Consider the following 57,671-nt stretch of genomic DNA (forward strand, 5'->3'; position numbering starts at 1 on the left):
GCGCAGTCACCGGCCGCGTCGCGGCCACCGAAGTGAAATCCCTGCTGCTCGACCTGGCCGGCCTCACCTGACGAGGCCTCACGAGCCGTGACGAGCAACTACAGAAAGTGAACCACGCGCCACTGGCAACGCGTCCCGCGCACCCCTGACGCACGACCGCCGTGCGTCAGGGACGCCCTGCCCGCGGAACGCGGCGATCACGCGCACGAGCAGCAGACCTCCGGCACCCGACCCAGCTGAACACCGACCCGAAAGAGAGACACCGTGACCGCGTTCAACGACGCATCCGGAACCGGCGAGGCCCTGCGCCGCACCCTCGGCGTCAGCCGCCGCCGTTTCCTCAGCACCTGCACCGCCGCCGCGACCGCGGCGATCGCCGCCCCCGTCCTCGGCGCCTCGCCGGCCCTCGCCCAGGAGCGGGGCAGAGGAGGAGACCAGGGCGGCGACGTCCTTGTCCCCGCGGACAAGCGGGGCATCATCCTCTACACCGTCCGTGACGCGACGGGCCGTGACCCGCTCTCCACCGACCTGCCCTCGGGCTTCCGCGAGGTCTTCGCGCAGCTCTCGCGCTTCGGCTACCGGCAGGTGGAGTTCGCCGGATACGGCCAGCACGCCAACGCCCCCGGCGGCGCCAACCTGGAGTCCGTGGAGGGCGCGAAGCTGCTGCGCTCCTGGCTCGACGAGTACGGACTGCGGGCCCAGGGCAACCACGGCTTCATACCGTCCTCCTGGCCCTTCACCACGCCCGACCTGGACACCTTCAAGAAGCATCTGGAAATCGCCAACATCCTCGGCATGGACCACATGGGCACCGGCGGCGACCCCACCGGCAGCGCCTACCGCGCCGACTGGGACGTGGCCGCGGACAAGTGGAACGCGCTCGGCGAGATCGCCCGCCGCGCCGGCATCAAGCTGTACACCCACAACCACGACGCGGCCTACGGCTTCCTGCTCGACGGGGGCCCGCTGGACGCCCAGGGCCGCCCGACCCGCAGTTCCGGCATCCGCAAGCTGGAGTACTTCCTGAAGGTCACCGACCCGAAGGTGGTCTGGCTGGAGATGGACATCTTCTGGGCGCACGTGGCCCAGTACAAGTTCCACACCTACACCGCCCACGACGGCTCCACCCGGGAGAAGGTCTTCGACCCGGCGGGACTCGTCGTGCGCAACAACAAGCGCTACCCGCTCTTCCACGCGAAGGACGGCACGGTCAACACCACGAACGGCATGGGATACGACATGGTGCCCTTCGGCACCGGCGTCATCGACTACACCACGTTCTTCTCGCGCGTCGGGGCCCGCAACTACCACAACCCGATGGTCGAGCAGGACAACGCCCCGAGCGGCACCGACCCGGCCCAGTCGCTGAACCACGCGAAGATCGGGTACGACAACATCGCGGCCCTGCGCAAGTGCCGCTGACGCACCGGCGTCCCGGCGACGGGCGCCACTGAGCCAGGAGCAGCGCATCAGGCGGCCCTCCCCACGACGCACCATGTGGGGAGGGCCGCCTGATCGGTACTCGCTGCCGTGCGCGTCTCCCGCCCGCCGGCGCGGCCGGCCGGGAGACGGTCCGTCAGCCCGCCGGCTGCGGCGTCGGCGTCAGGACGTCGCTGTCCCGTCCGGGCTGCCTCAGCAGCAGCGCGATCGCCGCCGCCACCATCGAGATGCCGCCGGCCAGCGCGTACGCGCCGTTGTAGCCCCAGGCGGCGACCACCATCGAGCCGAGCCCGCCGCCGAACAGGCCGCTGATCAGCTTGCCGCTGTACACCAGCCCGTAGTTGGTGGCGTTGTAGTTCTCGCCGAAGTAGTCCGGAGTCAGCGCCGCGAACATCGGGTAGAAGGCGCCGCCGCCGAAACCGGAGAGGAAGGCGAAGAACAGGAACAGCCACTCGCTCTTGATGTCGCCCGCCCAGATCACTCCGAACTGCGCGAGCCCCAGGACCACGATGACGAACACCAGGGTCATCTTGCGGCCCCAGGTGTCGGACAGCCAGCCCACGACGGCCCGCCCGATGCCGTTGATGACGGCCATGATGCCCATGGAGGACGCCGCGACCAGCGGACCGAAGCCGACCTCCTTGGCGAAGTCGACCTGGAAGGAGATCCCGAAGATCGACACGCCGGCGGTCATGACCAGGGTGATCCACATCAAGGGGAGCACTCCCGACCTGATGGCCTCCTTGGGTGTGTACTGCTTCACCGCGGGAGGGTTCTTGGCCAGGCTGGCGGCCGACTTGGCGTCGCCGCCGTGGGTCAGCGGGTCGATGTCGGCGGGCCACCAGTTCTTCGGCGGGTCCTTGAAGAAGAACGCGCAGGACAGCACGACGATCATCACGTAGCACCCGATGAGGTCCAGGACGCGGTGGTAGTTCCCGGTGTCGAACGCGTAGTTGAAGATGAAGATGAACGGCAGGGAGCCGTAGGCGAATCCGCCGTTGACGAACCCTGTCCTGGCGCCCCGGCGCTCCGGGAACCACTTGCCGACCATGTTGATGCAGGTCGCGTAGACGAAGCCGGAGCCGATGCCGCCGATGACACCGAAGCCGAGGATCGCCAGGAGGACGTTGCTCAGGTGCGAGAGGGCGAGGAAGCCGATCACGCACATGCCCGCGCCGAGGTACATCGCCTTGCGGGCGGTGAGGATGCCCTTCTCCCGCATCCAGCCCGCGGGGAAGGCCACGCCCGCCTGGAAGAAGACCCAGACGCTGAGGATCCAGAAGGTGTTGCTCTGCGTCCAGCCGTGCGCGTGGGACAGGGTGTCCTCGGCGGAGCCGTACGCGTACTCGAAGACGCTGATGGCCATCATGGCGACCCACGGGAGGTACACCATGAACTTGCGGGAGTGTCCGAGGATGTCCCGGTCCGTCTCGCCGATCCGGTAGACGCGGCCCCGGGCGTCGGTGACTTCACGGTACGAGCGGTTCGAGGCGCCGGCGCCGGCCGGTGAGCCCTGTGCGGCGATGCGTTCCGTCGTCATTTCACGCCATCTCCTCGCCGAGCGGTTGCGGGTTGGGGACGATGCCGCGGGCCCTGGGGCGGCCCGGGGACTTCAGGAAGAGCGCCAGCACGGCGGAGGCCAGGCCGATGGAGCCCGCGAGCACGAACGCGCCGTGGTAGTCCCAGGCGCCCACGACGACCGCGCCCATGCCCGAGCCGACGAGGCCCGAGATCAGCTTCGAGCTGTAGACCATGCCGTAGTTGGAGGCGTTGTTGTTCTCGCCGAAGTAGTCCGCCGTCATGGCCGCGAACAGCGGGAAGATCGCCCCGCCGCCGAAGCCGGAGACCATGGAGCAGAACAGGAAGAACGGCATGCTGCCCATCTGGCCGGAGACGAGCACACCGAACTGCGCGGAGCCGAGGACCAGACACACGATGATCAGTGTGTTGCGGCGCCCGAAGCGGTCGGAGATCCAGCCGATCACGCCGCGGCCGGTTCCGTTGACGATGGCCTTCAGGGACATCGCCGTGGCGACGATCCCTCCGGCGAAACCCATGTCCTTGCCGAACGGCACCTGGAAGGCGATGCCGAAGATGTTGATCCCCGCGGTGCACAGCAGACAGAACCACATCATCCACAGAACGGGGGTACGGGCGGCCTCCCTCGGGGTGTACTGCTTGACGGCCGGCGGGTTCTTCTCCAGTGCCCGCCGGATCTTGGGGTCGTCGGACACCTTGAGCGGGTCCACGTGCGGCGGCCACCACCCCTTGGGCGGATCCTTGAAGAACCAGCCCGCGAAGGCGACCACGGCGCAGCAGATCAGGCCGACCGAGATGAGGACGCCCTGGTAGTTGCTGAGGTCCATGTAGGAGGTGAACAGGAAGACGAACGGCACCGAGCCGTAGGCGAAACCGCCGTTGACCAGGCCGGTCTTGCCGCCCTTGCGCTCCGGGTACCACTTGCCGACCATGTTCACGCAGGTCGCGTAGACGAAGCCGGCGCCGATGCCGCTGAACATGCCGAAGCCGATGTAGGCGACGGTGACATGCGGTGCGAACGCGAGCGAGAGATATCCCAGAATCGTGCCGAGCGCGCCGAGGAACATGGCGTACCGCGCGGGCAGCCGCCCGCTCTCGCGCAGTTGCCCGGCGGGGAAGGCGACGGCGGCCTGGAAGAAGACCCAGACGCCCATCAGCCAGAAGATGTGCCCACTGCTCCACAGATGGGCGTCGTGCAGGGTGTCCTCGGCGGATGTGAACGCGTACTCCGAGGAACTGATGCCCAGCATCCCCATCCAGGGGAAGAGCACCATGGTCCAGCGTGGTCGCCCCATGATGTCGCGGTCGGTCTCACCGATGCGGTAAAGGCGGCCGTTGCGATCCGTCACCTCCCTGTAGGGGACGGATGTAGAAAGGTCGGCGGTAGTCATGTCGGATCAGCACCCCTTGCGTCGAAAGATCTGGCCAGCGCCCCCTGTCCAAATGCCTTTCGTGTGCGCACGGGTCCTGGGGGCGGCCGACGCGCACCGTCGACCGCCCCCGCGCTCGGTCACCTCATGAACCGCCCCCCAACAGCCCCGCCGAGCGCGCCCAGCGGTACTTCGCACCGAGGACGGCCACCGGCCTCTCGGTCGTGTACGGGTAGGCCACCACCCCGCGCTCGTAGAGGTACTGGCAGGCCTCCTCCACCTCGACGTCGCCCGCGAGCGACGCGACGACGGGCTTCTCGATGCCCCGCTCGCGGAATTCGGCCACCACGCGCGCGGTGAGCTCGGCGAACACCATGGGCGGGGTCACGATGGTGTGCCAGTAGCCGAGGACGAGCGCGTGGATGCGCGGGTCCTCCAGGCCCAGACGGATCGTCGCCTCGTACGTCGACGGCGGCTCGCCGCCCGTGATGTCGACCGGGTTGCCCGCGGCGCCGAACGGCGGGATGAACTTCCGGAACGCCGCGTCCAGGTCCGGCGGGATCTCCATCAGGGACAGGCCGTTGTCGGTGACGGCGTCCGAGAGGAGCACACCGCTGCCGCCCGCGCCGGTGATGATCACGACGTTGTCGCCCTTGGGGGCGGGGAGCACCGGCAACGCGCGCGCGTACTCCAGCATGTCGTTCAGGCCGGGCGCCCGGATGACGCCGGCCTGCCGCAGGATGTCGTCGTAGACGGCGTCGTCGCCGGCGAGCGCCCCGGTGTGCGAACCCGCCGCCTTCGCCCCGGCCGCGGTACGGCCCGCCTTGAGCACCACGACCGGCTTCTTCGGGACCGTCGCGCGGGCGGCCTCCACGAAGGCACGTCCGTCCTTGAGGTCCTCCAGGTGCATCGCGATGCACTCGGTGTGCGGATCCTCGCCGAACCAGGTGAGCAGGTCGTCCTCGTCCAGGTCCGACTTGTTGCCGAGCCCCACGATCGCGGAGACGCCGGTCTTCGTCGTGCGGGCGAAGCCGAGGATCGCCATGCCGATGCCGCCGGACTGCGAGGTGAGCGCGACGCCGCCCTTCACGTCGTACGGGGTGCAGAACGTGGCGCACAGGTCCTGCCACGTCGAGTAGTAGCCGTAGATGTTGGGGCCGAGGAGCCGGATGCCGTGCCGTTCGGCGATGGCCACGATCTCGTCCTGGAGCTCCTGCTCGCCGGTCTCCGCGAAGCCCGAGGGGATCAGTACGGCGTTGGGGATCCCCTTGCGTCCCACCTCCTCCAGGGCCGAGGCCACGAACTTGGCGGGGATCGCGAAGACCGCCACATCCACCTCACCGGGAACGTCCGTGACACTCTTGTACGCCTTGCGGCCCAGAATGTCATCGGCCTTGGGGTTCACCGGGTGGATCTCCCCGGAGAAGCCGCCGTCGACGAGGTTGCGCATGACCGAATTGCCGATCTTGCCTTGTTCGTTGGAGGCGCCGATCACGGCGACGGACGACGGCTGCATCAGCCGGCGCATCGAGGTGAGGATCTCCTCGCGGCCGTACTTGCGGCGCTCCTTGGGGACTCCGTCCGCGAGGATCACGCGGATGTCCGCGGCGACGGCACCCTCCGGGGTGGCGATCACCGGGTTGAGGTCCACCTCGGCTATCTCCGGGAAGTCCGCGACGAGTTCGGAGACCCGGCGGATCTGCTCCGCGATCGCCCACCGGTCCACCGCCGGGGCGCCGCGCACCCCGCGCAGGATCTCCGCCGAGCGGATGGAGTCGAGCATCGACAGCGCCTCGTCGGCGTCCACGGGGGCGAGGCGGAAGGTGACGTCCTTGAGGACCTCGACCAGCACTCCGCCCAGCCCGAAGGCGACGACCTTCCCGAACGTCGGGTCGGTGACCGCGCCGACGATGACCTCCTGGCCCTTCGGGAGCAGTTCCTGCACCTGGACGCCGTCGATTCGGGCCTGCGGGTCGTACGCCCGTGCGTTCTCGACGATCTTGTGGAAGGCCGCCCGTACGTCCGCCGCGCCCTGCACGCCGACGATCACGCCGCCGGCGTCGGTCTTGTGCAGGATGTCGGGGGAGACGATCTTCATCACGACGGGCCCGCCGAAGCGCGCCGCGCAGGCCACCGCCTCGTCGACGTCCGTCGCGAGCTCCTCGCCGGGGACGGCGATCGCGTACGCGTCGGCGATCACCTTTCCCTCGGGCGCGGTGAGCGCGGTCCGGCCCTCGGCCCGCACGGCGTCGAGGAGCGTGCGCACCCTCAGCACCCGGTCTTCGGCCATCAATCAGATCACTCCGTTCGACTTGAGCAGGCGCAGTTCCTCGTCGCCGAGGCCGAGCTCGCCGATGTAGACCTCTTGGTTGTGCTCGCCGAGCAGCGGCGAACTGGTCACGTTCACGGGAGAGTCGGAGAGCTTCAGCGGGCTGCCCACCGTGGTGAACTCGCCGCGCTGCGGGTGCGGCACCGTCACGACCATCTCGTTGGCGACCAGCGACTCGTCCTCGATGATCTCCCTGGTCGACAGGATCGGACCGCAGGGGATGTTGTGGGCGTTCAGCTTCTCCAGCACCTCCCACTTGGGGAGGGTGGACGACCACTCCTCGATGAGCTGGAACATCTTGTTGAGCTGGGGCAGCCGGGCCTCCGGAGTGGCCCACTCGGGATCGTCCGCCAGCTCGGGGCGCCCGATGAGTTCGCTGATCGGCTTCCAGCCGACGGGCTGCACGATGACGTACACGTAGTCGTTGGGCCCGCCCGGCGCGCACTTGACGGCCCAGCCCGGCTGCCCGCCGCCCGACGCGTTCCCGGACCGGGGAACCTCGTCGCCGAAGTCCTCGTTGGGATATTCGGCGAGCGGGCCGTGCGTCAGGCGCTGCTGATCGCGCAGCTTCACCCGGCAGAGGTTGAGCACGGCATGCTGCATGGCGACGTTGACCCGCTGCCCACGCCCGGTGTTCTCCCGCTGGAACAGCGCCGCGAGAATCCCCGCCACGGCGTGGACGCCCGTGCCCGAGTCACCGATCTGGGCCCCCGTCGCCAGCGGCGGTCCGTCCTCGAAGCCGGTGGTCGACATCGACCCGCCCATGGCCTGCGCGACGACCTCGTACGCCTTGAAGTTGGTGTACGGGCCGTCCCCGAACCCCTTGATGGAGGCATAGACGATACGGGGATTGATCTCCTGGATGCGGTCCCAGGTGAAGCCCATGCGGTCGACCGCGCCGGGGCCGAAGTTCTCGACCATGACGTCGGAGCGCCGGATCAGTTCGGTGAGGATCTCCTTGCCGCGCTCGGTCTTGGTGTTCAGGGTGATGCTCCGCTTGTTGCAGTTGAGCATCGTGAAGTAGAGGGAGTCGACGTCCGGGAGGTCGCGCAGCTGTTTGCGCGTGATGTCGCCGGTCGGCGCCTCCAGCTTGACGACGTCCGCGCCCAGCCAGGCCAGCAGCTGGGTCGCGGAGGGCCCGGACTGGACGTGCGTCATGTCGAGGACTCGGATGCCTTCGAGAGCCTTGGTCATGGCCGGGTCACCTCACTTGTACATCGTCTGGTTCATGGTTCCGGGGGCGTACGCGTCCGGGTCGACCCAGACGTTGATCAGCGACGGCTTGCCCGACTCGCGGGCGCGCCGCAGGGCGGGGCCGATGTCGGCGGGGTCGCGGACCTCCTCGCCGTAACCGCCCAGCATCTGGGCGAACTTGTCGTAGTGGACGTCGCCGAGGGTGTTGCCGACCCGTTCGCGGTCCAGGCCGTACTTCTGGGCCTGGCCGTAGCGGATCTGGTTCATCGAGGAGTTGTTGCCGACGATGCCGACGAAGGGGAGGTCGTAGCGGACGAGGGTCTCGAAGTCCCAGCCGGTCAGGGAGAAGGCGCCGTCGCCGAAGAGGGCGACGACCTCCTTGTCGGTCCGGGCCTTCTTGGCCGCGAGCACGAAGGGGATGCCGACACCGAGCGTGCCGAGCGGGCCCGGGTCCATCCAGTGGCCCGGTGACTTGGGCTGTACGACCTGCCCGGAGAAGGTGACGATGTCGCCGCCGTCGCCGATGTAGATCGAGTCCTCGGTGAGGAAGTCGTTGATCTCGCTCACCAGTCGGTACGGGTGGATGGGCGAGGCGTCGGACTTCAGGCTGGGCAGCCGCTTCTCGATCGCGGTCTGCTCGGCGGCCCGCAGTTCGTCCAGCCACTCCTTGCGCTTGGACGCCCCGCCGTTGATGCGGCCGGAGGCCGCCTCGGTCACCGACTTCAGGATCAGCCCGGCGTCGCCGACGATGCCCAGGTCGACGTCGCGGTTCTTGCCGACGGTCCGGTAGTCGAGGTCGATCTGCACGACGGTCGCGTCCGGCGACAGCCGCTTGCCGTAGCCCATGCGGAAGTCGAAGGGTGTGCCGACGATGACGATGACATCGGCGTTGGAGAACGCGTAGCGGCGGGAGAGCTGGAAGTGGTGCGGGTCGCCGGGCGGCAGCGTGCCGCGGCCGGCGCCGTTCATGTAGGCGGGGATGTTCAGGGTGCGCACGAGGTCGATCGCGGACTCGGTGCCGCGGGTCGTCCAGACCTGACTGCCCAGCAGGATCGCCGGCTTCTCGGCGTGCACGAGCAGGTCGGCGAGCTTCTCGATCGCCTCGGGCTCGCCGGCCGAGCGGGTCGAGGCGCGGTAGCGGCCGGCCGCGGGGATGCGGGCCTTCTCCAGGGGCACCTTCGCGTCCAGGACGTCCCGTGGGATCTCCAGGAAGGAGGGGCCGGGCGCCCCGTGGTAGCACTCGCGGAACGCCATCGACACCATGTCGGCGGCGCGCGCGGTGTCCGGCACCGTCGCCGCGAACTTGGTGATCGGCGTCATCATGTCGACGTGCGGAAGGTCCTGGAGGGACCCCATCTTGTGCTGGGTGTGCGCTCCCTGGCCGCCGATCAGGAGCATTGGGGACTCGGCGCGGAAGGCGTTGGCGACGCCGGTCACCGCGTCGGTGGTCCCGGGACCCGCCGTGACCACGGCGCATCCCGGCTTGCCGGTGATGCGTGCGTAACCGTCGGCGGCGTGGGCGGCGACCTGCTCGTGGCGTACGTCGACGACCTCGATGCCCTCGTCGACGCAGCCGTCGTAGATGTCGATGATGTGGCCGCCGCAGAGGGTGTAGATGACCTCCACACCCTCCGCTTTGAGTGCCTTGGCGACCAGGTGCCCACCGGAGATGAAGGTCGTGTTGGTGTCGCTGCTGCCGTCGGGCATGGCGAAGTCCTGTCCCTTCGTAGGGGGTTGGAACGCTCTCGCGGTACATTGCATACAGTCGACGAATACTGTATGAAGCTTGTTATCCCGCATCCGGTGGGTGGTGTCCAGGGGGCGCGCGGCACTTTTCGAAGGCCTGGGGGTCGCTCCCCAGATGACTCAGCAGACAGGAGCCGGGAATGGACCTGTACGAGCACCAGGCAAGGGAACTCTTCGAGGAATACGGCATCTTGGTGCCGAGGGCCGAGGTCACGGACTCGCCCAAGGAAGCGCGCGAGATCGCCCGCAGGCTCGGCGGCCGCGTGGTCGTCAAGGCTCAGGTGAAGACCGGAGGGCGCGGCAAGGCGGGCGGCGTCAAACTCGCCGCGGACCCCGCAGCCGCCGAACTGACGGCGCGCCAGATCCTCGGCATGGACATCAAGGGGCACACCGTCGGCAAGGTGATGCTGGCCCAACCCGTCGACATCGAGACCGAGTTCTACGTCGGTTACGTCCTCGACCGCGCCGCCGGACGCTTCCTCGCGATCGCCTCCGCCGAGGGCGGCATGGAGATCGAGGAGGTCGCCGCGACCAGGCCCGAGGCCGTGGCCCGCGTCGCGATCGACCCCGCCGAGGGCGTCACCTCGGCCAAGGCGGCCCACATCGCACAAGCGGCCGGTCTGCCGCCGCAGACGGTGGACGTCCTCGTGCGGCTCTGGGAGGTACTGACCCGTGAGGACGCCGTCCTGGTGGAGGTCAACCCGCTCGTGCGGACCGCCCAGGGACAGATCCTCGCCCTGGACGGCAAGGTCACGCTGGACGACAACGCCCGCTTCCGCCAATCGCGTTGGGGCGAGCAGGACACCGCGCACGACGACCCGCTGGAGGAGGCCGCCGCCGCCAAGGGCCTCAACTACGTGAAACTGGACGGCGAGGTCGGCATCATCGGCAACGGCGCGGGACTGGTCATGTCGACGCTGGACGTCGTCGCCGGCTGCGGAGCCCGCCCCGCCAACTTCCTCGACATCGGCGGCGGAGCCTCCGCCCGGGTCATGGCGGACGGCCTGTCCGTCGTCCTCTCCGACCCCTCGGTGAAGTCCGTCTTCGTCAACGTCTTCGGCGGCATCACCGCCTGCGACGCCGTCGCCGACGGCATCGTGCAGGCCCTGGAGAGCGTGCGGTTGACCAAACCGCTCGTGGTGCGGCTCGACGGCAACAACGCCGTACGCGGCAGGGCCGTCCTCGACGAACGCGCACACCCCCTGGTCGAACAGGCCACCACCATGGACGGCGCCGCGCGCCGCGCCGCCCAACTCGCCGTCGCCAGCTGAAGGAGCCGGACATGGCCATCTTTCTCACCAAGGAGTCCAAGGTCCTCGTCCAGGGCATGACCGGCGGCGAGGGCATGAAGCACACCCGGCGGATGCTCGCGGCCGGCACGGACGTGGTCGGCGGCGTCAACCCCCGCAAGGCGGGCCGGACCGTCGACTTCGACGTCCCCCAGGGCCTCGAGGGCCTGGGAAATGCCCCCATCTCCGTACCGGTGTTCGGCTCGGTGGCCGAGGGCATCGAGGCGACCGGCGCCGACGTCAGCGTCGTCTTCGTGCCGCCCGCCTTCGCCAAGGCCGCCGTCATGGAGGCGGCCGACGCGGGCATCGGACTCGCTGTCGTGATCACCGAGGGCATCCCGGTCCACGACTCCGTCTCCTTCCACGCCTACGCCGCCGCACGCGGCACCCGCGTCGTCGGCCCCAACTGCCCCGGCCTGATCACCCCGGGGCAGGCGAACGCGGGCATCATCCCCTCCGACATCACCAAGCCCGGCCGGATCGGCCTGGTCTCCAAGTCGGGCACCCTCACCTACCAGCTCATGTACGAGCTCCGCGACATCGGGTTCTCGACCTGCGTCGGCATCGGCGGCGATCCCGTCGTGGGCACCACCCACATCGACTGCCTCGCCGCCTTCCAGGACGACCCCGACACCGAACTCGTCGTCCTCATCGGCGAGATCGGCGGCGACGCAGAGGAACGGGCCGCCGCGTACATCCGCGACCACGTGACCAAGCCCGTCATCGGCTACATCGCCGGATTCACCGCGCCCGAGGGCAAGACGATGGGCCACGCGGGAGCGATCGTGTCCGGCTCGTCGGGCACCGCGCAGGCGAAGAAGGAGGCACTGGAGGCGGCCGGGGTGCGCGTGGGGGGCACGCCCACCGAGACCGCCCGCCTGGTGCTGGCGCGCCTGGAAGAGCGCGTGACGTCACTCATAGTCGACGCGAGGTGACTGTCGGAAACGGGACGGTCTCACTACCGTCCTGAAGGAGCACGCACTACGCCTTCCCGAACAGCCAGGCGACCACCGTCCCGCACGGAGCCGGAGCACGGGACCACCGTCCCGTACGGCTCGGCGCACCCGACCACCGTCCCGCACGGAGCCGGAGCACGGGACCACCGTCCCGTACGGCTCGGCGCACCCGACCACCGTCCCGCACGGAGCCGGAGCACGGGAGCACCGTCCCGTACGGCTCGGCGCACCCGACCACCGTCCCGCACGGAGCCGGAGCACGGGAGCACCGTCCCGTACGGCTCGGCGCACCCGACCACCGTCGGTACGGCGCGACGTGCGTGACCGACCTCCAGTTACGGCCTCGCCCCGCGCGACAACCAGCCGGGCATGTCGTCGCCGTGCGCGACCGCGGGCCCGCATGGCGCCGACCCGCGCTACCGCGCGACGGCGACAACCGTCCGGCGCCGACGTCCACGACCACCCGTCCGTAAGACATCGACGAAAGTCACCACACGCGACAACCATCCGGCGCCGACGTCCACGACCACCCGCCCGCGCGACATCGACGAAAGTCACCACACGCCCGTACGACACCGGCCCGCGCGACACCCGTCCCAACCGGAACCGACGTCCGCGCCCGTCCGGTACGCCGGCCGGCACGACCCACGGGCCGAGCCACCCTCCTCGGCCCCGCCGGGCCGTCCACGCCCCCCGCCCCCGACTGTGCACCGAGAGCGGAGACACCCCATGGCAATCCACCACGACATCTCCCCGCCCCAGATCCTCACCCTCAAGTCCGGTACCTCCTGGACCGACGCGTGGCGGCGATGCCTCGCCGTCGCCCCCGAGGCGTTCCGCGACGACCGGGTGCTCAACCTCTGGAACGCCGCATGGCAGGCGGACGGCCGCGCGCTGCCCGCCACCAGCCCTGTGGACCAGAGCCCCATCGCGGGCCCGCCGCGACTGGACGGCGCCACCGCCCAGCAGGCGGTGCGCGCCGCCCTCGACCAGCACCGCGCCTGGCGCCATGTGCCGCTCGCCGAGCGGGGCGCCCGCGTGGCGGCGACCCTCGACGCACTCACCGAACACCGGGAACTGCTCGCCCTCCTGCTCGTCTGGGAGATCGGCAAGCCCTGGCGGCTCGCCCAGGCGGACGTGGACCGGGCGATCGACGGCGTGCGCTGGTACGTCGACGGCATCGAGCCCATGGTGGCCGGCCGCGCCCCGCTCGAAGGCCCCGTCTCCAACATCGCCAGCTGGAACTACCCGATGAGCGTGCTCGTCCACGCCATGCTGGTGCAGGCACTGGCGGGCAACGCGGTCATCGCCAAGACCCCGACCGACGGCGGTGTCGCCTGCCTCACCCTGGCCTGCGCGCTCGCCGCGCGGGAAGGGATCCCCGTCACCCTCGTCAGCGGCAGCGGAGGCGAGCTGTCCGAGGCGCTGGTGCGGGCGCCCGAGATCGGCTGCGTCTCCTTCGTCGGCGGCCGGGACACCGGCGCCGCCGTGGCCACCGCCGTCGCCGACCTCGGCAAGCGCCACGTGCTCGAACAGGAAGGACTCAACACCTGGGGAATCTGGAACTACACCGACTGGGACGCGCTGGCCGCCGTCGTCCCCAAACTCTTCGACTACGGCAAGCAGCGCTGCACCGCCTATCCGCGCTTCGTCGTCCAGCGCGCCCTGTTCGACGAGTTCCTCGCCGCGTACCTGCCGGCCGTCCGTACCCTGCGGGTCGGTCACCCGCTCGCCGTCGAGCAGCGCGACGACCCGTACCCCACCCTGGACTTCGGCCCCGTCATCAACGCGGCGAAGGCCAAGGAGCTCGACGACCAGGTCGCCGAGGCCATCGACCGGGGAGCCGTCCCGCTGCACCGCGGCAGCCTGTCCGACGCCCGCTTCCTGCCCGGCCAGGACACCTCGGCGTACGTCCAGCCGGTCACGCTCCTCAACCCGCCGCCGTCCTCGCCGCTGCACCACGCGGAGCCCTTCGGACCGGTCGACACCATCGTCCTCGTGGACACCGAGGCCGAACTCCTCGCCGCCATGAACGCCTCCAACGGCGCGCTCGTCGCCACCCTGTCGACGGACGACGAGGCGACGTACGCGCGGCTCGCCCCGCAGATCCGGGCCTTCAAGGTCGGGCAGAGCAAGCCGCGCTCGCGCGGTGACCGGGACGAGCTGTTCGGCGGATTCGGGGCGTCATGGCGCGGCGCGTTCGTGGGCGGCGAGCTGCTCGTGCGCGCGGTGACGCAGGGACCGGCGGGGGAGCGGCTGCCCGGCAACTTCCCGGACTACCACCTCATGCCATGACGGCCTGCCGTCTCCTGCCGTGACCGTGCCGCCCGCTCGTGCGAGGCCTCCCCTCCTGGGACGAGGCCTCGACGTGCCGGGAGGGGGTGAGCGGCGCCCGTGCCGGGGCGCCGCTCACCCGCGGGCCCGATGATCTCCGGCGCCGGAGCGCGCGCACCGTCCGCTCCGGCGCCGGAGCACCAGGCACGCGGCGCGCACGCGGCCGGCCGGCGGAGGTCGAAGGGCAGTCACCTCGCGCACGCTCCCGTAGCCGTCCCGTCACCCGTGGTGAAGGGCCGCGATGCCCCCTCCGCGCTCCCTCGTAGGGCCTCCGACAGCGCGGAAACGCAGGTGAAAGGCACTCCGAAAGCTTGGTATTGTTGTCCATGTCGCCGCGGGGAGCACTCCCGGCCAGGCGGCAGACACCTTGTCCGGGTGGCGGAATGGCAGACGCGCTAGCTTGAGGTGCTAGTGCCCTTTATCGGGCGTGGGGGTTCAAGTCCCCCCTCGGACACTCGCAACAATCATTGACGAAACGCAGATGAGGGCCTCGACCTTACGGTCGCGGCCCTCTTTGCATGTTCGTAGCTGATGGTGATGCCCAGGGCTTCGTAGCGTGGGCCGTTCTTGTCGGCCTCAACGCAACCGCGGTCCCATACGCGGCGAGGGCTGCTCGAGCGTCGTGACGCCGCAGGCGGCGGTCGACACGGTGTCGACCGCCGCCTGGCGGAAGGGATTCAGGTCCAGATGCTCGGGGGGCGACGTGGCGTCAGCCGGTCGCGCTGCCCGCGACCCACTCGCCCCACGGCATGTTCCAGTCGCTGAGGCCGTTGTCGGGGGCCAACGTGGTCTTGTCATCGGAGTTCTTGACGATCACGACGTCACCGACCATCGAGTGGTCGAAGAACCACGCTGCGGGCTGCTTGCCGTCACCACCGCCCCTGACGTCCTTCAGCCCCACGCAGCCGTGGCTGGTGTTGACCTTGCCGAATACCGAGTTGCCACCCCAGTAGTTGCCGTGGATGAACGTGCCCGAGTCGGTCAGGCGCATGGCGTGCGGTACGGCCTTGAGGTCGTACGAGGGCTTGCCGTCCTTCTCCGTGAGGCCGACGGTCGCACCGTTCATATGGACCTGCCTGAACTTCTCGGAGATGACCATCCGACCGTTGTACGTCGGGTGCTCGGGACTGCCGGACGAGATCGGGATGGTCCTGATCGTCTTGCCGTCCCGTACGACGGTCATCTGCTTCGTCTTGGCGTCGACGGTGCTGATCTGGCTCCGGCCGATCTTGAACGTGACCGTCTTCTGGATGCCGTAGCGGTTGAGCTCGACGGTGACGGTGGAGCCGGGCGTCCAGTAGCTCTCGGGGCGGAAGTCCAGACGGTTGTCGTTGAACCAGTGGCCGACGACCTGCTGGCCGCTGCTGGAGCTGACCTGGATCTGCGACTCCACGGCGGCCTTGTCGCTGATCGCCTTGTCGAAGTTGACCGTCACCGGCATGCCCACACCGACGGTCGAGCCGCCCTCGGGGGAGAGGTGCCCGATGAAGTTGTTCGCCGGGGAGACCGTCGTGATCCTGGCGTTCCCGGTGACGGAGCGGCCCTTGGCGTCCGTGGCCTCCGCGGTGACCTGATACTGAGTTGCCCGCGCCAGGCTGCCGTTCGGCTTCCAGGACGTGCCGTCGGCGGACAGGGCGCCCGGAACCTCGGCACCGGTCGCGACGGCGGTCATGGTCACCTTGGTGAGCTTGCCGTTGCTGACGGTGACCTTGACGGAGTCATTGATCCCGACGCCGTAGGGGCCTTGCTTGGGCGTGATCTCTATTCGGGCGTCGGAAGCCTCCTGGGTGGCCACCCGATCCGCCGACGCCTGCGGTTTCGGCTGATTCCCGGCGTCGTTACCGCCGGTAGCAGCGTTGCTGGTACCGCCGAGGGCCGTGAGTGAGAGCACGCCGCCGAGTACACCGACCGTGGCCACCAGCCGGGCGCGCCCTATACCTGCCGTGATCAAACGCTTCTCCCGTGTCACTGTCGTTGAATCCCTGGAGCTGGATGCCGAGGCAGTCCAGGTAGCTATAAAACTCTTTATATGGGTCTATCGGTACCTAAAGGAGTGAACTGTGGTGAATGACACGCGCCGTCGAGCGCGTCGCCGAGGCCCTGCGCGACTGACGGATGGCGCGCGACGAAAAGGGGTGCTGAGCACTTCGGATGCGGCGAGCTCGTCGCGTGCGGCGAGCCTGTCGAAGCTGTTCCGGGCCGGGTAGGGGTAGCGGACGTCCTGCCCGGCCCTCGCGGGCCATGACGTGCAAGCGTCCTCCGGTCAGGTGTGCAGATCATCCTCAGGGCGTCCTCGCGGTGGACGAATCCGCCACTTCATGGCCCGCCGCGCGCTGATTAGCGTCGGTGTCCTGGAGCGGGAGATCGGGCCTGGTCATCGGCCTTGCCCGCGGTTCCGCGATTCCCGAGCTGCCACGAGGAGCACAGAACGTCGTGAGCGAGATCCGCACGCTGCGCAACTACATCGACGGACGGTTCGTCGACGCCGAGGACGGGCGCACGCTTCCGGTCGTCGACCCCACCACCGGCGAGGTGTACGCCAGTTCACCGCTGTCGGGGGCGGCGGACGTGGACGCGGCGATGACGGCCGCGGCGGCGGCCTTCGCCCTGTGGCGCGACTCCACGCCCAGCACCCGGCAGCGCCTTCTGCTGAGGGTCGCCGACGTCGTCGAGGCGCGTGCCGAGGAACTCGTCGAGGCGGAGTGCCGCGACACCGGCAAGCCCCGCGCCGTGACCCGGACCGAGGAGATCGTTCCGATGGTCGACCAGCTGCGCTTCTTCGCGGGCGCGGCGCGGCTGCTGGAGGGCAGGTCGGCGGGGGAGTACGCGGAGGGTCTGACCTCCATCATCCGCCGGGAACCCATCGGGGTGTGCGCGCAGGTCGCGCCGTGGAACTACCCGATGATGACGGCGGTGTGGAAGTTCGCCCCGGCGATCGCCGCCGGCAACACCGTGGTTCTCAAGCCCTCGGACACCACCCCGGCCTCCACGGTGCTGCTCGCCGAGATCGTCGGCGGAGTGCTGGAGGAGCTGGGGCTTCCCGCGGGCGTGCTCAACGTCGTGTGCGGCGACCGCACCACCGGGCAGCTGATGGTCGAGCACCCGGTACCGGCCATGGCCGCCATCACCGGTTCGGTGCGTGCCGGTGTGCAGGTCGCCGAGAGCGCCGCCAAGGACCTCAAGCGCGTCCACCTGGAACTCGGCGGCAAGGCCCCGGTCGTCGTGTTCGACGACGCGGACCTCGCCCAGGCCGTCGAGGGCATCACCACCGCCGGCTTCTTCAACGCCGGACAGGACTGCACGGCCGCGACCCGCGTGCTGGTGCACGAGTCCGTCCACGACGAGTTCGTCGCCGCGCTCGCGAAGGCCGCCGCCGACGTCAGGACCGGTGGCGTCGACGAGGAGGGCGTGCTCTTCGGTCCCCTCAACAACGCCCATCAGCTGGCCCAGGTGAGCGGATTCGTCGACCGGCTTCCCGCGCACGCCACGGTGGAGACGGGCGGCCACCAGGTCGGCGAGCAGGGGTACTTCTACGCGCCGACCGTCGTCTCCGGCCTCAAGCAGGACGACGAGATCGTCCAGAACGAGGTCTTCGGCCCGGTTGTCACCGTGCAGTCCTTCGCCGACGAGGACCAGGCCGTCGAGTGGGCGAACGGCGTCGACTACGCACTCGCCTCCTCCGTGTGGACCAAGGACCACGCCCGCGCGATGCGCATGTCGAAGCGCCTCGACTTCGGCTGCGTGTGGATCAACACCCACATGATCCTGGTCGCCGAGATGCCGCACGGCGGCTTCAAGAAGTCCGGTTACGGCAAGGACCTGTCGGCGTACGGCTTCGAGGACTACACCCGCATCAAGCACGTGATGACGTCGCTGTGACGCGCTGAGCCGTGCGTCGCCCGGCACGGCACGGGGCCGGACACCCGGAGGACAGGGTGCCCGGCCCCACGCCGGACGGACGCGAGCCGCACGGCTCCGTGCCGGACGGCTCCGCCTCGCAGGGCTCCGCGCCCGACGGCTCCGCCTCGCACGGCTCCGACGGCCGCGATCGCCGTCAGCAGGCGCCCTCGTCCTGCCAGGGTCCCCATTCCGAGGCCCCCGGCGCCTCGTTCTGGGTCCACCACTTGGCCTTCCAGTTGTGCTTGTTGTACGAGACCTCGTTGCCGGCCGTGTAGACCGCCGTCGAGCTCCAGGCCGTCTTGCACGCGGTGTTCGGCGGGGTCGGCGTCGGGGTCGGCGTGGGAGTGCCGGTGGGCGGGGTGACGCCCGCGAACTTCACCGAGTACTTGGCGAAGTCCCAGGAGTTCTGCGCCACGCTGGAGCAAGTACCCGATGTGCGCCCGCCGTTGTCGGCGGGGGTGCACTGACGGTCGCGGTTGAGGGACCAGAAGGTGAAGCGGTCCATGTTGTGGCTGGTGACGTAGTCCAGGACCGTCTGGAAGTCCGCCTGCGAGAAGTACTCCCCGGTGTCACTGCGGCCGTTCATGCCGGAGAAGCCCTCATGGGCGTAGGCCGTGGCCTGGTCCCAGCCGAAGGTGGACTGGAGGATCGCGTTGAAGTTGGTGAGCGCGCTGGTCTGCGAGGCGGCGCCGTTGAAGCCGCCGTCGAACGGCATGATGGAGAAGTTGTTCGGCGTGAACCCCTGGGACTTCGCCTCCAGCAGCATCTGCTTGCCGAACCAGCCGGTGCCGTCCGCCGTCCCCGCCGTGGTGACGGAGACGTAGAGGCCCGGGTTGTTCTGCTGGAGGATCTTGGCGGCGCCGATCTCGTTCCTGATGGCCGCCGTGTTCTCGTACTCCGGCTCCTCCAGGTCGAAGTCGATGGCGTGCAGGCCGTACTTGGTGATGACCTGCTGGTACGCCGCCGCGGTGGACGCCGGGTCCGAACAGGCCTGGCCGAGCTTGGTGCCGCCGTATCCGCCGATGGACACGGAGACGTCGCCGCCCTTGGCACGGATGGCGTTGACGACCGACTGCACGGCGGTGTCCGAGGAGACCGCCGCGGTGCCGCCCCAAGTCGGAGAACAGCCACCGCCGTTGGGGGCCAGGATGAACGCCAGCTGGAACGCCTTGAGGCCGGTCGCGTCCATGATGGCGCCCGCGTCCGGCGGGTCGTTGTCCAGTGGCATCAGATACGGGGCGGCGGCGTACCAGCGGTTGCTGAGCGCGGTGGTCGCGCCCGAGGCGTTGCCCGCGACGAGTGCGGTCGTGCCGACGGCGGCCAGGCTCACCGCGGCCGCGGCGCCCAGGCATGCGCGAAGACGTCTCACTGTGCCTCCAGGGGAGTGGGGGAAGGGCCCCAGCTTCCGGGCGCTGTCGCGATCACGTCAATGAGTTGGACTAGACCAAACGCCTCTTTGGACTAGACCATGCAATCTCTTTACCCGGGCGTCCGTGGGCGGGAGTGCGAGCTCGCCGACCGGTGCCGCCTCGTGCGCGGACCGTCGCCCCTGCGCCCTCCCGCTCCGCACGCCGTCGCGCCTCTGGTAGGACAGCGTCCATGGCCATCGAGCGGTACATCGGCATCGACCTCGCCTGGTCCGAGGGCGGCCCCCGGTCCGGGCCCAACGAGACGGGCGTCGCCGTCGTCGACGCCTCGGGCGAGGTGCTCGACTGCGGCTGGACCCGGGGGATCGAGGAGACCGTGGCCTGGCTCGGCGAGGCGGCCGCGGGCGGCCCGGCGCTGGCGTTCGTCGACGCGCCCCTGGTCGTGGACAACCCGTCGGGGCAGCGTCCGTGCGAGCGTGAGGTGGGGCGCCGGTACGGACGCTGGAAGGTGAGCGCGAACAGTACGAATCTGGCCTCGCCCCGCCTCGCCGGTGTGGTGCTGCGAGAACGGCTCCGGGCGGCCGGCTGGGTCTACGACGACGGACGGGGCGGGCCGCCGGGCACCGGGCGGGTCATCTCCGAGTGCTATCCGTACACGACCCTCGTCGGGGCGGCCGAATGGGGATATGCCGAGCAGCGCCCCACGTACAAACGCAGACCCGCGGGGGTGCCCGCGGCCGAGTGGCGGGCGGTGCGCGCCGCCGAGTGCGACCGGCTGATCGGGCGCCTGGCGGGTCTGGCCGTGGCGGATCCGCCGCTGCGGATCTCCTCCCACCCGGTCTCCCGCCGACTGGCGGACGAGCCCTCGCCCTTGGCGTCGGCCGCGTACAAGCACCGTGAGGACCTGGTCGACGCGCTGGTGTGCGCCTGGACGGCGGCCCTGTGGGTGCGCCACGGGCGGGCGCGCTGCCAGGTGCTCGGTGACGAGAGTCCGGCCGCGCCGGGGAAGGCCGCCACGATCATCGCGCCCGCCCGGCCCGAACAGCGCCGGGGGCCGTCGGACGAGGTCCGGTGAGCGTCAGCGCGTCGTGCGGACGCCGTCCAGGGCACGACGCGCTGGTGTGCGCCTGGACGGCGGCCCTGTGGGTGCGCCACGGGCGGGCGCGCTGTCAGGTGCTCGGTGACGAGAGTCCGGCCGCGCCGGGGACGGCCGCCACGATCATCGCGCCCGCCCGGCCCGAACAGTGCCGGGGGTCGTCGGACGAGGTCCGGTGAGCGTCAGCGCGTCGTGCGGACGCCGTCCAGGGCGACCGCCAGCACGCGGTCGCGCTGAGCGTCGTCCAGGAAGTTGGTGGCGGTGATGCCGGCCACCATGCGGAGCAGGTCGTCGAAGCCGATGTCCGTGCGCGCCGCGCCGGCCTCCTGCGCGCGGGTGAAGAGCGGCCCGCCGGCCTGGTACATGGACTCGCGGCAGGCCAGGAAGATCTCCGACTCGTCGTTGAGCGCCTCGCGGATGGCCCGCTTGGTGACCGTGTAGTCCACGAAGCGGCGCAGCCACGAGGCCAGCGCCTCCCACGGTTCCTGCCCGGCGACCTCCTGGGCCACCCGGCACAGGTCGTTCACCTCGTCCGCGTACACGCTCTCGAACAGATGGCGGCGGGTGGGGAAGTTCCGGTACAGCGTGCCGATGCCGACGCCCGCGCGGCGGGCGATGTCCTCCAGCGACGCCTCCGCGCCGTTCTCCGCGAACGCCTGGCGCGCGGCCGCGAGCAACGCGTCGTAGTTGCGCGCGGCGTCCTTGCGGTGCGGGCGCCGGGACGCGACGAGATCGCTGACGGGGAACGGCTGTGCCGTCACGGGTGCCTCCCTGAAGGGACCAGGTTGAAGCGGAGGTGTGCCTCCGGTACAGTGGAGGAGTACCTCCACTTTAGCAGTGCGGGGTGCGTTCGCCTCGGCGGTGTGCGGCCGCACACCGCGCCGGAGCGACAGCATCCCCGTACCGCCGCCCGGTGCCGAGACGTCGGCCACCGGCGCGGGCCCCGCGACGACCGAGTCGTCCGCCGCCCGCACCACCCACACTCCACGTCCTTCAGGGGACCGCTCCGTGTGCTCGTCGGCGTGCTGCGCGCCGCCCCGCGGCGCGCCCCGTCCCCACGATCGCGGCCCGACGACCCCGGCCGCACCTGTTCGCTTGTTCGGAGAGGCTCTTCATGCCCGGAAAATCCACTCGCCTCACCTTCACGGTCCTCGCGACCGGTGCGGGCGTGTTCGCCATGCTGCAGTCGCTGATCGCGCCGGCACTGCCGACCGTCCAGAACGCGATGCACACCTCCCAGTCCACCGTGACCTGGGTGATGACCGCCTATCTGCTGTCCGCCTCGGTCTTCACACCGATCCTCGGCCGGGTCGGCGACCTGGTCGGCAAGAAACGCACCCTCGTGGCCGTCCTCGTCGCCGTGCTCGCCGGCTGTCTGCTGGCCGCGCTCGCGCCGACGATCGGCGTGCTCATCGTCGCCCGCGTGATCCAGGGCATCGGCGGCGCGCTGTTCCCGCTGTCCTTCGGCATCATCCGTGACGAATTCGCCCCGGCGGAGGTGAGCGGCAGCATCAGCAACCTGTCGGCGGTCATCGCCGCGGGAGGCGGTGTCGGCATCGTCGCGGCCGGTCCCATCGTGACCGCGCTCGACTACCGCTGGCTGTTCTGGCTGCCCGTCGCCGTCGTCGCCCTCACCGCGCTGATCGCCCTGCGTTACGTGCCCGAGTCGCCGCGCCGCGCGGAGGGCCGCGTCAACTGGCTGGGCGCCGTCCTGCTGTCCGGCTGGCTGGTGGCCCTGCTGCTGCCGCTGAGCCAGGCGACCCACTGGGGCTGGGGCTCCGGCCGGGTGATCGGACTGTTCGCGGCCGCCGTACTGCTGTTCGCGCTGTGGCTGTTCGTCGAGGCCCGTTCGCAGAGCCCGCTGATCGACCTGCGCATCATGCGGCTGCCCGCGGTGTGGACCACGAACGCCGCCGCACTGCTCTTCGGCGCCGGCATGTACGCGATCTGGTCCTTCCTGCCCGGCTTCGTGCAGACGCCCGGCACCGCCGGGTACGGCTTCGGTACGAGCGTCACCGGCGCCGGACTGCTCATGCTGCCGATGCTGATCGCGATGTTCTGCTCGGGCGTGCTGAGCGGCCGTCTGGAACCCGTCCTGGGCGCGAAGAAGCTGCTCATCGCCGGGGCCGCGCTCGGCGCGGTGGCCTGCGGCTTCCTGACCCTCGAACACGACAAGCAGTGGCATGTCGCCTTCGCGGCGGGCGTCTTCGGCCTCGGGATCGGCCTGGCCTTCGCCTCGATGGCCAATCTGATCGTCGGCAGCGTCCCGCCCGAGCAGACCGGTGCCGCGACCGGGATGAACGCCAACATCCGGACCATCGGCGGATCCATCGGTGCCGCACTGACCGGCGTGCTGGTGACCAGCCGCCTCCAGCCGTCCGGGCTGCCCTACGAGGCCGGATACACCCACGGGTTCGGCCTGCTCGCGCTCTTGTGCCTGGCCGCGGCGCTGGCCGCGCTCCTCGTGCCCGCGCAGCGTGCCCGCCGTCTCGCCGGCGCGCCCCGCGCCTCCGGCGACACGTCGGGCGCCGAGGCGGAGACCGCCCCGGTCGGCGTGCGGAGCTGAGACGGCACCGGCCGGCCTGCCGAGCCGGAGTCCCGGCTCGGCACGCGGAACCGGCAAACGGACCTGGGGCCGGAGCGAAAGCACGCTCCGGCCCCAGGTCCGGCGGACATCTGGTCCGGCGGACATCTGGTCCGGCGGACGTCCGGTCAGGCGGGCGTCAGGACAGGCCGGCCGAGGACAGCCACTCCTTCGCCACGTCCAGCGGGTCCTTGTTGTCGTTCTGCACCTGGCCGTTGAGCTTGACCAGGGTCTCCGTGTCGAGCTTCGCCGAGACGGCGTTGAGAGCGGAGACGCCCTCGGAGGAGAGGCCGCTCTTGTACGCGAGCGGCGTCACGTTCTCGAAGCCGAAGAGGCTCTTCGGGTCCTGGAGCACCACGAACTTGTTCTTGGCGATGCCGGGGTCCGTCGAGAAGATGTCCGCGGCCTGGATGTTGTTGCCCTTGAGCGCCGCCACGGTCAGCGGACCACCCGCGTCGAGGGCCTTGAAGGACTTGAAGTCCAGCCCGTACACGGACTTCAGACCCTTCAACCCCTGCTGCCTGGTCTGGAACTCGGGCGAGCCGCCTATCACGATGTCCTTCGCCACGTCGGCGAGGTCGGCGATCGTCGACTTGTCCGTCAGGCTGTACTTCTTCGCCGTCGCCTCGTTGACCGCGACCGCGTCCTTGTCCTCGGCCGTGGACGGCTTCAGCAGGGTGAGCTTCGAGTCCAGCTTGGCGTTGATCGCCGTCGTGGTCTCGTCGACCGTCTTCGGGGCCGCCTTGGCGTCGAGGTAGGCGAGCAGGGCGCCGTTGTACTCGGGCAGGACCGTGATGGTGCCGTTCTTGATCAGACCGTAGGTGGTCTCGCGGCTACCGATGTTCAGCTTGTAACTGACCTTGATCCCCTTGGACTTGAGAGCCTCGCCGTAGATGTCGGCGAGCAGGATGCTCTCGGGGAAGTTGTTCGAACCGACGACGACCGTGCCGCCCTTGGCGGTGTCACCCTTCAACGGGTCGCTCTTGCCGGAGTCGTCGGAGGAACCGCAGCCCGTCAGTACGGCCGAGGCCGCAACCAGCAGGGAGACAGCGTACGTTGCGGATTTTCTGGTGCTTCTGGCGATGGTCACTTTGGTCATCCAGACTTGGCATGTGGTGGGGCGGTCTTGGCCGGAGCGCGGGGGTGTGGACGGTCCAGACGATCCAATCGAGCCGTCTCGCGGACCGTCAAGACACGAATAGATCACCGAAGGGGACCGAGCGGCTCCGCCCCGTGTGCGCAACGCGGTCAATATGCGTGTGAAACCGGCGCGTTCGCATGTCACTTTTTGGTTGATCATGGCCGCACTCTTGCGGCAGCGGCTAGTGTGGGCCGCGTCGAGGGCCTTGTTCCACTTGTCGGCCTGACCATGCCGTCGCGACCGTTGATCCACACTGCCCTGGCGAACGGGCTTCCACGGGGAACGAAGTCAAGGAGGTTGGGTGCCCGCGCACAGACGAGCCGTCACCCCGGCACAGGCGTCGAAGGCTCCCCGCACAGACAGGACGCCGCCCCTCCTCGACCGCTGGCCCTTCCGCCGGAAGCTCAACGTCCTGGTGATCGTCCCGCTCGCGGTCGTCTCCGCGATGCTCTCCTACGTCGTCTACGGGCAGATCGACCGCGCCCGTTCGGCCGCCGACAGCGCCCAACTCGCCCGCGACAGCGTGCAGGTGACCAAGCTCATCGACGGTGTGCAGACCGAGCACCGCCAGGCTCTCCTCGTCTCCCTGCGCCACGAGGCCGCCCGCACGGGCGACAGCGCGCCCGACACAGCCGCCTATCTCCAGTCGCAGCAGAAGGTCACCGCGCAGATCTCGGCCGTCCGGTCGGCCTACGGGGACCGGCTGCCCGAGGCCGAGGCGCAGGCGCTCAAGGAACTGGAGGGCCTCGACAGCCTCCGCAAGACCGTGGAGCAGGGCCCCATCCCCGCGGACAACATCGACCCCGCGTACGGGTCCGTCATCGAAGGCCTCATCAACGGCCTCGGCCTCGGCCAGTCCGGCAGCGAGTCGTCCTCGTCCGCGGGCAATCTGCTCGACGCGCTGCTGCGCGCCGACACCGCCCACGCCTCCTTCGAGACCAGCGTCTTCGCCGCCCGCACCCGGGATCCCAACGCACTGATCGAGTTCACCGGCGCCGTCGGCGACTACGACCAGTACACCTACCAGGCCGAGCGGTTCACCCGGTTCGCCGACCAGGAACAGAGCAACGACCTCGCCGAGATCGAGCACAGCCCGTACCAGAGCGTGATCACGCAGCACTGGGCCGCCCTCCAGGTCGACCCCAGCGCCCTGGTCGCCGAGAACGCGACCCAGCTGCGCGCCGCACTCGACGACGCCCTGCGCGCCGACCCGACGTACGAGCGCCAGGCGCAGAACCGGCTGAAGGTCGTCCAGGGGCTCATCGACGAGATCGCCGCCGACACCCAGGACGCCTCGAACAGGGCCTGGTGGCAGGTGGCCTGGCTGATCGCCGGCACGCTGTTCGCCTTCGGGGCCTGGCTCCTGTTCTCCGTGCTCGTGCGCCGCTCGGTGGTGCGGACCGTGCGGACCCTCACCGGCGCGGCCCAGCACGTGGCCACCGCCGCCGAGACCGAGCTCGCCCGGGTCGCGGACGACGACGCCGACGACGCGGGACCGCCGCGGCTGGAGGCCGTACCGGTGCCCGTGCGGGACGAGATCGGCGAACTCGCCGAGGCCTTCAACCAGGTTCAGATCACCGCGTCCGCCCTGCTGGAGCGCCAGGTCGTCAGCCGCCGCAACATCGCCGAGATGTTCGGCAACGTCGGCCGCCGCGTCAGCAATCTGACCGCACGTCAACTCGCGCTGATCGACTCGGTGGAGCGCGGCGAGACCGACCCCGAGGTACTCGACCGGCTCTACCGCATCGACCACATCGCCGTACGTCTCCAGCGCAACGCGGACAGCCTCATGCTGCTCGCCGGGATCAGCGAGACGGGCCAGAACACCGACCCGGTGCGGCTCAGCAACATCGTCCGGGCCGCGCTCGGCCAGATCGAGGGCTACCAGCGGGTCACCCCGCACGCGGAGGGCGATGTCACCGTCGTACCCGACATCGTCGGCGACCTCACGCTGATGCTCGCCGAACTGCTGGAGAACGCCGTGATGTTCTCCCCGGCGACCAGCGGCGTCGAGGTGGTCATCCGTCCCCGGCACGGGACCGGCGGCGCCCTCGTCGAGATCATCGACCACGGCCTCGGCATGAGCCCCGAGCGGCTGGTGGAGGAGAACGCGCGCCTCATCCGCCGTGAACGGCTCGACCTGGCACCCACGGAGGTGCTCGGCCTGTTCGTGGTGGGCGGACTGTCGCGCCGCTGGGGCATCGAAGTCGCCCTGTCCCGCACTCCGGGCGGCGGTGTCACGGCCACCGTCGCCGTCCCCGCGTCCCACCTGCTGCTCGCCGGCCCGGCACAGGGCGCGGCGCACATCCTGCCGCCCGCCCGCCGTTCCGGAGCGGGCGAGCCGCGCCCCGCGCGGATGGAGACGCCGTCCGGCTCCTCGGGGCTGCCGCGCAGGATTCCGGCGCGGCCCCGGCCCGGCGAGGCACCCGGTCACGCTCGCCACGCGGAACCGGCCGGCGGCATGGGAGGAGAGGGCGCACTGGCCCACCCCGGGAGCGCCACCGGCACGTCCCGGCCCCGGCCGGGCACCGGTGGCCAGGGAACGGCCGCGCCGGGCGCGGGAGCCGGGCGCCTCGGAACCACCGGCCCGGTCACGGGAGCCGGTATCCCCGGAGCACCTCCGCCGAACGCCCGCGGCAGGGTCCCCGGAGCCCCCGTCCCGAACGCCGGAGCCAGGGCGACCGGAACCGGTCTGCCGCACCGGGGCGCCGAGGCGTCCCGACCCGGCGGCCGGGGTACGGCACCGGGCGCGGACGGCGGATTCGCCGCGCGCCCCGGAACCGGTGCGGACCCCGCGCCGGGGACGGGCTCCCCGTCGCGGCCGGGCCAGGCCGGCCCGCTGCGGCGCCGGGTGCGCGGCGCGACCCTGTCGGCCACCACCGCGTCCAGCCGGCTGCCCAAACGGCCCCCCGTCACCAACCCGCGGCCGCCCGCCTGGCAGCCCTCGGACGCGGAGGCGGCACGGTCCGAGATCGACGAGTTCGAGGCCGCCGTCCTGCGGGCCCACCGCGAGACCGCCGCCCAGGACCTCGGCACGGGCGCCGGGCCGGGGGACCGGCCCGGCGCCCCGAACGACCCCAGCACGGACAACAGCAGACCCTCATTCCCGGAAGGCACGAGCAAGTGACCATGTGGACAGGCGAGCCGCAGCCCCGGACCGCGGAACCGGCGACCGACGTGAAGGCGGCCGCTGCCGACTTCAACTGGCTGCTCAATCGTTTCGCCACGGAGACGGCAGGTGTCGTCGACGTGATCGGCGTCTCCTCCGACGGACTCCTCATCGCGGTGTCCCAACAGCGCGGCCAGGCCGACTCCGAGCGGCTCGCGGCGATCGTCTCCGGCATCACCAGCCTGGCCATGGGCGCGTCGGGCAACTACGGCCTCGGCGCACTGAACAAGGTGATCATCGACCTGGAGGAAGGCCACGTCCTGGTGTCGGCGCTCGGCGCCGGGGCGGTGCTCGGCGTCGTCGCCTCGAAGGAGGCGAAGCTCGGCAACATCGCGTACGAGATGACCCTCTTCGCCAACCGGGCCGGCGCGGTGCTGAGCCCGCAGCTGGTCATGGAACTGAAGAACACGGTGGGCGTCACGCCGGCCGGCTGACGTCCGACGGGGCCTCATGTCGACCGGTGAGGCCCCGAGAGGTGAAGGGGGACGACGCGATGACGGCTGGTGAGCCATCGGCCATCGACGACGCCGGGTGGGAAGCGGAACCGCCCGCGTCGTTCGTCCGGCCGTTCCTGCTGACCGCGGGGCGGATCGCCGGAGGCGACAGTCTCGTACCGCCGATCCCGATCGAGACCCAGGTGGTCGCGACCGATCTGGGGCTGGCGGCACTGGACGCGTTCGCCTTCGAGCAGCACCGCGACATCATCGCGATCTGCCGGGAGCCGCAGTCGCTCGCGGAGATCGCGGCGAAGCTCCGGATGCACCTGAACGTGATCCGGGTCCTCGCCGACGATCTGCGCGCCGACGGCCAACTGGCCTTGTACGCACCGGCCCACTCCAACCGCGATGTCACCGTACTGCGAAGGGTTATCGATGGTCTCCGAGCTGTCCCCGACTCCAGGGGCGCGATCCGTGAGGGCTGACGGCGAGCGGCCCCAGCCGCCCCTGCCCGTGAAGATGGTGATCGCGGGCGGCTTCGGTGTCGGCAAGACCACCACGGTCGGCGCCATATCCGAGATCGAGCCGCTGACCACCGAGGCGTCCATCACCTCGGTCGCCGCGGGGGTCGACGACCTCACCCACACCCCGGAGAAGATGACGACGACCGTCGCCATGGACTTCGGCTGCGTCACCCTGGACCCCACCCTGAAGCTCTACCTCTTCGGGACGCCCGGCCAGGAGCGGTTCGGGTTCATGTGGGACGACCTCGTGGAGGGCGCGCTCGGCGGGCTCGTCATCGTGGACACCCGCCGGCTCGACGACTGCTACGCGGCTGTCGACTACTTCGAGCACCGCGATATCCCCTTCGCGGTGGCCGTCAACGCCTTCGACGGCAAGGTCGAGCACGATCTCGACGACGTGCGGTGGGCCCTCGACGTCGCCGACCACGTGCCCCTCACCGTGTTCGACGCGCGCGAACGCGGGTCCGTGCGCGACGCGCTGCTCGTCGTCCTCGAACACGCGCTGGCCACCGCGGAACAGTGAGGAGGGGACGGGCCGAGACCCGTCCCCTCCGGAACCTGGGGGCGGGGCCGCAGCCCGCCCCCACAGGTGCGCGCTCCGTCCGCCCCTGCCGACGCCTTCGACGTGGCCGAGCGTGGCTTCAGGCCGTACGACGCCTGCGCACGCCGGGGGAGACCGCCACCCGGGCCACCGCCCAGAACAGCACCAGCACGAGCAGGGCGAGGACGGCCGTGAGCGTGGCGCCGCCGACCACCTTCTCGTAGTTGCGCTGGTACAGGCCGTCCACGATGTAGCGGCCGACCCCGCCGAGGCTCACATAGGCCGCGATCGTCGCCGTCGACACGATCTGGATCGCCGCCGAGCGCAGACCGCTGAGGATCAGCGGGAGCGCCGCCGGGACCTCCACCTGGAGCAGGATCTTCCCCTCCGGCATGCCCATGCCGCGGGCGGCGTCGACGGGGGAGGGATCCACGTTGCGGACCGCCTCGTAGGTGGTGATGAGCACCGGCGGGATCGCCAGCACCACGAGCGGGATCATCACCGGCGTGATACCGATGCCGAGCCAGACGAACATCAGCACCAGCAGGCCGAAGGTCGGCAGCGCGCGGGCCGCGGACGACACGAAGGCCAGCGCGTTGCCGCCGCGGCCGGTGTGCCCGGTGACCAGGCCGACCGGCAGACCGATGGCCGTGGCGATGGCGAGGGCCGAGGCCGAGTACTGGACGTGCTCCCAGACGCGCTGGGGGATGCCGTCGTAGCCGTGCCAGTGGGAGCCGTCGCTGAAGAACGACCGGATGAATTCGAGTACGTTCACGAGACGCTCTCCGGGGTGCGGGCGGCGCCCGCGGTCGTGGCCCTGCCGCGGCCCGCCCTGCGCGCGGACGGCGGCTGCCAGGGCGTCAGCACGCGCCGCAGCAGTACCAGCAGGGCATCAACCACGACGGCGAGGACCGCGGTGGTGACCACCGAGTTCACCGCCAGGACCGGCCGGTGGTAGAGCATCGCGGTGGTGAGCAGATTGCCGAGCGCGCCCTGGTTGCCGATCAGCGCGCCGACGCTGACCAGGCTGATGCTGGAGGCGGTCGCCACGCGCAGTCCCGCCGTGATCGCCGGTACGGCGATGGGCAGTTGGACCTGGAAGTACCGGCGTACGAGGCCGATGCCCATCGCCGCCGCGGCCGCGTTCGTCTCCTCGGGGACCGACCGGACGCCGTCGACGACCGACGGGACGAGGATCACCAGGCTGTACAGGGACAGCGGGATCATCACGGTGAGCCGGCTCAGTCCGGTGTAGTCGATGAGCACCACGAAGAAGGCCAGCGACGGGATCGCGTAGAGCACGGTGGTGACCCACAGCACCGGCGCGTAGACCCAGTTGAAGCGGACGCACAGCAGGCCGATCGGCAGGGCCAGCAGCAGACCGACCAGCACCGGGATCAGGGCCTCCTGCATGTGCCAGGAGATCAGGCCGGGATAGCTGTGCTGGAGGTCGCTCGGTATGTCGAAGAAGCCGTTCATCGCGCGGCCTTGACCTGGGACGGGCCCGGCTCGGAGTCCGCGGCCCGCTGCCGGCGCGCCGCACGGATCGCGGCGGCGATGGTCTCCTGCCCGGCGACCCCGAGCACCTGTCCCGCGCCGTCCACCGCGACCGCCCGACCCGTGGGCGACAGCACCGCCCGGTCGAGCGCGACCCGCAGCGAGTCGCGGCCCACCTCGAAGGTCTGCCCGTGCGGCTCCAGCGCCTCGACCTCGCCGCCCCACGCCGTGGGGTCGGCCCAGCCCAGCGGCCTGCCGGCGGCGTCGGTCACCAGCACCTGCGCGGGCGCATCCGCGCGCCCCGCGATCTCCTGCCAGTCGGCGCCCACCGGGAAGACCGCCGTGCGGTCGAGGGTGAGCTCACGGGTGGACAGGAAGGACAGCCCGCGGATGCCCCGGTCGGCGCCGAGGAACTCCTCCACGAACGCGTCGGCGGGCGACGAGAGCAGCTCGTCGGGCGAGGCGAACTGGGCGAGCTTGCCCCCGGTGCGCATCACGGCGACGCGGTCCCCGACGGTGATCGCCTCGTCCATGTCGTGGGTGACGAACACGATGGCCTTGCCGAGTTCCTCCTGGATGCGGAGCAACTCCTCCTGGAGGCCGCGCCGGACGACCGGGTCGACCGCGGAGAACGGCTCGTCCATGAGCAGGATCGGAGGGTCGGAGGCCAGCGCGCGGGCGACGCCGACGCGCTGCTGCTGGCCGCCGGAGAGCTGATAGGGATAGCGGCGGGCCATGCCCGGGTCGAGGCCGACCCGCTCCATGAGTTCGGCCGCCCGGGCGCGGGCGCGCTCCTTGGACCAGCCGAGGAGCCGCGGCACCGTGGCGATGTTGTCGAGGATCGTGCGGTGCTGGAAGAGCCCGGCGTTCTGGATGACGTAACCCATGGACCGGCGCAGCGCGTTGACGGGCCGGCTGCGGATGTCCTCGCCGTTGATCCGGATCGTTCCGCTGCTGGGTTCGACCATACGGTTGATCATGCGCAACGTGGTGGTCTTGCCGCAGCCCGAGGGTCCGACGAGAACGGTGATGGAGTGGTCCGGTATCTGGAGGGAGAGACGGTCGACGGCCACCGTGCCGTCGGCGTACCGCTTGCTGACATCTTCGATGGCTATCAAGAGTCGGAACCCTTCGGGAACGGCTTTGCTCGTACGTGGCGCGATCGTGTGTACGAGGGTGCGTAGTCTAGTCAGTTGATGTTCGATCGCGATTGCCGCAGGTGAAGGATTCGCTGGGCGGGACGGGTTCCGTCACCCGTCGCGCCGGGATCGCGGGGTGAGCTGACACCGGGCACCCCGGAAGGCGGGGTGCTCGCCGAGACGGCGCGCATACGCGTCGAGTCGGGGGTGCCGGGCGAGGGTGTCGGCCAGGACACCGGCCGCGCCGGCCTGGGTGAGCGCGGCCCACACGTCCACGTCCGCGGCGGTCAGCCGACGGCCCAGTACATAAGGATGCGCGGCCAGTCGGCGGTCCAGCGGCTCCAGCGCCGTGCACAGGACGTCCGCCGACGCGGCCGGCGTGACGTCACGGTCGAGGAGCCGGGACAGGGCGTCGATGTCCGCGGCGAGAGCGGCCGGGCGCAGCGTGGTGACGTAGGCGGAGTCGCCCCCGCCCGGGAGGCCCGCGAGATCGCGCAGGATGTCCGGGGTGTGATTGCTGACGACCCGTCCGCTCCAGCGGTCGCACAGCGTGGGGGCGGTCAGCGGTCCCTCGTAGTGGTGCCAGGTGGCCTCATAGGCACGGCGCAGCGCGGTGAACGCCTCAGGTGTTGCGGCGGGATCCGCCAGGACCGTGGTCGCCACCGAGTCCTGCAGGCCGAGCAGACGCAGGGTCACGGACAGCCGCAGCGACCGCGGACAGTCCTGCGACAGGTACAACTCGTAGCGGTGGGGCGCCGGGTAGAAACCCCCGGCGGCCCCCACTCCGATGCGGCTGCGGATGTGCGGCGCACGGGCCGGCACGGACGGTGCCCCGCCCCGGGGACGGAGGCCGGGCAGGGACACGGCCGGGCCCGGATCGCCGGGGAGCGGGCAACACGACGCCGGGGCGCCGGGGTTGGAGGTGCGTGCGTCGGCCGTGCCGCCGCCGCATGTGCTGGAGGTCCCTGAATCCGAAGCGCGCGACGATGTCTTGGGCATGACTCTCCCTGGGAACGACGAGATCCCGGCCCCGCCCATGGGCAGCGGCCGTGGAGGAACGGAGTGACTGCGCTTGCGTACCGGCTCGAGACGGCCGGTCTAGTAGGCGCTGGAGACCCGCAGCAGATCGATGTGCAGGCGTCTCGTCAGGTCGTTCCTGGGCATTCCCACCGGTCCCGCTCCAGGGTCCGCGCTCCTGCGCGACCACGCTTGCCCCACCGCGCCGGCGGGACCCGGTCGTCACCCGGGGCACCCCGTCGCGGTGGAAGGGTTGCCTGTCAGCGGGCCGGGGCCGATCACCGCGTCGCCCGGAGGAACCGGGTGACGAGGCGCTGACAATCGTGACCGTCCCCGCCAGTGTCGGCGGGCTCCCCGAAGCCGTCAAGAAGGCGTGGACCCGGTCTCACCAGGTGGTCATCCTGGCCGCCCGGCGTTGACATCGGTTTCCTGAAGTGCCTAACTTACGCCGCAGATCGGTCATGAGTGTCAGCGACAAGCCCTGGCTCGCTGTCCGGCAACCCTCCTGTCGCGGTGGGGTGCCCCAGGTGAGGACCGGACCGGAAGACCTTCGGTAAGCGCGAGCGCCCACGGGCGGGAACAGCGATGGAGACGGCGATGCACACAGCTTCGAGGAAGGCCGCACGGCGGCCCCGCGGCTGCGTCCTGCTGTGCGCCGACCGCTGCGTCGACCTGCTCCGTGTCAACAGCGCACTGTGTAGCGCCCCGGGCTGTGCCCGCTGTCGAGGCTGACGGCGTTCTGAATCCCTGACGCGCACCGCTGAGCGGTGTGCCCTCTGTCCGCCCAGCCCCCGGTACCGGCGTCCTCCCGCTGTCCGTCGTCCGCAGCCGTCCCACGGCGCCGCGCCGACGCCGCGCCCGCACGCACCCGGGGTGTCCCCCTTTGCTGGAGCACTCATGAGTGAACCCCCCGGCGCCGCCGTGTCTCTCGCCGAGGCACCGCCCGCCCACCACCCGGCGAAACCGCTCACGGCCCAGCGGGTCCTGCCGCTGCGCAGGCCGGGCCGCTGGATCGGCACGGCCGTCGTCCTGGTCCTTCTCGCCCAGATCGTCCACGGCCTGGCCACCAACCCCTTCTACCAGTGGGACCGTTTCCGCTACTGGTTCCTGCGCCCCACGATCCTCGACGGCCTCGTCATCACCCTCGAAGTGGCCGCGCTCAGCGCCGTGCTGGGGCTGCTCGGCGGGGTCCTGCTCGCCCTGGCCAGGCTTTCCGGCAGCCCGGTGCTGCGCGCGGTGAGCTGGCTGTACACGTGGCTGTTCCGCTCCGTGCCCCTGATCGTCGTGCTGATCTTCCTCTACAACTTCAGTGCCCTGTACAAGACGTTGAGCCTCGGCGTCCCGTTCGGCCCGGCCTTCGTCAGCTTCGACGAATCGCGGCTCGCCACCGACATGGCGGTCGCCGTCGTCGGCCTCAGCCTCAACGAGGCCGCGTACGCCTCCGAGGTCGTCCGCGGCGGGATCCTCTCCGTCGACCAGGGCCAGCACGAGGCGTCCGCCGCGCTCGGCCTGCCGAAGAGCTACCAGTTCACCCGCATCGTGCTCCCACAGGCCCTGCGGTCCATCACCCCGAACTACGTCAACCAGCTGATCGGCCTGATCAAGGGCACGTCCCTCGTCTTCTACGTCTCGCTGCTCGACCTGTTCGGCTCGGTGCAGACGATGGGCAGTACCTACCCCGGCGACATCGTGCCGCTGCTGCTGGTCGCCACGGTCTGGTACCTGATCCTCACGAGCGCCGTGTCCGTCGTCCAGTTCTACGTCGAGCGGTACTTCGCCCGGGGCGCCACGCGCACCCTGCCGCCGACCCCCCTGCAGAAGGCGCGCGCCGGCCTCGGCGACCTGCGGGCCCGGCTGCGCGAGGAGGCCGCAGCATGACCACCGCATCGACCCTCGAAGCGAGCCCCGCCGCCCTGGAGGTGCACGACGTGCACAAGTGGTACGGCACCCAACGAGTCCTCGACGGCATCGACCTGACGGTCCGTCCGGGCGAGGTCACCGTGATCCTCGGCCCGTCCGGCTCCGGCAAGTCGACGCTGCTGCGGGTGATCAACCACCTGGAGAAGCCCGAGATCGGCCACGTCAGCGTCAACGGGGAACTGATCGGCGTACGCCGGCACGGCCGACGGCTGAAGGAACTCGGCGAGCGGGCGATCCTGGCCCAGCGCAGCCGGATCGGCTTCGTCTTCCAGAACTTCAACCTGTTCCCCCATCTCACCGTTCTGGACAACGTGGCCGCCGCACCCGTCGCCACGGGGAAGCTGACCCGGCCTGCGGCCCAGGAACTCGCACGCGAACTCCTCGGCCGGGTGGGCCTCGGCGACAAGGCCGGCGCCTACCCGCGCCAGCTGTCCGGCGGCCAGCAGCAGCGCGTGGCGATCGCCCGCGCCCTCGCGCTGCGCCCGGGGATCATCCTGTTCGACGAACCGACCTCGGCACTCGACCCCGAACTCGTCGGCGAGGTCCTGGCCGTCATCAAGGACCTGGCGACCAGCGGCACCACCCTCGTGATCGTCACCCACGAGATCGGCTTCGCCCGAGAGGTCGCCGACCGGGTCGTCTTCGTCGACGGCGGCCGCATCGTCGAACAGGGGCCGCCCGGCCAGGTGCTGGACGCCCCGCGCCACGAGCGGACCCGGGACTTCCTCAGCAAGGTGCTCTGACCCGCCCCCGCACCACTGCCTGCCACCTTCCGGCGTGCCCCACCGTGCCCTCGCACCACCCGGCGTCAGGCCCCCCTCAGACCGTCATGTCACGCCCACCCTCACTCATCGACAAGGACAGCCATGCCTACGCACATCTCCCGACGCAGCCTGATACGCGGGGTCACCGCGGCCACCGCGGTCGTCTCCCTGGCCGCCTCCCTGAGCGCCTGCGGAGGCGACAGCGACGCGGCGACCACGACCGACGCCGCGGGCACGGTGACCGTGGGCCGGCTGTCCAACGGCGCCGCGAAGACAGCCGAGTTGAACGTCACCGAGGTGAAGTCGATCAGCAAGGAGCTGCCCGCGTCGGTCCGCCGCAGCGGCAGGCTGACCATCGGCGTCGGAGCCCTGCCCGACGGCTTCCCCCCGCTCGCCTACATCGGCTCGGACCAGAAGACCCTCACCGGCGCGGAACCCGACTTCGGCCGTCTGGTCGCCGCGGTGCTCGGGCTGGAGCCGGAACTGAAGAACTCCACCTGGGAGAACATGTTCGTCGGCATCGACAGCGGCAAGGTCGACGTCGCGTTCGCCAACATCACCGACACCGAGGAGCGCAAGAAGAAGTACGACTTCGCCTCCTACCGCAAGGACGACGTCGGCTTCGAGGTGCTCAAGTCGAGCAAGTGGAACTTCGGCGGCGACTACCGCAACCTGGCCGGAAAGACCGTCGCCGTCGACAACGGCACCAACCAGGAGAAGATCCTCCTGGAGTGGCAGACCAAGCTCAAGCAGGAGGGCAAGCAGCTCACTGTCAAGCACTTCGCGAGCAAGAACAGCACCTATCTGGCGCTCAACGGCGGGAAGATCGACGCCTACTTCGCGGCCAACCCCGGGGTCGCCTACCACGTGACCCAGACCGCCAAGTCGCCCACCCCGACGCGCAGCGCCGGCACCTTCTCCGGCGCCGGGGCATCGCTCCAGGGCCTGATCGCCGCGACGACGAAGAAGGACAGTGGTCTGGCCGAGCCGATCGCCGACGCCGTCAACCACCTGATCGAGAACGGTCAGTACGCGAAGTGGCTGTCCGCCTGGAACCTCTCGAACGAAGCCGTCACCACCTCCGAGGTCAACCCGCCCGGACTGCCCCTCGACAACTCCTGAGCAGGGGCGCACGTGTTCCGGAACAGACGGCGCGATCCTGGTGTTGAGCACCACGACGACACGATGCCGGCGCGGCCCCGGGCCCGCCGGACCGGAGGGACGGAGGCGACGGAGATGCCAGGGACGTCCCGTCCCCGTACGCCGGTGATCGCCCCGCGCTGCCGCGTGCGCCTCCACTCGCGGCCGCACATCGACCTCCAGCGCGTGGCCGCCGCGCTCTGTCGTCCCTGACCTGTCACCCAGCCGCCGGGCCCGCGCCGCCGCGGGCCCGGTGATCTCGTACGGTCGATCAGGAAGGCACCCCTCCGTGTCCTCAGCGTCTTCGTTGCCCGCTCCCTCCGTCTCCCCTGCCCTCTCCGCACCCGTCGCCGACTCCTCCGCAGGCACGCACGTGCTGCACCTCGCCGTCGCGCTCGACGGCGCGGGCTGGCACCCCGCCGCCTGGCGCGAACCGGTGGCCCGCCCGCGGGACCTGCTCACCGCCTCGTACTGGACCGACCTGGTCACCGAGGCCGAGCGCGGCCTGCTCGACTTCGTGACCATCGAGGACGCCCTCGGGCTTCAGTCCTCGCGCTTCACCGAACCCGACGCGCGCACGGACCAGGTCCGCGGCCGTCTCGACGCCGTACTCATCGCGGCGCGCGTCGCACCCCTGACCAGTCACATAGGACTGGTGCCGACCGTGGTGGCCACACACACGGAGCCGTTCCACATCTCCAAGGCGATCGCGACCCTCGACTATGTGAGCACCGGCCGGGCCGGCTTGCGGGTGCAGGTGTCCGCGCGCAGGAACGAGGCCGCACACTTCGGCCGCCGTGCTTTCCCCGCGTTCCGCTTCGAAGACCTGGAGAGCCCGGCCGTCAGGGAACTGAGCACCGAACTCTTCGACGAGGCCGCCGATCACGTCGAGGTGGTGCGCCGGCTGTGGGACAGCTGGGAGGACGACGCGGAGATCCGCGACGCCGCGACCGGCCGCTTCATCGACCGCGCCAGACTCCACTACATCGACTTCGAGGGCAGGCACTTCAGCGTCAAGGGCCCGTCCATCACGCCCCGCCCACCGCAGGGCCAGCCCCTGGTCAGCGCGCTGGCCCACGAGACCGCGACGGGTGCGCCGTTCCGGCTGCTGGGCCGCTCCGCCGATCTCGGCTACGTCACCCCGCACGACGCCGGACAGGCACGCGCCGTCGTCGCCGCGGTCCGGGCCGAACAGGACGCGGCCGGTCGCGCCGCGCAGCCCCTGCATCTCTTCGGCGACCTGGTGGTGTTCCTGGACGACGACGAGTCCACCGCGGTGGCCCGCCGTGAGCGTCTCGACTCGCTCGCGGGACAGCCGTACACGAGCGACGCCCGCATCTTCACCGGCACCCCCGCTCAACTGGCGGACCTTCTCCAGGAGCTGGGGGAGGCGGGCCTGTCGGGGTTCCGGCTGCGGCCCGCCGTCGCCGGGCACGACCTCCCGGCGATCACCCGGGGCCTGGTCCCCGAACTCCAGCGCCGCGGCGCATTCCGTAAGGAGTACGAGGCCGCCACCCTGCGCGGACTGCTGGGCCTCGCCCGCCCCGCCAACCGCTACGCCGTCACCGCCTGAGCCGGAGGGACCGTACGACCATGAGCAAGCCCCTGAAGCAGATCCATCTGGCCGCCCACTTCCCCGGCGTCAACAACACCACCGTATGGAGCGACCCGGACGCCGGCAGCCACATCGAGTTCAGCTCCTTCGCCCACTTCGCGCGCACCGCCGAACGCGCCAAGTTCGACTTCCTGTTCCTGGCCGAAGGGCTGCGGCTGCGTGAACAGGGCGGCGAGATCTACGACCTGGACGTCGTGGGCCGGCCCGACACCTTCACCGTGCTCAGCGCGCTCGCCGCCGTCACCGAACGCCTCGGCCTCACCGGCACCATCAACTCGACCTTCAACGAGCCCTACGAGGTGGCCCGCCAGTTCGCCAGCCTCGACCACCTCTCCGAGGGGCGGGCCGCCTGGAACGTCGTCACCTCCTGGGACGCGTTCACCGGCGAGAACTTCCGCCGCGGCGGCTTCCTGCCGCAGGAGGAGCGGTACTCCAGGGCGAGGGAGTTCCTGAGCACCGCGCACGAGCTCTTCGACTCCTGGCGCGGTGACGAGATCGTCGCCGACCGGGCGAGCGGCACCTTCCTGCGCGACGCGCGGGCCGGAGCGTTCGTGCACCGGGGACAGCACTTCGACATCGAGGGGCAGTTCAACGTCCCGCGCAGCCCCCAGGGCCGCCCGGTGATCTTCCAGGCCGGGGACTCCGACGAGGGCCGCGAGTTCGCCGCGGCCGACGCCGACGCCATCTTCAGCCGCTACAGCACGCTCCGGGAGGGCCAGGCGTTCTACACGGACGTCAAGAACCGGCTCGCCCGCTACGGCCGCCGCCACGACCAGCTGCTGATCCTGCCCGCCGCCACCTTCGTCCTCGGCGACACCGACGAGGAGGCGCGGGAGAAGGCCCGGGAAGTACGGCGCCTCCAGGTCAGCGGTGCCACCGCGATCAAGCACCTGGAGTTCGTCTGGAACCGGGACCTGTCCGCCTACGACCCGGACGGCCCGCTGCCCGACATCGACCCCGACCTCGGCGAGCACACCGTCGCCCGGGGCCGCGCCCAGGTACGGATGTACCGCGACCCGCTGGCCACCGCCCGCGAATGGCGCGAGAAGGCGGCCGCCAACAACTGGTCGATCCGCGACCTGGTCATCGAGACCGGCAGCCGCCAGTCCTTCGTGGGCACCCCGGCGACCGTCGCCGAGACCATCGACTCCTTCGTCCAGGCCGACGCCGCCGACGGCTTCATCCTCGTCCCGCACATCACGCCGGGCGGCCTCGACGCCTTCGCCGACACCGTCGTCCCGCTGCTCCAGGAACGCGGGGTCTTCCGCACCGAGTACGAGGGCACCACCCTGCGCGACCACCTCGGTCTCGACCACCCCGACGCGGAGGCGCCGGGTCAGCGCGCCGCGTCCTGACACCAGCGGCCCCTTTCCTGACGGGGCACCCCGCCCGAGGGACCGGAGTGCGCGGATCGACTTCCGCGCACTCCGGTCCATTTGTCTGGACCAGCTGCCATGATGCGGGCCAGGCAAGTCCTCACCGAGAAGACGGGGGAGCGACGCATGAACGGATCGGTCCGGGCTGCCCGGGCACTCGCGTGCGCGGGGATACTGGCGCTCAGCGCCTGCGGAGGCGGCGGGGACGGGGGAGAGGACGCCGACGCCGGAGGGACGACGGCGAGCCCCACGGAGCCGGCGGCGAACGACTTCGGCTGTCTCGCGGGCAAGCAGCTCAAGAAGTCCACGACGTTCCAGGACACCGAGGGCAACGAGGTCGACGGCTACGAGACGGGTACCGGCACCACCGGCATCGTCCTGTCCCACCAGTCGAACAACGACGTGTGCTCCTGGATCCCGTCCGCCGACGAACTCGCCGCCGCGGGCTACCGCGTGCTCGCCGTGAACAGCAACTCCTCCGAGGTCCCGGAGATCGAGGGCGCCGCCGCCCGGCTGCGCAAGGACGGAGCACAGAAGGTCGTCCTGATGGGCGCCTCGAAGGGAGGCACCGCCTCACTCGTCGCCGCATCCAGGATCAGACCGGCGGTCGCGGCGGTGGTGTCGCTGTCGGGCCCGGGTCTGTACAGCGACATGGACGCCACCGAGGCCGTGCCGAAGCTGACGATGCCCGTGTATCTGCTCGCGGCCTCGGGCGACGGACGGTTCGCCGACGACGCCCGCACGCTGCACAAGCTGGCGAAGAAGTCGCACGGCGAAAAGCTGGAGATGGTCGCGGGTGCCGCCCACGGCAGCGACATCCTGCAGCAGCAGCCGTCCGTGTGGGACGAGGTGAAGGCCTTCATCAAGAGCCACGGCTGACCCCGTAGCCCAGCCCCATTCGTGCCCTGCCTTGGCCTGTCGGGGTGAACACCACCGGGCAGCGCCCCGAAATCGTACGAACATCGGCCCGTCCCGCAGACGATGATCGCCGGCGGGACGGGCCGGTCTCCGCCCTCGACACTCACGCACCGAGGTGGAGACATGCGCGTCAGGCGCGGACCACGGGCCGGACGCCGGCTGCTCGCCCTGCTGACGAGCGGTCTCCTGCTGGGGCTGGGCGCGCCCTCGCCGGCACATGCCGCGGCGCCCGCCCGGGGCGACACCCCGCCGGCGCACCCCGCCGGCGCACCCTCCCGTGCCGCCACCACACCCGCCGCCGGCGCACCCTCCCGTGTCGCCACCACACCCGCCGCCGGCGCACCCTCCCGTGTCGCCACCACGCGCGCCGGTGCCGCAACCGTGGGCGCCCGCGCCGCCGACGCGACGACGGTCTCGGTCGACAACCTGCGCACCGGCTGGGACCCGGACGAGCCCGGCCTGGCTCCCTCGGAGGTGGCCGCCTCCGACTTCGGCCGGCGGTTCTCCACCGCCGTGGACGGCCAGGTCTACGCCCAGCCGCTGGTGGCCGGGAACACGGTCGTCGCGGCCACCGAGAACGCCAAGGTGTACGGCCTCGACTCGACCACCGGGAAGATCAACTGGACGAAGACGCTGGGCGACCCCTGGCCCGCCTCGGCGATCGGCTGCGGTGACCTGGTGCCCAACTTCGGGGTCACCTCGACGCCCGTGTACGACCCGGCCACCCGCACCGTCTACCTCACCGCGAAGATCAACGACGGCCCCGACACCAGCCACCCCAACTGGTACGTCCACGCGCTGGACGCGTCGACCGGCACCGAACGCAGCGGCTGGCCGGTGAAGGTGCAGGGCGCCCCGGTCAACGACCCCGGCCGCCCCTTCAACGCCTTCACCGCCGCTCAGCGCCCCGGCCTGCTCCTGATGGGCGGCTCCGTCTACGCCGCCTTCGCCTCGCACTGCGACATCGGCCCCTACGTCGGCTATGTGCTGGGCGTCAACACCACCAGCCGCGCCACCACGCTGTGGGCCAGCGAGGACTCGTCCGCCAACGGCATGGCCGGCATCTGGATGAGCGGTGGCGGCCTGGTCTCCGACGGACCCGGACGGATGTTCCTGTCCACCGGGAACGGCATCTCCCCGGCGCCCGGCCCCGGTTCGAACCCCCCGGGCCAGCTCGCCGAATCCGTGGTCCGTCTCGGCGTCAACAGCGACGGCACCATGTCGGCGCAGGACTTCTTCAGCCCCGCCAACGCCCCGACCCTCGACACGAACGACACCGACCTCGGCTCGGGCGCCCCGGTCGCGCTGCCCGGCCCGGCCTTCGGCACCAGCGGTCATCCCCGTCTCCTGGTGGAGATCGGCAAGGACGGCCGGCTCTTCCTCCTCGACCGCGACCACCTCGGCGGGCGCAGCCAGGGCCCCGGAGGCACCGACGCGGTGCTCGGCACCTTCGGCCCGTACGAGGGCGTCTGGGGACATCCGGCCGCCTACGGCGGAGAGGGCGGCCTCGTGTACACGATCGGCAGCAGGGGACCGCTGCGGGCGTTCACCTACGGCGTCAACGGCGCGGGCCTGCCCTCACTGACCAACACCGGCACCAGCTCCGGCACCTTCGGGTACACCTCGGGCTCGCCCGTGGTCACCTCCACCGGCACCACACCGGGATCGGCCCTCGTCTGGGCGGTCTACACGGACGGCTCCAACGGAGCCAACGCCCAGCTCCGCGCGTACGACGCCGTGCCGGTCAAGGGAACGCTGAACCTGCGCTTCTCCGCCCCCATCGGCACCGCGTCCAAGTTCTCCGTGCCCGCCACCGACGGCGGACGCGTCTACGTCGGCACCCGCGACGGCCATGTCATCGCCTTCGGGCGGCCGTCCACCGCCGCGCTCAGCGGCGGCCCCGTCGACCTCGGCAAGGTCGCCGTGGGCGACACCGGGCACGCCACGGCGAAGGTGACCGCCACCCAGGACGTGACCGTCACCGCGGTGAACACACCGGCCGGCAGCCAGTTCTCCGCCGCACCGACCGGGCTGCCGGTGACCCTGCACGCGGGGGACACGTACTCCGTGCCGGTGTCCTTCTCACCGACGACGCCGGGAGCGGACAGCTCCGTGCTGACGTTCGCCACCGACGCCGGGTCGGTCGGCCTCGGCCTGACCGGCTACGGCACCCGGCCCGGTCTCACCGCCTTCCCCTCCGAGCTCGCCTTCGGCACCGTGGCCACCGGAACGGCCAAGACCCTCGGCGTCAGCTTCACCAACACCGGCACGGAGCCCGAGACGATCACCGGCACCGGCCCGCCCGACAGCCCGTTCGGCGCCGAGGGCCTGCCCGCCGACGGCACCGTCGTACAACCCCAGCAGTCCGTCACGGTCCAGGTGACGTACGCCCCGACGGCCACCGGCGACGACACGGGAAGCCTCACCGTCACCGGCCCGAACGGCACCGCGAACGTCCTTCTCACCGGCAGCGCCGAGACCGGACAGGCACATCTGACGGTCACTCCGACATCCACCGACTTCGGCAGTGTCGCGGTCGGCAAGTCGGTCACCAAGACCTTCGACATCAGCAACACCGGCAACATCCCCCTCACCATCACCAAGGCGGCGCCGCCCGCGGCACCGTTCCAGGTGACGAATCCGCTCAGCGAAGGCCAGGTGATCGGCCCGGAGGACGTGATCCACCAGTCCGTCACCTTCTCCCCGACCGCGGTCGGGGCGGCCTCCGGCACCTACCAGATCACCTCCGACGACGGGCGCGGACCGCAGAACGAGACGGTCAAGGGCACGGGCACCGCGCCCGGCCGGGTCACCGTGCCGGCACCCGGCGCGGGCGGCTGGCGGCTCAACGGCTCCGCCCGCCTGTCGGGCAACGACCTGCAACTCACCCAGACCGGCGCGCACCAGGCGGGCTCGGGGGTCTTCCCCGTCCCGGTGGCCACCGACGGACTCAAGGCGGCGTTCACCACCGTCATCGGCGGCGGCAGCGGCGCCGACGGCCTCACCTTCGGCCTGCTCGATCCCGCCAAGGCCACCCCCACCGCCCTGGGCACCGACGGCGGCGGCCTCGGCTGGGCGGGCAAGCCGGGCGTGGCCATCACCTTCGACACCTTCCGCAACCCGGGCGACCCGTCCGCGAACTTCGTCGGCATCACCGCCGCCACCAGCGGCGGCACCTTCACCTACGCGGCGACCGCCACGAACGTGCCCGACCTGCGCTCGGGTCCGCACGCCGTCTCCGTCTCCGTCGCCGGGAAGACCCTCACCGTCTCCGTGGACGGCGTCCGGCTGCTCACGACGACGGTCGCCTCGCTGCCCCCGACAGCCCTGCTGGCCTTCACCGGCGCCAACGGCGGGAAGACCGACATCCACACCGTCCGGGACGCGGTGATCACCGCCACCTCCTACGCGGTACCGCCGCCCGGGCCCAACGGCTGGACCCTGAACGGCTCCGCCGCCTTGTCCGGCACCGACCTCGTGCTCACGAAGACCGCGCAGAACACCACGGGGTCCGGGATCCAGGGCACCGCCGTACCGTCGGCGCGGCTGAAGGCGAGCTTCACCGCGACCATCGGCGGCGGCACCGGCGCGGACGGCCTGGCCTTCATGCTGCTCGACGCGTCCAAGGCGAAGCCCACCGCGCTGGGCGGGGGCGGGGGCGGCCTGGGCTACGCGGGACTGCCGGGCATCGCGGTCACCCTGGACACCTTCCGCAACACCGGCGACCCGTCGGCCAACTTCGTGGGCGTGGCCACCGGCGGGACGGGCGCGCCCTTCACATACGCCGCCACCTCGACCGCCGTGCCCGATCTGCGGTCCGGCCGGCACGTCGTCGACGTGAGCGTCACGACCGCCGGGCACCTGCTGGTGAGCGTGGACGGCACACAGGTCATCGACACCGCGGTGAAGCTGCCGCAGAACGTGCTGACCGGGTTCGGCGGCGCCAACGGCGGCCGCACGGACAACCACACGGTCAACGGAGTCAAGATCACCTACTGAGGTCCCGGCCGGGACACCCACCGAGGCCCGTGCGGCACGTGCGACAGGTCCCGAGGCCGCGACAGAGCGAGGAGAGCATCATGCGTCGACCGGTCACCCCCCTGCTGGCCGCGGTGGCGTTCGCGTCCTGCTTCGGCCTGCCCTACCCCGCGATGGCGGCGCCCGAGCCGCCCCGGCTGACCGTCATGGTCGCCGAGACCGACACGATGGGGCGCGTGCTCACGGACCCGAACGGCCGTACGCTCTACCGCTTCGAGCCGGAGGGCTCCGGAACCGTCACCTGCGTGGGCCCCTGCACGGACACCCGCAAGCCGCTGCTCAGTCCGCCCGGCGCCGAACTGCGCCTGCCGCCCGGCATCGCCGGCACGCTGGGCACCGTCCCCCGGCCCGACGGAGGGAACCAGGTGACGTACGACGGCTTCCCGCTGTACTGGTACACCGACGACGTCCAGCCGGCCGACACCAACGGGGTCGACCTGTTCTGGCACGTCATCAACCCTCGGAACGCGCCGGTACCGGCCGGGAAGCGGAGCTGACCGACAGCGCGAGCACCCTGGCGGCGGGCCGGTCCGCGCCGGCGTTCCGGTCCTCGCGGCCCGCTCCGGCGCCGCGGTCCGCCGCCGCGGCCGTCCGGCCGCCCCGGCGCCACAGCCACACGACGTCCCGGCCGAACGACCACACGAGCAGCGCCAGGGCCAGCAGCACCGCCGCCGCGGCCGCCGCGCGCGGCAGGACCCCGGCGCCCGCGACGAGCAGCACGATCCCCTGCATCGCGGCGACCGTCTTGCGCGCCATGCTCGGCGGCAGCGCGGCGTTCAGCCAGGGCAGCACCCGGGCCGCCGCCACGAACGCGTAGCGCATCGTGCCGATCAGCAGCACCCACGGGCCGAGCGACATCGCGACGTACACGCTCAGCACCAGGATCAGGAACGCGTCGACCTCCATGTCGAAGCGGGCACCGAGGGCGGAGGACGTACCGGTGCGCCGGGCCACCTTGCCGTCGACGCCGTCGAGGATCAGTGCGACCGCCGTCAGACCGACCAGCAGGCTGACCGGGGGAGAGCTCTGGAACGAGTCGGCGACCAGCGCGGTGACCCCGCCCACCAGGATCGCGCGGCCCAGCGTCACCCGGTTGGCCGGACCGAAGGAGCGGGGTTGTGAACGGCGCAGGGCCCGGGTCAGCACCGCCCAGGTGGCGATCGCGAAGGCCAGACCGGTGAGCCAGCCCGCGGGCCCCATACCGATCGCCGTGCCCAGCAGAGCCAGCAGCACGAGCTGCACACCGGCTCCCACGATGGTCTCCTGCTGGGGAAGCCTCGCGTCGTACGTGTTGTTCAGGGCCACCGCACATCCTCCGGCCGTATGACAGAGTCGATCAACGCCGCGTACAGTGCGCGGCTTGTCACCGCTCCGTACGTGAAGATCTGCTGAATCGTTCAGGGGGACGCTCATGGAACTCACAGCCCGGGCCTTCTGGCTCGGCTCTCCCGGACACGGCGAGATCCGCGAAGTCACCGTGCCCGCGCCCCGCGAGGGGCAGGTGCGGGTGCGCGCGCTCTACTCCGGGGTGAGCCGGGGCACCGAGACCCTCGTCTTCCGCGGCGGCGTTCCGGAAAGCCAGCATGCTTCGATGCGTGCACCGTTCCAGGAGGGGAATTTCCCCGCGCCGGTCAAGTACGGCTATCTGAGCGTCGGCCAGGTGGAGGAAGGACCCGAGTCGCTGCTCGGCCGGACCGTCTTCTGCCTGTATCCGCACCAGACGCACTACGTGGTCCCGGTCGAGGCGGTGACCGTTGTGCCGGACACCGTGCCCGCCCCGCGCGCCGTGCTCGCCGGGACCGTGGAGACCGCGGTGAACGCGCTGTGGGACGCGGCCCCGCTGGTCGGCGACCGGATCGCCGTGGTGGGCGGCGGCATGGTCGGCTGTTCCGTCGCCGCGCTGCTCGCCCGCTTCCCCGGCGTACGGGTGCAGCTCGTCGACGCCGACCCGTCGCGGGCGGACATCGCCCGGGCGCTCGGTGTCGACTTCGCGCTGCCCGGGGACGCCGCCGGCGAGTGCGACCTCGTCGTGCACGCCAGCGCCACCGAGGCCGGGCTCACCCGGTCCCTGGAACTCCTCACCGACGAGGGGACCGTGCTCGAACTGAGCTGGTACGGCGACCGGCGCGTCAGCCTGCCGCTCGGCGAGGCCTTCCACTCGCGCCGCCTGGTCGTCCGCAGCAGCCAGGTCGGCTCCGTCTCCCCGGCCCGCCGCTCCGGCAGGACGTACGCCGACCGGCTCGCGCTCGCCCTGGAACTGCTCGCCGAGCCGGCGTTCGACGCGCTCGTCACCGGCGAGTGCGCCTTCGGTGAACTGCCCGACGTCATGGCGAAGCTCGCCGCCGGATCCATACCCGGCCTGTGCCACCGGGTGGTCTACGACGACGTTTGAGCCCGCGGCAAGCTGCCTGACCTCCGAGGACTCCGAAGAAAGGGGAACGGGCGGCTGAACAAGGAGAACCAGGCAGCCGTACTACACGACGTGCCCCGGCAGGGGATCAGACGCACCGCACCTGGAGGGTCGTCCGTTGTTCAGCATCACCGTCCGCGATCACCTGATGATCGCCCACAGCTTCCGTGGCGAGGTCTTCGGCCCCGCGCAGCGCCTGCACGGGGCGACGTTCCTGGTGGACGCCACCTTCCGTCGCGCCGAGCTGGACGACGACAACATCGTCGTCGACATCGGACTGGCCACGCAGGAACTCGGCGCCGTCGTGAGCGAACTGAACTACCGCAACCTCGACAACGAAGCCGACTTCAAGGACACCAACACCTCGACGGAGTTCCTGGCCAAGGTCATCGCCGACCGGCTCGCCGACCGCGTGCACGCCGGCGCCCTGGGCGAGGGCGCCCACGGCCTGTCCGGCATCACCGTCACCCTGCACGAGTCGCACATCGCCTGGGCGAGTTACGAGCGTGCGCTGTGACCGACACGACCCTCGACCAGGCGATCCCGAACCGGGGCCTGGCGTCCGGGCCCAGGGACCAGATGTCCCTGAACTACCGGCCCGTGCGGCACACGGCACTCAAGAACGCCGAGATCATCCCCATGTCCCTGCGCTCCGTGCACTTCGTCATGCCGGGCGGCGTCGACGACCCGGCCGCGCCCAGCGGCGGCAACGCCTACGACCGCCGGCTCTGCCTGGACCTGCCCGGCTTCGGCTGGCAGGTGCACCGGCACGCCGTCCCGGGCGACTGGCCCCGGCCCCAGGCAGCCGCCCGCACCGAACTCGCTCGGACACTGGCCGAGTTCCCGGACGGCACCGTCGTCCTGCTGGACGGCCTGGTCGCCTGCGGTGTCCCGGAGATCGTCGTGCCCGAGGCCGAACGGCTGCGCCTCGCGGTGCTGGTGCACCTGCCGCTCGGCGACGAGACCGGGCTGCCGCCCGCGGTCGCCGCCGAGCTCGACGCCCTCGAACGAGCGACGCTGCGGGCCGTACCGGCCGTCGTCGCCACCAGCGACTGGGCCGTACGCCGCCTCGTCTCCCACCACGGCCTCGCCCCGGACCGCGTCCATGTCGCGGCGCCCGGCGCCGACATCGCGCCGCTCGCCCCCGGCACCGACGGCGTCTCCCGCCTGCTGTGCGTCGCGGCCGTCACCCCGCGCAAGGGACAGCACCGGCTGATCGAGGCCCTCGCGACCGTCACCGACCTGCCCTGGAGCTGCGTCTGCGTCGGCGGACTCACCCAGGACCCGGCGTACGTCGCCCGACTGCGCGCCCTGATCGAGAGGCACGGCCTCGGCGACCGTCTGCACCTCGCGGGACCACAGGCCGGCGCGGAACTCGACGCGAGCTACGCCGCCGCCGACCTGATGGTCCTCACCTCCTACGCGGAGACCTACGGCATGGCCGTCACCGAGGCGCTCGCCCGCGGGATCCCCGTACTGGCGACCGACGTCGGCGGCCTTCCCGAAGCGGTCGGACGCGCACCCGACGGAGGGGTGCCCGGAATCCTCGTACCGCCGGAGGACCCGGCGGCGCTCGCCGTGGAACTGCGCGGCTGGTTCGGCGAGGCCGACGTGCGCCGCCGCCTGAAGGCCGCCGCCCGCAGCCGGCGCGCCGCGCTCGACGGCTGGGCCGCCACGGCCCGCAGTCTCGCCGGCGTGCTGTCCCGGCTGCCCAGGGAACCCCGGAGGGCGGCATGAGCACGGCGATGACCCCCGCGGGGGTTCCCGAACCGGGCACGGCCGTGCCCGGGGTGCCGGAGACGACGGGGAGGACCGCTGTGCCCGGTCAGCGTGCGCGTACGGCCGACGCCGACGACGTGACTCGATACGCACCGCAGTGGCTCCGGTTGCGGGAGGGGGCCGACGCCTCGGCGCGGGCGCACGACCTGCTCGACCCGCTGCGCATCCGGCTCGCGAACCGGCCGGGGCGCGGCGACCTGGTGGTGCACGACCTCGGCTGCGGCACCGGCTCCATGGGCCGCTGGCTCGCGCCCCGGATCGACGGCGCCCAGCACTGGGTGCTGCACGACCGCGACCCGTACCTGCTGCACTTCGCCACCGCCGGAGCGCCCCGCGCGGCGGCCGACGGCAGCCATGTCTCGGTCACCACGCAGCGCGGCGACATCGGCCGGCTCACCGCGGACGTGCTCGAAGGGGCCTCGCTGGTGACGGCCTCCGCCCTGCTGGACGTGCTGACCGCCGAGGAGATCGACCGGCTCGCCGCGGCCTGCGCCGGAGCCGGCGTCCCGGCCCTGCTGACGCTGTCCGTCGTCGGACGGGTCGAACTCACGCCCGCCGACCCGCTCGACGCCGAGATCGCCGAGGCGTTCAACGCCCACCAGCGCCGTGGCGGACTGACCGGCCCGGACGCCGTCACGACGGCCTGCGAAGCCTTCGGACGGTACGGCGCGACGGTACGGGTGCACCCGAGCCCCTGGCGGCTCGGCCCCGACGACGCCGAGCTCGCCCAGGAGTGGCTGCGCGGCTGGGTCGGCGCGGCCGTCGAGCAGCGTCCCGAGCTGGCGGCCCGGGCGGAGTCCTATCTGACGTCTCGCCTGGAAGCCTGTGCGGCGGGAGAGATGAGGGTGGTGGTCCACCACAGCGACCTCCTGGCGCTGCCGGGCGGTGCGCGGTGAGCGCCGGACTGGAGTCGGTGGGGATCGAGGCGATAGCCGACCGGACCCGCGTCAAGGAGGCCCGCGCGGACCTGATCCGCGCCCGTCGCGAGGCGCTCGGTGAGCACACCGGGGCCGATGTCGTCCCGATCCGTGCCGGAGTCGACGTCGCGGCGGGCGGTGCGGCCGACGACGCAGCGGGCGACGGCGGACGCGGGGCCGTCCGGCGGCCCGGAGTCCCGGCCGCCGTCCGCGCCCGCCTCGGCTCCCCCTGGATACGCACGCACCTCGGCACGGCGGCCGGAGTCGTCATCCTCGCCGTGCTGCTCTGGCGGCTCGGGACCGGCGTCTTCCTGGACGGACTGCGGCGGATCGACGCGACGACGCTGCTCGTCGCGCTCGGAATAGGCCTGCTCACCACGGTGTTGAGCGCCTGGCGCTGGTCCGTGGTGGCACGCGCGCTGCGCATCCGGCTGCCGCTGGGCGCGGCCGTCGCCGACTACTACCGCGCCCTGTTCCTGAACGCGGCGCTGCCCGGCGGAGTCCTCGGCGACGTGCACCGCGCCGTACGGCACGGGCAGAGCGCCGGGGACATCGGCCGCGGCGTGCGGGCGGTCGTCCTCGAACGGACCGCCGGACAGCTGGTACTGGTGGCCGTGGGAGCCGCGGTGCTGGCCACGCAGCCGTCACCCGTCCTGACGCAGACCCGACGGCTGGCACTGCTCCTGGCGATCGTCTCCGTGTGCGGTGCGGTGACCGTCGGCATCGTGCGCAGGCGCCGGGCGGCCGGTCGCACCGAGCGGTTCCGGGCCGCCCGCGCGGCCCTGACGGAGGCGCGGGGCGCCCTGCTCGCCCGGGGAAGCTGGCCCGGCGTACTACTCTCGTCCCTCGCCGTCCTCGCCGGGCACGTGGCCCTGTTCGTGGTGGCCGCCCGGGTCGCCGGATCCGGGGCGTCCACCGTCCGGCTGGTGCCGCTGGCGCTGCTGGCCCTGCTCGCCATGGGACTGCCGCTGAACGTCGGCGGCTGGGGTCCCAGGGAAGGCGTGACCGCGTGGGCGTTCGGCGCCGCCGGGCTCGGCGCGAGCATGGGCCTGACCGTCGCCGTGGTCTACGGGGTGCTCAGCTTCGCGGCGAGCCTGCCGGGCCTCGTCGTCCTGGTCGTCCGGTGGGCCGCCGCCCTCCGGCGCCCCCGGGAGGAGAGCGCAGGAGGGCGCGACCGATGCCGACGATCAACCACCGCTCAGGGCCCGTCGACCGCCGAGGTCCCGTCCGCCGGAGCCTGTTCGCCGAAGGACGCCGTCGGCGAGGTCAGCAGCGAGAAATACGCTCCGAACGCGTCGGTCAGCGCGGCCAGTATTTCCTTCCCCTTCTCGGCGGAAGCCAGCGAAGGCCGGCCGATGACACCGGAATCGGTATAGGCGGACATCCCGAGGGTGAGCAGATGCCGCCGGTCGTCCGCGAGGAAATCCGAGGATTCGTAACCGTCCCCCACGCATTCCGGATGGGCGTGCAGCAGAATGGAGGTCTCGATTTCTCCCGCGTGCATGTCGCTGAGCAACGAGGTCTGCACACCGGCCCGTTCACGGGCGGCCTCCCAGTCCTCCACGGCCGGGAAAAGGGCCATGCGGGTACCGGTGCCGGCGGATTCCTGGACGACATTGCCGAGGACGTAGTTCCCGCCGTGTCCATTGACCAGTACCAGGGTGTCGACGCCCGAACGGCGCAGCGAGTCGGCGATGTCCCGGACCATCGCGTGCAGGGTGACCGCGGAGATGCTGACGGTCCCCGGCCAGGCGGAGTGCTCGTGCGAGCAGGAGATCGTCACCGGAGGAAGGAGATGGACCGGAAAGGCGGCGGCAATCTCCCGCGCCACGGCGCACGCGACGAGGGTGTCGGTGGCCAACGGCAGGAACCGGCCGTGCTGTTCGAAGCTGCCGACGGGAAGAACGGCGACCTGACGGGTGACACCGGCCCCCCGTTCCTTCACGTCCTGGGTGGTGTCCAGCGGCAACAGACCGGATACCGTCGAGCGCGTTCCCGAACCACTCATATTTCCACGGCCCTTTCGACTCTGCTTAGGAACCAGATCATGACAGACAACTTTGGCGTACTCGACGGGAATGCCCCTCTCTCAGGTGTCGAACGAGCCGTGATCGCCCCGTTGCCCACCAAGTACGGCGATTTCCATGCCGTCGGCTACTTCGACCACGACCGCGGTGAAGAACAAGTCGCCCTCGTGTACGGGGACTTGGCCTCCTTGAAGAAAGGGGACGTGCTGACGCGGCTCCACTCGGAGTGCCTGACCGGAGACGCCTTCGGGTCCACCCACTGCGAGTGCGGCCCTCAACTCGGCGCCGCGCTGCGCGCGATCGTCGCCGAGGGCCGCGGCGTCCTCGTCTATCTGCGCGGCCACGAGGGGCGCGGGATAGGCCTGATCGGCAAACTCCGTGCGATGAAGCTCCAGGCCGAGGGGCTGGACACCGTCGAGGCGAACCTCGCCCTCGGCTTCCCCGTGGACGCCCGCGACTACCGGGTGGCGGCGGACATCCTGCACGACCTAGGCGTGCGCTCGGTGCGCCTGCTGTCGAACAACCCCCGCAAGCGGGAGGCCCTGGTGCGGCACGGCATCAAGGTCGCCGAGCAGGTCCCCCTGCTGATCCCGCCGTGCGAGGAGAACCTCGCCTATCTGCTGACCAAGCGGGAGCGCCTCGACCACTACCTGCCCCACCTGGACGGGGACGGCTGGGCGGACGCGATCTTTTGCGGATCGGCGAAGACGGTTATCACTGAGGAATGACCGAACACGCCGAGGACGACGTCGACGAGGCGGGCCCGCTGTATCTGTCCCGTGCGCGGGTGACCCGACTGCTGGACCCCGGCGCGGCGATCGCCTCGCAGCGGGCTGCCTTCACCGCGCTCGGTGACGGCACCGCGGAGCTGCCCGGCAAGATCATGCACCCCAGCCGCTTCGACGACAGCGTCGTCTTCGCGTATCTGGCGCGACTGTCCGCCGACACGGGGGCGGTCGCCAAGATCGGCAGCGTCAACCCGGGCAACGCGGCGGCCGGACGGCCCACCGTGCACGCGGTGATCACCGTGCTCGACCCGGTCACAGGTCAGCTCGTCGCCGTCATGGACGGCACCGCGGTGACGACGCTGCGCACCGCCGCGGCCTCCGCCGTCGCCTTCGACGTGCTCGCCCACCGCGACGCCACGGAGCTCGGGATCCTCGGCTCGGGCACCCAGGCCCTCGCCCACGCCCGGGCCGTCGCGCAGGTGCGGGACCTGCGGTCCGTACGGCTGTGGAGTCCGCACCCGGGCCGCCGGGAGGCCGCCGCCCGGCGCCTCGCGGCCGAGCTGGGCATCCTCGTCGAGGCCGTCGACTCGGCCGAGGAGGCCGTGGCGGGGCCGCCGATGGTGGCGGCCTGCACCCTCAGCGCCACGCCGGTCGTGCGGGGGGCACGGCTGGCGGCCGGCTGCACGGTCGTCAGCGTCGGGTCCTTCGAACCCACCCGCAGCGAGGTCGACGCGGACGTGCTGCGACGGGCCGCCGCGGTCGTCGTCGACGATCCCGGCACCGCGGCGGAACACGCCGGGCCGGTGGTCGGGGCGCTGCGGGAGGGGTGGCTCGACCGCGAGGACCTGATCCCGCTCGGCGCCGTCCTCACCGGCCGGCGGACGGCACGCACCCGGCGCGACGACATCCTCTTCTACAACAGCGTCGGACTCGGCGTCCAGGACGCCGCGGCGGCCTGGGCCGTGATCGAGGCGGCCCGGGCCCACGGGGCACGGCCGTGAACCGGACCGCGCGCGTGGTCGTCGTCGGGGGCGGCGTGATCGGCACGAGCATCGCCTACCACCTGGCCCGCGCCGGGGTGCCGGACGTGGTGCTCGTGGAGCGCGACGAACTCGCCTCCGGGTCGACCTCGCGCGCGGCCGGCGGGGTGCGGGCGCAGTTCTCCGACGAGCTCAACATCCAGCTCGGCGCCCGCAGTCTGGAGGCGTTCGCCCGCTTCGCCGAGGAACCGGGCCACGACATCGGACTGCACCGCGTCGGCTATCTGTTCCTGCTCTCCGCGCCCGATGAGGTGGAGGCGTTCCGGGCCGGGGTGCGGCTGCAGAACGCGCTCGGCGTGCCCAGCAGGATGATCGACCCGGCGGAGGCGCGCCGACTGTCCCCGCTGATCAGTACCGAGGGGCTGCTGGCCGCGGCCTTCTCGCCGGACGACGGGCACTGCACACCCGAGGCGGTGGTCCAGGGGTACGCGGCCGGGGCCCGCCGCCACGGCGCGACCCTGCTGCGGCACTGCGAGGTCACCGGCATCGAGACGCACGGCGACAGCGTCACCGCCGTGGTCACCGACCTCGGACGGATCGCCACCGACACGGTGGTGTGCGCCGCGGGCGCCTGGTCACGGGGCATCGGCGCGATGGCCGGCGTGGATCTCCCGGTCGAACCGCTGCGCCGTCAGATCGCCGTCACCGAACCCGTCCCCGGCCTGCCTCCCGGCCTGCCCATGACCATCGACTTCACCAGCAGTCTCTACTTCCACGCGGAGGGCCCCGGCCTCCTCCTCGGCATGTCCGACCCGGACGAGACGCCCGGCTTCTCGACCCGGACGCACGACCGCTGGATCCCCCGCCTGTACGAGGCCATGCGGCACCGGGCTCCGGCCCTGCTCGACCTGCGCAGGACGGGCGGCTGGGCGGGCCTGTACGAGGTCACGCCGGACCACAACGCCCTGATCGGCGAGGCACGTTCCCTCTCCCGCTTCCTGTACGCGACCGGGTTCTCGGGTCACGGCTTCCTTCAGGGGCCCGCCGTCGGCGAGGTCGTCCGCGACCTGTACCTGGGCCGTGCCCCCTTCGTCGACGTCGGTCCGCTGAGCGCCGACCGATTCGCCGCGGACGCCCCGCGCCACGAGGTCAACGTCGTCTGACCGTGCCGCCACAAGGGACGCTCGGCATGGCCGTGCGGACCATGTGTCAGTCCAGGACCGCCTCGTGCACGAGCCGCTTCAGCTCGGGGAACACCGGGTTCGAGCCCGCCGGGCGGACCTGGCTCAGGAACTGCACGGTCAGGTCGCGGCGCGGGTCCACCCAGAACGTCGTGGTGGCCACCCCGCTCCAGCCGAACGCGCCCTCGGAGGACGGGGACCGGGTGATCCCGGGGTCCACCACGACCGAGACGCCGAGCCCGAACCCGAGGCCCGCGTTGCCGGGTTCCTGATGGACCGGGGTGCCGAAGGCGCGTCGGTCGGCGTTGCCCGGCAGGTGGTTGGAGACCATCAGGTCCACGGTCCCGGGGGCGAGCAGCCGTACTCCGTCGAGTTCGCCGCGGCGGCGCAGCATCTCCATGAAGCGGTGGTAGTCGTGCGCCGTGGCGACCAGGCCGCCGCTGCCGGACAGGAAGCGGGGCCGGCCGCGCAGCGGGAGGCCGGGGACCGGTGTGATCCCTCCGTCGCCGTCCTCCCCGTAGAGCTGGGCGAGCCGGCCGGACTGCTCGTCCGTGACCTGGAAGCCCGTGTCCGTCATCCCGAGCGGGCGGAAGATCCGTTCGGCGAGGTAGGTGTCGAGGCCGACACCGGACACCACCTCGACGACGCGGCCGACGACATTGGTGGCCACCGAGTAGTTCCACCGGGTGCCCGGCTCGAACTGGAGCGGCAGCCCGGCGTACACCTCGACGGTCTCGGCCAGGTCCGCGCCGGGCGGCACCGAGGGGGTCAGTCCGGCGTCCCGGTAGAGCGCGTCGACGGGGTGGGCGTGGTAGAAGCCGAAGGTCAGTCCGGCGGTGTGGGTCAGCAGATGGCGCAGCAGCACGGGTTGTCGTGCGGGGCGGGTCCGGGTGCCGGGCCCGGACCCGTCGACGTGCACCCGCATGTCGGCGAAGGACGGGACGAAGTCCGCCACCGGGTCGTCGAGACGGAGACGCCCTTCGTCCAGGAGCATCAGCGCGGCCACCGTCGTGACCGGCTTGGTCATGGAGTAGATCCGCCACAGGGTGTCGTCCTCCACCGCAAGCCCTGCCTCACGGTCGCGCAGGCCGTACGTGGCGAGGTGGGCGACGCGGCCGTGCCGGGCCAGTGCCACGAGACAGCCGGGCAGCCGGCCCTCGTCGACCAGCCCCGCGAAGTGCCCGTCGAGGCGGTCCAGCGCCTTGCGGTCGAGTCCGGCCTCGCCCGGCTCGACCTCCTGTCGCAGGTGTCCCATGGTTCCCCTCCGCGCCGCGGCTGTTGGCGTTCATGATCTCGTACGCACCGGTGGAACGTGCTGCCCGCGCCGACCCCGATCGGCGGTCGTGTCCCTCTTGTGCTCCGGAAACCGCAGGGCCAGCGGCACGCCGACGGCGGACACCGCGGCGAGCACGGTCAGCGGTGGACCCGTTTCGACCCCGGTGCCGAGCGTCATCAGCGTGGCCGCCGTCGCGACCCCGAAGATGGGACCTATGTTCATCGCCGTCTGCTGGAGCCCGCCCGCCACGCCCGCCGCCTCGGCCGGGGCGTGTCGCACGACGACCTCCGTGGCGGTGACCATCACGGTGGCGAAGCCGGCTCCGAGCAGCAGGAAGCCGCCCCCGACGGTCAGGGCCGTCGACCGCTCGTCGAGCCGGGACAGCAGCAGGACTCCGAGGGTGAGCGCGCCCGTGCCGGCGACGGCCGTCCGGCGGGGACCGAGGCGGCGCGCGAGCACCGCGGCGACGGGGGCGCCGGCCACCATCGCCACGGCGCCCGGCAGCGCCCGCAGACTGGTCTCCAACGGGTCGAGACCCAGGGTGCGTTGAAGGAAGTAGCTGCCGACGAAGAGCGAACCGAGCATCGCCGCCGAGGCTGCGACCAGCAGGCCGAGTGCCGGGCCGACGGCCGACGGACCGAGGACACCGGGCGGCAGCAGCGGGTGTGTGGCGCGGCGTTCATGGCGTACGAACCCGACTGTCGCCGCTACGCACACGACGGTGGCGAGCGCGGTCGCGGCCGGCCGGGCCGTCCCCGGAAACCCGGTCAGCGTGTGCACCAGCGCCACCAGGGCCACCGCGAGCAGGCAGGCGCCCGGCACGTCCAGACCGCCGGCCGGCGTGGTGTCGTCGCGCCGGGCCGGGGCGCGGACGGCGAGCGCCGCGACGGCCGTCGCGAGCGCGGGCAGCACGTTCAGGAAGAAGACCGCCCGCCACCCGAGCTGGGTGACCAGCGCCCCGCCGACGAGGGGACCGGCGGCCGCGGACAGACCGATGGCGCTCGTCCGCAGCGCGATGGGCATGCCCAGCCGGTCCGGGGGATACGCGGCCCGCAGCATCCCGAGCGTGGCCGGCTGGAGCAGGGCCCCGAACACACCCTGAACGACCCGCAGTGCGATCACCCAGCCGATGCCGGGTGCGGCACCGATGCCCGCCGACGTGGCGCCGAAGCCCAGGACGCCGACGGCGAAGACCCGTTGGTGGCCGTAACGGTCCCCGACGCGTCCCGCGAGTACGAGCAGTCCGGCCACCGCGATGAGGTAACCGGTGCTGGTCCACTGGGCCTCTGCGAACGAGGCGTGCAGGTCGCGCTGGAGCGCGGGCTGCGCGACGGTCAGCACGGTGCCGTCCAGCGCGACGATCACGGCGCCGACCACACTGGCGGCGAGCATGAGCCGTCGACGGCCCGGTGACACGGACGGGTTCACGCGCCCTCCTTCCCGAGGCGGCCGCCCGGATCCTCCGGGCCGAGGTGGGCGTCCGGCCCCTCCGGGCTCCGGCGGCTGCCCGGATCGCCCGAGCTCACCGGGGCGTGCGGATCCTCCGGCCCCAGGTGGGCGTCCAGTGCCGCCCGCAGCAGGGGCGCGAAGTCGTCCGCACCGGTGGTGAGTCGGAGGCTGCCCCAGCCCCACAGCTGGGCGATGCCGTGCAGGTTCGCCCACAGCGCGCCCGCGACGACGGGAGCGTCGGCTCCCGGGCGGGCCCGCGCGACCAGGTCCACCAGCGTGGCGAACATCGGCAGGCTCGTCTCCCTGAGCCCCAGTCGGTTGCTCTCCAGCAGGTCGTGACGGAACATCAGCTCGTACATCCCGCGCCGGGTCAGTGCGAAGTCGAGGTAGACCCCGGCGAGCGTGGCCAGCAGGGCCCGGGGGTGCGCACCGGCGCCGACCGCCGCCTCCGGGGAGCCCACGGCCGCCGTCGCGCGGGCCTGCAGATCGGCGAAGCCACGGCGGGCGATGGCGGACAGCAGTTCCAGATGGGTCGGGAAGTAGC

Annotated in this window: 46 protein-coding genes, 1 tRNA gene, 2 pseudogenes and 2 riboswitches (1 of these 51 running past the window's edge); of the genes and pseudogenes, 30 read left to right on the top strand and 19 right to left on the bottom strand. The window is 71.3% G+C overall.

The features are described 5' to 3' along the window. Window positions 1-264: 264 nt before the first annotated feature. Window positions 265-1,422 carry a sugar phosphate isomerase/epimerase family protein gene (locus BKI49_RS31525; RefSeq protein WP_095937704.1) on the top strand — a complete coding sequence of 386 codons (1,158 nt, stop codon included), beginning with the start codon at window positions 265-267 and terminating at the stop codon, window positions 1,420-1,422. A gap of 154 nt (window positions 1,423-1,576) precedes the next feature. Here the strand turns inward: BKI49_RS31525 and BKI49_RS31530 are convergent, their stop codons facing one another. The 5 genes from BKI49_RS31530 to BKI49_RS31550 form a co-directional block, all read right to left on the bottom strand. Continuing rightward, window positions 1,577-2,980, bottom strand: coding sequence for an OFA family MFS transporter (locus BKI49_RS31530; RefSeq protein ID WP_095937705.1), 1,404 nt, complete (start codon window positions 2,978-2,980; stop codon window positions 1,577-1,579). Window position 2,981: 1 nt separating this feature from the next. Next, a complete protein-coding gene (locus BKI49_RS31535) occupies window positions 2,982-4,370 on the bottom strand; it encodes an OFA family MFS transporter (RefSeq protein ID WP_095937706.1) in 1,389 nt (462 codons plus the stop codon). A 124-nt stretch (window positions 4,371-4,494) separates the two neighbouring features. Further along, window positions 4,495-6,639, bottom strand: a complete 2,145-nt coding sequence (locus tag BKI49_RS31540) for an acetate--CoA ligase family protein (protein ID WP_095937707.1) — start codon at window positions 6,637-6,639, stop codon at window positions 4,495-4,497. 3 nt (window positions 6,640-6,642) lie between these two features. Beyond that, complete coding sequence (frc, locus tag BKI49_RS31545) at window positions 6,643-7,872, bottom strand: formyl-CoA transferase (RefSeq protein ID WP_095937708.1); 1,230 nt, start codon at window positions 7,870-7,872, stop codon at window positions 6,643-6,645. Between the two features lie 12 nt (window positions 7,873-7,884). After that, entirely contained in the window at window positions 7,885-9,579 is a 1,695-nt protein-coding gene (locus BKI49_RS31550) for a thiamine pyrophosphate-binding protein (protein WP_095937709.1), read from the bottom strand. A gap of 179 nt (window positions 9,580-9,758) precedes the next feature. Between BKI49_RS31550 and sucC the strand changes: the two genes are divergently transcribed. The 4 genes from sucC (at window position 9,759) to BKI49_RS31570 (ending at window position 14,651) form a co-directional block, all read left to right on the top strand. Then, entirely contained in the window at window positions 9,759-10,889 is a 1,131-nt protein-coding gene (sucC, locus tag BKI49_RS31555) for an ADP-forming succinate--CoA ligase subunit beta (protein WP_095937710.1), read from the top strand. An 11-nt stretch (window positions 10,890-10,900) separates the two neighbouring features. After that, window positions 10,901-11,842 (top strand): succinate--CoA ligase subunit alpha, encoded by a 942-nt coding sequence (sucD, locus tag BKI49_RS31560; RefSeq protein ID WP_095937711.1) that lies wholly within the window; start codon window positions 10,901-10,903, stop codon window positions 11,840-11,842. A 750-nt stretch (window positions 11,843-12,592) separates the two neighbouring features. Continuing rightward, window positions 12,593-14,158, top strand: a complete 1,566-nt coding sequence (locus BKI49_RS31565) for an aldehyde dehydrogenase family protein (protein ID WP_179332646.1) — start codon at window positions 12,593-12,595, stop codon at window positions 14,156-14,158. A 408-nt stretch (window positions 14,159-14,566) separates the two neighbouring features. After that, window positions 14,567-14,651: transfer RNA gene (locus BKI49_RS31570), tRNA-Leu, on the top strand. Between the two features lie 255 nt (window positions 14,652-14,906). Here BKI49_RS31570 and BKI49_RS31575 read toward each other — a convergent pair. Beyond that, window positions 14,907-16,145: a L,D-transpeptidase gene (locus BKI49_RS31575; RefSeq protein ID WP_373557617.1), complete on the bottom strand. Its 1,239-nt coding sequence runs from the start codon at window positions 16,143-16,145 to the stop codon at window positions 14,907-14,909. 485 nt (window positions 16,146-16,630) lie between these two features. On the opposite strand from BKI49_RS31575, the gene BKI49_RS31580 reads away from it, so the two are divergent. Beyond that, window positions 16,631-18,076, top strand: a complete 1,446-nt coding sequence (locus BKI49_RS31580; protein WP_095937713.1) for a gamma-aminobutyraldehyde dehydrogenase — start codon at window positions 16,631-16,633, stop codon at window positions 18,074-18,076. 175 nt (window positions 18,077-18,251) lie between these two features. Here the strand turns inward: BKI49_RS31580 and BKI49_RS31585 are convergent, their stop codons facing one another. Continuing rightward, complete coding sequence (locus BKI49_RS31585; RefSeq protein ID WP_179332647.1) at window positions 18,252-19,466, bottom strand: chitinase; 1,215 nt, start codon at window positions 19,464-19,466, stop codon at window positions 18,252-18,254. A 230-nt stretch (window positions 19,467-19,696) separates the two neighbouring features. Between BKI49_RS31585 and BKI49_RS31590 the strand changes: the two genes are divergently transcribed. Both BKI49_RS31590 and BKI49_RS34920 read left to right on the top strand, forming a co-directional pair. Then, window positions 19,697-20,539 carry a DUF429 domain-containing protein gene (locus BKI49_RS31590; RefSeq protein WP_095937715.1) on the top strand — a complete coding sequence of 281 codons (843 nt, stop codon included), beginning with the start codon at window positions 19,697-19,699 and terminating at the stop codon, window positions 20,537-20,539. Continuing rightward, window positions 20,536-20,739 (top strand): hypothetical protein, encoded by a 204-nt coding sequence (locus BKI49_RS34920; protein WP_257005033.1) that lies wholly within the window; start codon window positions 20,536-20,538, stop codon window positions 20,737-20,739. Before BKI49_RS31590 ends, BKI49_RS34920 begins: the two co-directional genes overlap by 4 nt. A 3-nt stretch (window positions 20,740-20,742) precedes the next feature. On the opposite strand, the gene BKI49_RS31595 is transcribed toward BKI49_RS34920, so the two are convergent. After that, complete coding sequence (locus BKI49_RS31595; RefSeq protein WP_095937716.1) at window positions 20,743-21,321, bottom strand: TetR/AcrR family transcriptional regulator; 579 nt, start codon at window positions 21,319-21,321, stop codon at window positions 20,743-20,745. 353 nt (window positions 21,322-21,674) lie between these two features. Here BKI49_RS31595 and BKI49_RS31600 point away from each other — a divergent pair, with 353 nt between their 5' ends. Then, on the top strand, window positions 21,675-23,126 hold the full coding sequence (locus BKI49_RS31600; RefSeq protein WP_095937717.1) for an MFS transporter: 1,452 nt from the start codon (window positions 21,675-21,677) through the stop codon (window positions 23,124-23,126). A gap of 157 nt (window positions 23,127-23,283) precedes the next feature. Here the strand turns inward: BKI49_RS31600 and BKI49_RS31605 are convergent, their stop codons facing one another. Continuing rightward, window positions 23,284-24,243, bottom strand: a complete 960-nt coding sequence (locus tag BKI49_RS31605) for an ABC transporter substrate-binding protein (RefSeq protein ID WP_095937718.1) — start codon at window positions 24,241-24,243, stop codon at window positions 23,284-23,286. 343 nt (window positions 24,244-24,586) lie between these two features. Here BKI49_RS31605 and BKI49_RS31610 point away from each other — a divergent pair, with 343 nt between their 5' ends. Genes BKI49_RS31610 through BKI49_RS31625 form a run of 4 tightly spaced genes read left to right on the top strand, consistent with a single transcriptional unit; the run spans window position 24,587 to window position 28,938 of the window. Further along, window positions 24,587-27,412, top strand: a complete 2,826-nt coding sequence (locus BKI49_RS31610; protein WP_257005034.1) for a HAMP domain-containing histidine kinase — start codon at window positions 24,587-24,589, stop codon at window positions 27,410-27,412. A 2-nt stretch (window positions 27,413-27,414) separates the two neighbouring features. After that, window positions 27,415-27,888 (top strand): roadblock/LC7 domain-containing protein, encoded by a 474-nt coding sequence (locus BKI49_RS31615; RefSeq protein WP_095937719.1) that lies wholly within the window; start codon window positions 27,415-27,417, stop codon window positions 27,886-27,888. Between the two features lie 59 nt (window positions 27,889-27,947). Then, the gene (locus BKI49_RS31620) at window positions 27,948-28,376 is read left to right on the top strand and encodes a DUF742 domain-containing protein (RefSeq protein WP_095937753.1); all 429 of its coding nucleotides are present in this window, start codon (window positions 27,948-27,950) and stop codon (window positions 28,374-28,376) included. Beyond that, window positions 28,327-28,938, top strand: coding sequence for a GTP-binding protein (locus BKI49_RS31625; RefSeq protein ID WP_095937720.1), 612 nt, complete (start codon window positions 28,327-28,329; stop codon window positions 28,936-28,938). Before BKI49_RS31620 ends, BKI49_RS31625 begins: the two co-directional genes overlap by 50 nt. 118 nt (window positions 28,939-29,056) lie before the next feature. On the opposite strand, the gene BKI49_RS31630 is transcribed toward BKI49_RS31625, so the two are convergent. The 5 genes from BKI49_RS31630 to BKI49_RS36390 all read right to left on the bottom strand — a co-directional run bounded on the left by BKI49_RS31630 (window position 29,057) and on the right by BKI49_RS36390 (window position 32,756). Next, the gene (locus tag BKI49_RS31630) at window positions 29,057-29,731 is read right to left on the bottom strand and encodes an ABC transporter permease (protein ID WP_095937721.1); all 675 of its coding nucleotides are present in this window, start codon (window positions 29,729-29,731) and stop codon (window positions 29,057-29,059) included. Further along, entirely contained in the window at window positions 29,728-30,435 is a 708-nt protein-coding gene (locus tag BKI49_RS31635; RefSeq protein ID WP_095937722.1) for an ABC transporter permease, read from the bottom strand. The genes BKI49_RS31630 and BKI49_RS31635 overlap by 4 nt, the downstream gene beginning before the upstream one ends. Continuing rightward, on the bottom strand, window positions 30,432-31,571 hold the full coding sequence (locus BKI49_RS31640) for an ABC transporter ATP-binding protein (RefSeq protein WP_095937723.1): 1,140 nt from the start codon (window positions 31,569-31,571) through the stop codon (window positions 30,432-30,434). Before BKI49_RS31640 ends, BKI49_RS31635 begins: the two co-directional genes overlap by 4 nt. A 132-nt stretch (window positions 31,572-31,703) precedes the next feature. Further along, window positions 31,704-32,414 (bottom strand): glutathione S-transferase family protein, encoded by a 711-nt coding sequence (locus BKI49_RS31645; RefSeq protein WP_257005035.1) that lies wholly within the window; start codon window positions 32,412-32,414, stop codon window positions 31,704-31,706. A gap of 276 nt (window positions 32,415-32,690) precedes the next feature. Beyond that, window positions 32,691-32,756 (bottom strand): putative leader peptide, encoded by a 66-nt coding sequence (locus BKI49_RS36390; RefSeq protein ID WP_323178258.1) that lies wholly within the window; start codon window positions 32,754-32,756, stop codon window positions 32,691-32,693. Window positions 32,757-32,792: 36 nt separating this feature from the next. Beyond that, a riboswitch (SAM riboswitch) is annotated at window positions 32,793-32,938 on the bottom strand. Window positions 32,939-33,066: 128 nt separating this feature from the next. Next, a riboswitch (SAM riboswitch) is annotated at window positions 33,067-33,175 on the top strand. 331 nt (window positions 33,176-33,506) lie between these two features. On the opposite strand from BKI49_RS36390, the gene BKI49_RS31650 reads away from it, so the two are divergent. From BKI49_RS31650 to BKI49_RS31690, 9 genes are all read left to right on the top strand, one after another. Beyond that, on the top strand, window positions 33,507-34,487 hold the full coding sequence (locus BKI49_RS31650; protein ID WP_095937725.1) for an amino acid ABC transporter permease: 981 nt from the start codon (window positions 33,507-33,509) through the stop codon (window positions 34,485-34,487). Beyond that, window positions 34,484-35,272, top strand: coding sequence for an amino acid ABC transporter ATP-binding protein (locus tag BKI49_RS31655; protein ID WP_095937726.1), 789 nt, complete (start codon window positions 34,484-34,486; stop codon window positions 35,270-35,272). Before BKI49_RS31650 ends, BKI49_RS31655 begins: the two co-directional genes overlap by 4 nt. Before the next feature lie 123 nt (window positions 35,273-35,395). Next, window positions 35,396-36,415: an ABC transporter substrate-binding protein gene (locus BKI49_RS31660; protein WP_095937727.1), complete on the top strand. Its 1,020-nt coding sequence runs from the start codon at window positions 35,396-35,398 to the stop codon at window positions 36,413-36,415. A gap of 114 nt (window positions 36,416-36,529) precedes the next feature. Continuing rightward, window positions 36,530-36,646, top strand: a complete 117-nt coding sequence (locus BKI49_RS36395; RefSeq protein ID WP_373557614.1) for a putative leader peptide — start codon at window positions 36,530-36,532, stop codon at window positions 36,644-36,646. Between the two features lie 163 nt (window positions 36,647-36,809). After that, window positions 36,810-38,006, top strand: coding sequence for an LLM class flavin-dependent oxidoreductase (locus BKI49_RS31665; protein ID WP_257005038.1), 1,197 nt, complete (start codon window positions 36,810-36,812; stop codon window positions 38,004-38,006). Between the two features lie 20 nt (window positions 38,007-38,026). Next, entirely contained in the window at window positions 38,027-39,403 is a 1,377-nt protein-coding gene (locus tag BKI49_RS31670) for an NtaA/DmoA family FMN-dependent monooxygenase (RefSeq protein WP_095937729.1), read from the top strand. 147 nt (window positions 39,404-39,550) lie between these two features. Further along, the gene (locus tag BKI49_RS31675; RefSeq protein ID WP_095937730.1) at window positions 39,551-40,303 is read left to right on the top strand and encodes an alpha/beta hydrolase family protein; all 753 of its coding nucleotides are present in this window, start codon (window positions 39,551-39,553) and stop codon (window positions 40,301-40,303) included. 162 nt (window positions 40,304-40,465) lie between these two features. Continuing rightward, window positions 40,466-44,341 (top strand): choice-of-anchor D domain-containing protein, encoded by a 3,876-nt coding sequence (locus BKI49_RS31685; protein ID WP_143658538.1) that lies wholly within the window; start codon window positions 40,466-40,468, stop codon window positions 44,339-44,341. Window positions 44,342-44,421: 80 nt separating this feature from the next. After that, window positions 44,422-44,877 carry a COG4315 family predicted lipoprotein gene (locus BKI49_RS31690; protein ID WP_095937733.1) on the top strand — a complete coding sequence of 152 codons (456 nt, stop codon included), beginning with the start codon at window positions 44,422-44,424 and terminating at the stop codon, window positions 44,875-44,877. On the opposite strand, the gene BKI49_RS31695 is transcribed toward BKI49_RS31690, so the two are convergent. Continuing rightward, window positions 44,834-45,685, bottom strand: a complete 852-nt coding sequence (locus BKI49_RS31695; RefSeq protein WP_095937734.1) for a CDP-alcohol phosphatidyltransferase family protein — start codon at window positions 45,683-45,685, stop codon at window positions 44,834-44,836. The two genes, BKI49_RS31690 and BKI49_RS31695, sit on opposite strands and share 44 nt — an antisense overlap. A 106-nt stretch (window positions 45,686-45,791) precedes the next feature. Here BKI49_RS31695 and BKI49_RS31700 point away from each other — a divergent pair, with 106 nt between their 5' ends. The 5 genes and pseudogenes from BKI49_RS31700 to BKI49_RS36215 all read left to right on the top strand — a co-directional run. Then, on the top strand, window positions 45,792-46,772 hold the full coding sequence (locus BKI49_RS31700; protein WP_095937735.1) for a zinc-dependent alcohol dehydrogenase: 981 nt from the start codon (window positions 45,792-45,794) through the stop codon (window positions 46,770-46,772). A 136-nt stretch (window positions 46,773-46,908) separates the two neighbouring features. Further along, complete coding sequence (locus tag BKI49_RS31705) at window positions 46,909-47,307, top strand: 6-pyruvoyl trahydropterin synthase family protein (protein WP_028805644.1); 399 nt, start codon at window positions 46,909-46,911, stop codon at window positions 47,305-47,307. Continuing rightward, window positions 47,304-48,527, top strand: a complete 1,224-nt coding sequence (locus BKI49_RS31710; RefSeq protein ID WP_373557615.1) for a glycosyltransferase family 4 protein — start codon at window positions 47,304-47,306, stop codon at window positions 48,525-48,527. The genes BKI49_RS31705 and BKI49_RS31710 overlap by 4 nt, the downstream gene beginning before the upstream one ends. Continuing rightward, window positions 48,524-49,465, top strand: a complete 942-nt coding sequence (locus BKI49_RS35145; protein WP_143658539.1) for an SAM-dependent methyltransferase — start codon at window positions 48,524-48,526, stop codon at window positions 49,463-49,465. The genes BKI49_RS31710 and BKI49_RS35145 overlap by 4 nt, the downstream gene beginning before the upstream one ends. Before the next feature lie 299 nt (window positions 49,466-49,764). Further along, window positions 49,765-50,523 (top strand): annotated as a pseudogene (locus BKI49_RS36215) (lysylphosphatidylglycerol synthase transmembrane domain-containing protein); the annotation flags it as partial. Between the two features lie 161 nt (window positions 50,524-50,684). Here the strand turns inward: BKI49_RS36215 and BKI49_RS31720 are convergent. Continuing rightward, a complete protein-coding gene (locus tag BKI49_RS31720; protein ID WP_095937736.1) occupies window positions 50,685-51,494 on the bottom strand; it encodes a creatininase family protein in 810 nt (269 codons plus the stop codon). Between the two features lie 39 nt (window positions 51,495-51,533). Here BKI49_RS31720 and ribA point away from each other — a divergent pair, with 39 nt between their 5' ends. Genes ribA through BKI49_RS31735 form a run of 3 tightly spaced genes read left to right on the top strand, consistent with a single transcriptional unit; the run spans window position 51,534 to window position 54,384 of the window. Next, window positions 51,534-52,241 (top strand): GTP cyclohydrolase II, encoded by a 708-nt coding sequence (gene ribA, locus BKI49_RS31725; RefSeq protein WP_095937737.1) that lies wholly within the window; start codon window positions 51,534-51,536, stop codon window positions 52,239-52,241. After that, window positions 52,238-53,242: an ornithine cyclodeaminase family protein gene (locus tag BKI49_RS31730; protein ID WP_095937738.1), complete on the top strand. Its 1,005-nt coding sequence runs from the start codon at window positions 52,238-52,240 to the stop codon at window positions 53,240-53,242. The genes ribA and BKI49_RS31730 overlap by 4 nt, the downstream gene beginning before the upstream one ends. Beyond that, window positions 53,239-54,384 (top strand): NAD(P)/FAD-dependent oxidoreductase, encoded by a 1,146-nt coding sequence (locus BKI49_RS31735; RefSeq protein WP_095937739.1) that lies wholly within the window; start codon window positions 53,239-53,241, stop codon window positions 54,382-54,384. The genes BKI49_RS31730 and BKI49_RS31735 overlap by 4 nt, the downstream gene beginning before the upstream one ends. Before the next feature lie 46 nt (window positions 54,385-54,430). On the opposite strand, the gene BKI49_RS31740 is transcribed toward BKI49_RS31735, so the two are convergent. From BKI49_RS31740 to BKI49_RS31750, 3 genes and pseudogenes are all read right to left on the bottom strand, one after another. After that, window positions 54,431-55,657 carry a serine hydrolase domain-containing protein gene (locus BKI49_RS31740; RefSeq protein ID WP_095937740.1) on the bottom strand — a complete coding sequence of 409 codons (1,227 nt, stop codon included), beginning with the start codon at window positions 55,655-55,657 and terminating at the stop codon, window positions 54,431-54,433. A gap of 30 nt (window positions 55,658-55,687) precedes the next feature. Continuing rightward, window positions 55,688-57,070 carry an MFS transporter gene (locus BKI49_RS31745; RefSeq protein WP_095937755.1) on the bottom strand — a complete coding sequence of 461 codons (1,383 nt, stop codon included), beginning with the start codon at window positions 57,068-57,070 and terminating at the stop codon, window positions 55,688-55,690. Window positions 57,071-57,213: 143 nt separating this feature from the next. Further along, a pseudogene (locus tag BKI49_RS31750) lies at window positions 57,214-57,671 on the bottom strand (TetR/AcrR family transcriptional regulator); its annotated part runs 139 nt beyond the window's last position; the annotation flags it as partial.

It is taken from the genome of Streptomyces sp. Tue6028 (genome assembly GCF_002300165.1).
Taxonomy (GTDB): Bacteria; Actinomycetota; Actinomycetes; order Streptomycetales; family Streptomycetaceae; genus Streptomyces; species Streptomyces siamensis.

Bases quoted from the DNA above. Each gene is read 5' to 3' on its own strand.
- BKI49_RS31605 (WP_095937718.1), bottom strand. From the start codon at position 24,243: ATGACCAAAGTGACCATCGCCAGAAGCACCAGAAAATCCGCAACGTAC.
- BKI49_RS31730 (WP_095937738.1), top strand. From the start codon at position 52,238: ATGACCGAACACGCCGAGGACGACGTCGACGAGGCGGGCCCGCTGTAT.
- BKI49_RS31675 (WP_095937730.1), top strand. From the start codon at position 39,551: ATGAACGGATCGGTCCGGGCTGCCCGGGCACTCGCGTGCGCGGGGATA.
- ribA (WP_095937737.1), top strand. From the start codon at position 51,534: ATGACAGACAACTTTGGCGTACTCGACGGGAATGCCCCTCTCTCAGGT.
- frc (WP_095937708.1), bottom strand. From the start codon at position 7,872: ATGACCAAGGCTCTCGAAGGCATCCGAGTCCTCGACATGACGCACGTC.
- BKI49_RS31615 (WP_095937719.1), top strand. From the start codon at position 27,415: ATGTGGACAGGCGAGCCGCAGCCCCGGACCGCGGAACCGGCGACCGAC.
- BKI49_RS31655 (WP_095937726.1), top strand. From the start codon at position 34,484: ATGACCACCGCATCGACCCTCGAAGCGAGCCCCGCCGCCCTGGAGGTG.
- BKI49_RS31670 (WP_095937729.1), top strand. From the start codon at position 38,027: ATGAGCAAGCCCCTGAAGCAGATCCATCTGGCCGCCCACTTCCCCGGC.
- BKI49_RS31740 (WP_095937740.1), bottom strand. From the start codon at position 55,657: ATGGGACACCTGCGACAGGAGGTCGAGCCGGGCGAGGCCGGACTCGAC.
- BKI49_RS31650 (WP_095937725.1), top strand. From the start codon at position 33,507: ATGAGTGAACCCCCCGGCGCCGCCGTGTCTCTCGCCGAGGCACCGCCC.
- BKI49_RS31700 (WP_095937735.1), top strand. From the start codon at position 45,792: ATGGAACTCACAGCCCGGGCCTTCTGGCTCGGCTCTCCCGGACACGGC.
- BKI49_RS35145 (WP_143658539.1), top strand. From the start codon at position 48,524: ATGAGCACGGCGATGACCCCCGCGGGGGTTCCCGAACCGGGCACGGCC.
- BKI49_RS31660 (WP_095937727.1), top strand. From the start codon at position 35,396: ATGCCTACGCACATCTCCCGACGCAGCCTGATACGCGGGGTCACCGCG.
- BKI49_RS31745 (WP_095937755.1), bottom strand. From the start codon at position 57,070: ATGCTCGCCGCCAGTGTGGTCGGCGCCGTGATCGTCGCGCTGGACGGC.
- BKI49_RS31690 (WP_095937733.1), top strand. From the start codon at position 44,422: ATGCGTCGACCGGTCACCCCCCTGCTGGCCGCGGTGGCGTTCGCGTCC.
- BKI49_RS31600 (WP_095937717.1), top strand. From the start codon at position 21,675: ATGCCCGGAAAATCCACTCGCCTCACCTTCACGGTCCTCGCGACCGGT.
- BKI49_RS31620 (WP_095937753.1), top strand. From the start codon at position 27,948: ATGACGGCTGGTGAGCCATCGGCCATCGACGACGCCGGGTGGGAAGCG.
- sucD (WP_095937711.1), top strand. From the start codon at position 10,901: ATGGCCATCTTTCTCACCAAGGAGTCCAAGGTCCTCGTCCAGGGCATG.
- BKI49_RS31535 (WP_095937706.1), bottom strand. From the start codon at position 4,370: ATGACTACCGCCGACCTTTCTACATCCGTCCCCTACAGGGAGGTGACG.
- BKI49_RS36395 (WP_373557614.1), top strand. From the start codon at position 36,530: ATGCCAGGGACGTCCCGTCCCCGTACGCCGGTGATCGCCCCGCGCTGC.
- BKI49_RS31530 (WP_095937705.1), bottom strand. From the start codon at position 2,980: ATGACGACGGAACGCATCGCCGCACAGGGCTCACCGGCCGGCGCCGGC.
- BKI49_RS31540 (WP_095937707.1), bottom strand. From the start codon at position 6,639: ATGGCCGAAGACCGGGTGCTGAGGGTGCGCACGCTCCTCGACGCCGTG.
- BKI49_RS31550 (WP_095937709.1), bottom strand. From the start codon at position 9,579: ATGCCCGACGGCAGCAGCGACACCAACACGACCTTCATCTCCGGTGGG.
- BKI49_RS31565 (WP_179332646.1), top strand. From the start codon at position 12,593: ATGGCAATCCACCACGACATCTCCCCGCCCCAGATCCTCACCCTCAAG.
- BKI49_RS31685 (WP_143658538.1), top strand. From the start codon at position 40,466: ATGCGCGTCAGGCGCGGACCACGGGCCGGACGCCGGCTGCTCGCCCTG.
- BKI49_RS31590 (WP_095937715.1), top strand. From the start codon at position 19,697: ATGGCCATCGAGCGGTACATCGGCATCGACCTCGCCTGGTCCGAGGGC.
- BKI49_RS31625 (WP_095937720.1), top strand. From the start codon at position 28,327: ATGGTCTCCGAGCTGTCCCCGACTCCAGGGGCGCGATCCGTGAGGGCT.
- BKI49_RS31635 (WP_095937722.1), bottom strand. From the start codon at position 30,435: ATGAACGGCTTCTTCGACATACCGAGCGACCTCCAGCACAGCTATCCC.
- BKI49_RS31720 (WP_095937736.1), bottom strand. From the start codon at position 51,494: ATGAGTGGTTCGGGAACGCGCTCGACGGTATCCGGTCTGTTGCCGCTG.
- sucC (WP_095937710.1), top strand. From the start codon at position 9,759: ATGGACCTGTACGAGCACCAGGCAAGGGAACTCTTCGAGGAATACGGC.